Genomic DNA, 56,314 nt, shown 5'->3' on the forward strand with positions numbered 1-56,314 from the left:
CGCCGTTCAAGGCCGAGGTCTATTTCGTCAGCACGCGCCAGTTCACCGACTTCAAGTGGGGCACGCAGAACCCGGTCATGGTGCGCGATCCCGAGTTCGGCCCGGTGCGGCTGCGGGCGTTCGGCGCGTACTCGGTCCAGGTGATCGACGCCCGGCTGCTGATCCAGGAGCTGGCGGGGACCGACCCGCAGTTCAGGACCGAGGAGGTCGAGGGCTACCTGCGGCAGATGGTCGTCGGCCGGCTGGCCGGCGCGCTGGGCACGGCGAACGTGCCGGTGCTCGACATGGCGGCCAACCAGCACGCGATGGGGCAGCAGCTGGCCGAGGTGCTCAGCGCCGACCTGGCCAAGGTGGGGCTGACGGTCCCGAACTTCTCCTTCGAGAACATCTCGCTGCCGCCCGAGGTCGAGCAGGCGCTGGACAAGCGCACGTCGATGGGCATCGTGGGCGACCTCAACGCTTACACCAAGTTCCAGGCGGCCAACGCGCTGGAGAACGCCGGCGGCGCCGGCGAGGGCATGGGACTGGGCCTGGGCATCGCCGCCGGGCAGCAGATGGCGGCGGCCCTGTCGCAGCCGTCCGGTCAGGTGCCGCCTCCGCTCCCTCCCCAGGAACAGTGGTTCCTGGGCGTCGGTGGCGAGCGGCGCGGGCCCTTCGACCGGCAGGCGCTGGCGGCCGGCGGCCTCACGCCTGACGCGCTGGTGTGGAAGGCGGGCATGGCGCAGTGGACGGCCGCCCGTGACGTGCCGGAGCTCGCCGCGCTGCTGAACAGCACCCCTCCCCCGCTGCCTCCCGCCTAGGAAGGCCGACGTGACCTCCCCCACCCAGATCACGCACCCCTGCGCGGGTTGCGGGGCGAACGTGGAGTTCGCCCCCGGCACCACCGTGCTGCGCTGCCCGTACTGCGGCAGCGAGCAGCGCATCGCCGCTCCCGCCCGCCAGGTCATGGAGCACTCCTACGACGCCTTCCTGGCCAAGCCCCGGGTCGCCGCCGTGGCGCCGCACCAGTTCGCCTGCCCGGGCTGCGGGGCGCGCACCGAGAGCGACGCGCTGTCCAAGAGCTGCCAGTTCTGCGGCACCGGCCTGGTCGCCGACACGGGAAGCGACCCTCAGGTCGCCCCCGAGGCGGTCGTTCCCTTCGCCGTCGACCGCGGCAAATCCCGCGAAGAGCTGAAAAAGTGGGTGAAATCCCGCTGGTTCGCTCCGAACCGCCTGAAGAAGGTGTCGGAGGCGGAATCCATGAAGAGCACCTACCTCCCGCACTGGACCTTCGACGCGGACACGGTCTCCGACTACACCGGCATGCGCGGTGAGCACTACTACGTGACCGAGACCTACACCGAGAACGGCCAGACCAAGACCCGCCAGGTGCGCAAGACGCGCTGGTACTCGGCCAGCGGCCGGGTCGCGCGCGACTTCGACGACATCCTGATCACCGCCACCGGACACGTCCCCGGCAAGCGCCTGGAGGACCTGGAGCCCTGGCCGCTGCACCAGGCCGTCGCCTTCGAGCCGAGCTACGTCGCCGGGCACCACAGCCTGCGCTACGACACCGAGCCGGAGGCCGGACTGGAGACGGCCAAGGGCAAGATGGCCGAGGTCATCGAGCAGGACTGCCGGGACGACATCGGCGGCGACGAGCAGCGCGTGCACTCCGTCGACACCACATACGCCGACGTCACGTTCAAGCTCATGCTGCTGCCGGTCTGGATCGGCTGCTACCTGTTCGGCGGCAAGACCTACCAGGTGCTCATCAACGGCGTCACCGGCGAGGTCCAGGGCGACCGCCCGTACAGCCCGGTGAAGATCACGATCGCGGTGCTGGCGGCGCTCGCGGTCATCGCCGCCATCGTATGGATTTATCTCGCCAACAAGTGAGACGCTTGGCCAATGATCCGCCGCCTGGTGCGCATCCTCCTCGCCCTGGTCGCCCTCGCCTTCCTCGGGTACGGCCTGGCCAGGAACTGGAGTGCCACCACCGCGGCGCTGGCCGAGCTCTCACCGTGGGCGCTGGCGGGCGCGTTCGCCGCGGTGCTGGCAGGGCAGTACTGCATGCTGGTGGCCTGGCGGGTGGTGCTGGCCGGGCTCGGCTCGCCGCTGCCGCTGCGCACCGCCGGGCGGATCATGTTCGTGGGCCAGCTGGGCAAGTACATCCCCGGCTCGGTCTGGGCCTACGCCGCGATGATGGACCTCGGGCGTGACCAGGGCAGCCCGCCGCGCCGTACCTTCGCCTGCATCTCGCTCGCGCTGGTGATCAACCTCGGCGTGGCCATCTCGATCGCGGCCGCGACGCTGGCCACCCAGCAGGCGGTACGGCAGGCCTGGTACCTGCTGCTGCTCGTCCCGGTGATCATCGTGTGCCTGCATCCCCGGGTGCTGACCTGGGGGTTGAACCTGGCGCTGCGGATCGCCAGGCGTGAGCCGCTGGAGAGCGTGCTGCCCGGCAGGACCGTGCTGGTAGCGGTCGCCTGGACCGCGCTCGGCTGGTTCGTGTACGGCGTGCACGCCATGCTGCTGGCCGGCCGGTTCGACCTCTACCTGATCTGCACCGGGGCGTACGCGTTCGCGTGGGCCTCCGGGTTGCTGACGTTCGTCGTGCCCGCCGGGGTCGGCGTGCGCGAGGGCGCGATGTGGCTGGTGCTCAAGCCGCTGATCGGCGACGGGCCCGCGCTGGTGGTGGCCGTGGTGTCGCGGGTTCTGTTCACGCTGGGCGACGCGGCGCTGGCCGGGGTCGCGTTCGTGCTTCAGCCGCTGAGGAGGGTCGCCACGTACGCCGACCAGAACGGCTCCGCGTCGACCGACTTGACGCCCGACCGCAACCGCTCCGGCTCACCCGGCGCGTAGAAGCGCTCGATCGCGCGCTTCAGCGCCTCGACGCTGCCGGGCTCCACGAGGATCCCGTCCACCCCGTCGGTCACGTGGTCGCCCAGCGCGCCCACCCGGGTGGCGATGACCGGCCTGCCGTGTTCGAACGCCAGCCACACGTTCTGGCTGGCGGTCGCGCTGCGGTAGGGCAGCACCAGCGCATCCGCCTGCTCGAACAGCCCCGGCACGGCTTCGGCCGCCACATAGCCGGGCCGCAGGTCCACCTCGGCGCCCAACTCCTGCACGAGCGCCCTGGTCTCCTCGATGCCGCCCCAGAACTCGCCCGCCACGGTCAGCGCGACGTCCTCGGGCAGCGCCCTGATCAGCAGATCGAGGCCCTTGTACGGCCGGACGATCCCGAAGAACAGCAGCCTGCGGTGCACGTTCGCACCGTTCTGGGCGGCGTTCCCCGACGGCAGGTGCGGTGCCATCGCGGCCACCCTGACCGGCCGGTCCGTCAGCGTCCTGGCCAGCTCGGCCTGCTGCTCGGAGTGGGCCAGCACGGTGTCGACCCGCTTCAGCAGGGCCTTCATCAGGGGCCTGTCGTACGGCTTGCGCTCGTGCGGGAGCACGTTGTGGCACAGGGCGACGACCCGGGTCTTGCGGGCTATGCCGTACAGGATGCCGAGATAGGCGGGGACCTGGACCGGGCTGAGGACGGCCAGGATCACCAGGTCGGCGCCGCGGAGCCGGCGCCCGCACGCGACCCAGCCGTCCGGCCGGCGCCAGTCGAGCCTCCTGTGCGTCCGGGGATACGGCTCGCCCTCGGGAGCGTCGATCGTCTGCTGGCCGGGGTAGAGGAAGCCCGGGTACTGCTTGTGCCAGGACTCGATGACGACGTCGTGGCCCTCGGCCGCCAGGCGATGGGCCAGCTCCGTGGTGTGCTGCGCGCCGCCGCCTTTATACGGAAATGTCGGGCCGACGATCGCGATCCTCATGGTCGAGTCCACCTCGCCTTGCAGCGTCTCATCGGACGGACTGCTCTCTGTGTCCGGCGAGGCTCCCTCTCCGCCCTCATTCGCCGCGGGACCTCACGATCAGGTCCGCCAGCAGCGCCACCGAACCGATCAACAGGCCCGACAGGAAGATCACGACGGTGTTGCTCGTCAGATAGATGCTGCGGTGGACCACGATGTCGTAGACGCCCTTGCCCAAGCCGATGACGACCAGCCACAGCGCGGGCGGCATGAGCACCTTGAGCGGGTTGAAGTACATGATCATCCGCAGCACCTGCAGGATGTAGCGGTACGCGTCGGACACGAAGCTGAACTTCGACTTGCCCGCCCGCTTGGCGTAGTCGATCGGCAGGTAGTAGATGTCGTGCTGGTTCGACAGGAACGACAGCGTGATCGTCGTGACGCAGGAGAACCCGGGCGGCAGCAGCCGCAGGTACGGCCTGGCCACCGACTTGCGGAAGGCGCGCAGCCCCGAGTTGAGGTCGGGGATCTTCTGACCGGCGAGCTTCTCCGCCACCTTCCTGATGACCCACTTGGCCGGGACCCGGAGGATCTTGTGTGAGCCCTCCTCCGTCGTCCTGGCGCCCACGACCTGGTCGACCGCCTTGTCCTTCTCCAGGATCTGGACCAGCTCAGGGATGCGCTCGTTGGGGTAGGTCATGTCGGCGTCGGTCCAGACGACGATCTCGCCCCTGGCCTCCTGGGTGCCGATCCTGCGGACGGTGCCCGAGCCGCCGTTGCGGTGGAAGGCCCTGATACTCAGGTGCGGGTAGCGCGGTGCGGCCTCCTCCAGGCGGGCCAGCGTCGCGTCCGTCGAGCAGTCGTCCACGGCGACCAGCTCGTAGGTGTAGCCGCTGGAGTCCATCGCCTTGGTGATGCGCTCGACCTCGTCGATGACGTGATCCTGCTCGTTGTAGCAGGGCAGGACGATCGTGACGTAGGGCGCTTCTTCTTCCACGGCGGGTCCACTCTGGGGGGTCTCAAGCGTGCTCACGTGCGTCGAGAGTACTCTGCCGACCTGAGCGCCGGGTCCACATCACCTCAGCGCCAGCTGGACGACCAGCCCTTCGTCACGCGTTGTAATGATCCGTCACGTAGTCTACCCCGGGCATCCGCCCCACCACGCGCCTCACCCGCTCCGCGACGTCCTTGGATTCGAGTGTCACCTGGTAGATCTCCGGCACCTGAGCCGCGGCGTCCCCGAGGCCTTTTTTGTCCATGAGGATGTTCCGCAGGTTCGCCACAGCGTGCTCATGACCCTCGAGGTAGATGTCATCGACACCGTCGACGCCTCGAAGCGCCTTGTAGACCGAGGCTTTCTCCTGGTCCGACGCCTCCCCCCGCCCCTTGCACTGCGAGTCCTGTCCGACGGTCTCCTGAGGACACATGCGGATCTCCAGGTCGGACTTGCCGACCCAGAAGTCGGCGGCCTCCACGTGCACCCGCGCGACGCCCGGCAGCTTCTCCAGCCAGGCCTTGGAAAAGTGCCACACGTCGGCCACCTCACCCCTGAAGGACACCGGCATGTCGGACGGTCTCGTGTCCGCGATCAGCGTCTTGTCGTGCCCGTAATTGGCCACGAACCGTCCCCACGCCTCCAACTGGCCCTCCAGGCGCAGGGCCGACACGCCCCGCGTCCCACGCAGCACCCCCTCAAGCCGCTCCTGCTGCTCGATCGTGGTTACGTGGTGGCAGTTGTCCAAGGCGCTGTCCTTGCTGCACAGGTACACCGAGAGCGTGCCGGTCACCGGCCACGGCGCGTCCGGCGGCGGTAACGGGCCGGACGGCGGGCGGAAGCGCATCCATCCACCGACCGCGAGAGCGGCGAGCACCAGGACCACTCCCGCGACGACGACGATCCGCCTGATTCGCGGCCCACCCGCGGACTTCGCGGTCAAGGCACGGCCATCCAGACGTTGACGCGCAGGGACCAGGTGCCGTTGGGCGGGTCGAGGAGTGAGCGTTCGTCCTGGCGGGTGACCAGGGCCATCACCTGCTGTGGCGGGCCGTAGAGGCTGACCTGGTCGGCCTGGGCGGCCAGCACGACGGGGACGCGGCCGGCGGCGCGGATGCGGGAGATCAGGCGGTTGACCTCGGGCAACGGGGCCTCATCACCGGAGATGCGGCGGGCCTGGGCCGCCGGGCGGTCGCACATGCCGCGGACCAGCTGGGTGAAGCGCTCACCCGTGACCCGCTCGACGATGAGGACCGAGGCGTTGGCCGGGATCCTGGCGCACATGGCCTCGACCGCCGCCCGCTCCCCGCGCTCGATCGGGACGAACGCCGTGCCGATCGACGTGATCGTGGGCGGCACCAGCACGAGCAGCGTGCCGAGCACGGCGATCACGGTCTGGGGACGCCCGCCGTACCCGAGCCTGCGGGCCTTGTCGCGCGTCCAGCCCAGCCCCCACACGGCCAGCACGATCAGCCCGGGGATGACGACGGGCACCAGGCGGCGGGAGGCCCACGGCTGGTCGGGCGTGATCTCGGGGCGCAGCAGCGTGGTGATCGTGGTCCAGCCGATGACCGCCAGCGGCAGCAGCCACTCGAAGGACGCCCCGCCGCGCAGCAGCCTGCGCACCAGTACGGCGGCGGCGAGCGTGGCGAGCACGACCACGGGCACGCCGACGTACCAGATCACCCAGTGAAGCGAGTATTCCGAGTAGAGCCGGGTGCCGTCGATCGGCAGGCGCAGGGCACGCTGGGTGTCCTGGATGAAGCTGAAGGTGCGCTGGTCGTCGGCGTTGACCGGGACCCGCCGCACGGTCTGCAACCACGGACGTACGGCGAGGCCGGCCATCACCACGACCACCAGCGCCGCCCCGATCTCGGGCAGCCGCCTGGGCAGCCGGACCCGCGCGGCCAGCCAGGGCGCGGCAGCCGTACCCAGGGCGGTGAGGACCAGGACGGCGGCGCAGATGAGCAGCAGCGGGTTGACCGAGCGCGACAGGTAGGCCAGGTACGGCCGGGCCAGCAGGTAGGCGGCGAGCAGCCCGAGCCCCACGCCCAGGGCCACCCCGGCCAGCAGCGGCGGCCCGAGGCGCCCCTCGGGACGGCCGAACCGGCGCAGCGCGATCAGCAGCCCCGCGAAGGCCAGGACAGGCAGCACGTCGCGCAGCCCGTCGACGCGCACCAGCACGGCCAGCCCGAACACCAGCCCGGCCAGCCCGGCGGCGGGCCAGACGCGCCCGCGGGTGACCTGGAGCGTGTCGTGGAGCAGGGCCATGCCGCCGAAGAGCAGGATCAGCGAAGGGATCTCGCTGAAGGTCGTGCGCGAGGTGTACAGGATCGGCATGGCCACCGCGAACGCGAACGCCGCCAGAGGTGCCCACCGCCCGCCGGCCAGGCGCCCGGCCACGCCGCCGACCGTCAGCACGGCCAGCGCGCCCAGCACGGCCGGCGTCAGCAGCATCCCGCCGAGCCAGCCGCCGACGGCGAACAGCATCGGCGGCCCCGGCATGAACTGCGGCACCACCGACCCGTCGACGGGGTAGAAGCCCACGCTGTCGAACATCAGCGACGGGTCGGCGCCGCCGAAGGCCCAAGCCTGGGCGGGGATGGGCAGCGAGCCGTGCGCGCCGATCCACGTGGCGTACTGCGCGTACGTGGCGGGGTCGCGGCGGACGATCAGCTGCTCGCTGTGCATGATCGCGTTGAAGACGCCCGAGCCGAGCGCGATGGCCAGCACCCCACCGGTATGCCGCGCGGTGGCGCCCACCGTCTCGGGCAGCCGCAGCGCGACCCGGCACAGCGGTACGGCGATCACGGCTGCGAGCAGCAGCACAGGCAGCGGCCTGAACCACCCCGCGAGCAGCAGCGGAAGCCCGGCGAGCAGGAACGCGGCCACCAGCAGGGCAGGCAACAGTGAGGCCACGGCGAGCACCCGGCCCGCCGACGGCCTGCGCTCGGGGGGAGGCAAGGCGAGTCGCATCGGTGATCGGGAGCGTATCCAACTCCGCCGACAAGGGCGGGTAGCGTTACGCGACGTGCGGGCGAAATGGTTTCTCGCCGTCCTGACCGCGGGGGCGGTGCTGCGGGTGATCACGATGCTGGGCTACCGCCCCGCGCTGTGGTTCCCCGACTCCTACACCTACATCGTCACGGTCTTCCGCCCGCGCCCCGACCTGGTCCGCCCGGCGGGCTACTCGATGTTCATCAAGCTGCTCGAGCCCTTCCACGGCTTCGGGGTGGTCACGGGCGTGCAGCACGCGATGGGGCTGGCCGTCGGCGTGCTGGTCTACGTCGCGGTCAGGCGGGCGGGGGCTCCCGAGTGGGCGGCCGTGCTCGCGACCGTTCCCGTGCTGCTGGACGCCTACCAGATCGAGCTGGAGCACCTGCTGGTCTCCGACACGCTGTTCATGTTCCTCATCGCCGCCGCCGTGGTGCTCGCGCTGGGCAGGGCGCCCGGCTGGCGCACGGCCGTGGCCATCGGGCTGCTGCTCGCGGCCGCCTCGCTGACCAGGACGATCGGCCAGCCGCTCATCGCGGTCTTCGTGGTCTGGTTCCTGCTGCGCGGCCGGTTCAGGATCACCGGGGTGCTGCTCGTGGCCGCGGTGGCGCCGATCGTGGCCTACGGCGGCTGGTTCTACGCCACCTATCACCGGGTCGGCGTCGTCGGCGCGAACGGCGTCTTCCTCTACGCCCGCACGATGTCCTTCGCCGACTGCGCCAAGATGGATCCCCCGCCGGACGTGCGCGTCCTGTGCGATCCGCGGCCGCCGTCACAGCGCCCGGCCTCGCAGGAGTACATCTGGGGCGCCGACTCGCCGCTGGTGCGCATCCCCGGCGACACCTTCATCAAGCCGACCGACGACCTGGCGGGACGCTTCGCCACCCTGGCCATCAGGAAGCAGCCGCTGGACTACGCCGGGTCCGTGCTGACCGAGCTGGGCCGCGGCTTCACCTGGGGCCGCCCGGTCTACCCCGACCAGGAGATCTACGGCTACTACCAGTTCCCCGCCACGACCCCGCCCCCGCCCGGCCGCCACGCCGCCCAGCTCGGCGTCACCATGGCCACCCGCTACGAGCAGGGCCCCATCGGCACCCAGGTCGTCGAGCCGTACGCGGGCTGGATGCGCGCCTACCAGGACGTGGCCCGCCTGCCCGGCACCGCGCTGCTGGCCCTCCTGCTCGTCCCGCCGGCCATGTCACTCTGGCGCAGGTACGGCAGGCGGACGCGCGACGGGTGGGCGCCGGAGTGGCTCGTGCCGTGGACCGTGGGTGTTGCCCTGCTGGTCGTGCCGCCCGCCGTGGCCGAGTTCGACTACCGGTACGTCCTGCCGGCCGTGCCTCTGGCCTGCCTCGCGGCGGCGCTGGCGATTCGCCCGACCTGCGCCGATACTAAAGACTTTGGCACGGATATTCCACGAATTGTCCACCTCTGAGTATGCTCATTTGCTGTTACATCACGCCCGGGTCACGCTCGATTACCTCGATCATGGCCTCGGGTACGCCGTACGTGACCTAGTCTCGTGGCGCAGAACGACCTAGCCGGCGTGCGAGGGGGGCGTATGAGCGACTACCGGGGCGTATCGATCGATGATCGCCGTTCGGCGCCCACACAGCCCGGGTATCGCATGTCCCGCAGGGCGGGATCGGCCCCACCGCCCCCGCCGGAGGACGTTCCCCCGCGCGGTCGCCGCGGCGGCGGCTCGGGCGGCGGCAAGATGCGCATGCTGGCCTGGATCAGCATCGCGATGACCACGATCATGGTCGCCGGCTCGCTGACCGCCTACGTGGTCTACCGCGACGCGTTCGGCAACATCAACAAGAAGGGCTTCAAGGAGGACATCGTCGGCCCGCGCCCGGCCGAGACGGGCGCGCTCAACGTGCTGCTCGTCGGCTCCGACACCCGCGCGGGCAAGGGCAACGCCAAGTACGGCCAGAAGATGGCCCGCGAGGCCGACGCCGGCGGCAAGCGCACCGACACGATCATCCTGCTGCACATCTCGCCCAACCGCGACAAGGCCCGCCTGATCAGCTTCCCGCGCGACTCGATGGTGCAGATCCCCTCGTGCAAGAACGAGAGCACCAAGCAGGTCATGCCGCCCAGGCGCGACATGATCAACTCGGCGTACAGCTCGGGCGGCGTGGCGTGCACGATCGCCACGCTGGAGTCGCTGACCGGAATCCGCATCGACCACTTCGCCGAGGTCGATTTCAGCGGCTTCAAGAGCATCGTCGACTCGCTCGGCGGCATCGAGATCTGCCTGAAGTCCGGTGTCAACGACAGGAACTCGCACCTGGTGCTCCCGGCGGGCAAGAGCCTGCTCGACGGCGAGAAGGCCCTCGGCTTCGTACGCCTGCGCCACTACGGCGACGGCAGCGACATCCAGCGCATCAAGCGCCAGCAGCTCTTCCTCAGCAAGGTCGTGGCCAAGGCGATGAGCGGCGACCTGCTCACCAACCCGGCCAAGCTCACGGACTTCATCACGGCGGCGGCCAAGTCGGTGACCATGGACCCCGACCTGGCCAACGACACCGAGCAGCTGCTCGAGATCGCCCAGAGCGTCAAGAAGATGACCACCGGCGGCGTGGCCTTCACCACGGTCCCGTGGGGGCCCGACCCCGAGGACAAGAACCGGGTCGTGTGGACCCAGGACGCCAACGTCCTGTTCAACGCCATCAAGTCCGACGTGGACGTGACGCTGCCGACCGCCAAGCCCACCACCGGGACCACCACCACGCCCAAGGCCACCATCAAGCCCGAGCAGGTGCAGGTCCAGGTGCTCAACGGCACCACCACCCTGGGCAAGGCCAAGGAGGTGGCCGACCAGCTGAGCAAGGAAGGCTTCAAGGTCGTCGGCGTGGGCAACTACCAGACCCCCGACGGCAAGAGCCAGCCCACCACCCAGCTGCGCTACGCCAAGAAGGACGCCACCGGCGCCGACTACGCCGGCGTCCTGTCCGCCGCGATGGACCCCAAGCCCGCGCCCACCGCGGGGAAGGTCAAGGCGGTCAACCCGCAGAACTACGTCCCCACGACCCCGCAGACGACGACCCCGGACAAGGGCACGCCGACGATCCAGGTGATCGTGGGGTCGGACTTCAAGGGCGTGAAGGTGACCAAGCTTCCTGACAGCGTGAATAACAACACCATCGCCGCCAACCAGGCCAAGAGCGCCTGCGCCTGATCCTCCAAGTTCCCTGTGTAATCGGGGTTCCTGGAGTTCCTGGAGAGACAGGAGAGGCATCGCCGGGATAGGGTTATTGGGGTCTGTGACGCCTCGCGCCGGGCGTCGTCAAGGCGGCAGTCAGGACGGCTGTCGCGTTCCCGAGCAAAGCTGAGCGATCTTCCACGTGACCGACACCAAGTCTCCCCCACCGGTCCAGAGGAGCCCGTCCGACGCCGACCAGGGGCCGGCCAACACCGGTGCCAAGTGGCCGCTGCCGGAAGAGGCGTTCTGGAGCGAGGCCAACGACCCACACGGCGTGCTCGAAGCGGAGCAGGAGCCTGAGCCCCAACCGGAGCCGCAGCCGGCCAAGAAGCGCGATCCCTACCTGGACAACGTCAAGTTCATCCTGATCGCGTGCGTGATCGTCGGCCACTCGCTGGTGCCGACGCTGGACGCCGACTCCTCCCGGGCGCTCTACCTGTTCATCTACACCTTCCACATGCCGCTGTTCGTGCTCATCAGCGGCTACCTGTCCAGAAACTTCTGGAACTCCAACGCCAAGACGAACAAGCTGGTCGACACGTTCGTCGTGCCGTACGTCATCGTCGAGGTGGGCTACGCCGCGGTCCGCTCCGGGCTCGGCCAGAAGTGGTCGCTCACGATCATCGACCCGGCCTGGATCAACTGGTACCTGCTGGCGCTGCTGTTCTGGCGGCTGTCCACGCCGGTGTGGAAGCGGATGAAGTACCCGATCCCGGTGGCGATCGCGATCTACCTGTTCGCCGGGTTCTCGCAGATCACCGGCGACTTCAGCATGGACCGCTTCTTCGGCCTCATGCCGTTCTTCGTGATCGGGCTGGCCATGCAGCCGCACCACTTCGAGCTGCTCAACCGGCGTTGGCTCAAGATCCTTTCCGCTGTCACGCTGGTCTGCGCGGCGGCCGTGGCCATCTACATCGCGCCGCACGCGCCGCTCGACCCGTTCTACTTCAAGGCCAGCTACCAGGACCTCGGTCTGTCGTGGTGGATGGGCCTGGCGGTCCGCGGCGGGCTGCTGGTCTGCGCGCTGGCCATGTGCCTGGCGATCATGGCGCTGGTGCCGCGGCGCGAGACCTGGTTCTCCGACCTGGGCACCCGCACGCTCTACTGCTACCTGCTGCACGGCATCCCGGTGCTCATCGCCAAGCAGATGGGCTGGCTCGACCTGCCATGGCTGTACGGGCCGCTGGGCGTGGCGGCGATCGCCACGAGCGCCTTCGCGCTGGCGATCGTGCTGTGCCTGCCGGAAACCCGCACGATCTTCAAGTGGGTGTTGGAGCCCCGGCTGACCTGGCTATATCGGCGCCCTTCGGAAGTTAAGCGGTAGTTCCACCCGCATTCACGCCCTTGACCGGGTCGTTGCCGAGCATCGACACATGCGGGTATGCGTCGCCACAACTGTCCACCACCCCGAGGACGCCCGGATCATGCATCGGCAGATCCGGGCGCTGCTCGACGCGGGCCACAAGGTGACCTACGTCGCGCCATATACCTATTTCAACGTCACGCCCGCGGTGCCGGTCACCGCGATCGACGTGCCCCACCGCGCCGGCCTCGCCCGCGCCCGGTCGGCGCTGCGGCGTGGCGTCAAGGACGCGGACCTGCTCATGGTCCACGACCACGAGCTGCTGCACGCCCTGCCGTACCGCCGCCCGCCCGTCGTCTGGGACGTGCGTGAGCCGGTCTCGGAACGGCGGCTCGCCCGCGCGGGGCGACGGCACAACGTCATCGCCACCGACGCCGTCGCGGGCTCCGCAACGGTTGAGGTCGTGCCCGAGGCCACTCTGGTGTCGTCACAGCCACCCCCGCCCGGCGACACCAGGGTGGTCCATCTCGGGCGGCTGACCACCGAGCGTGGCGTGTCGGAGCTGATCGGGCTGGCCGAGCGGCTCATCCCGCACGGCATCAGGATGGACCTGATCGGCGCGGCCGACCGCGACGTGCGCCCGCTGCTGCGCGACGCCCAGCGCGTCGGCCTGCTCGACTGGTTCGGCTACGTACCCAACCGGCACGCCCTGCGCATGGCCGAGGGCGCGCTCGCCGGCCTGTCACTGGCGAGCCCGTCCGTGCAGGGCATGCCGACCAAGGTCCTGGACTACATGGGCCGCGGCCTTCCTGTGATCACCACGCCGCAGTCCGCCGCGCTGGTGGAGCGGGTGGGCTGCGGCATCGCGGTCCCGCTGGACGTGGAGGCCGTACGGCACGCCGTACTGGACCTGAAGGAGGATCCGGTACGGCGGGCCGAGCTGGGCGCCAGGGGGCACGCTGAGGCGCGGCTACGCCACCACTGGCCCGACCACGCGGCGGCGTTCGTATCCCTGATGCAGCGCTGCGCCGGGGTTCCCGAGCACGCGCTGGCCGTCTAGGAGTGGTCGAGGTCGAAGGCCGCATCGGCCAACCGGACCGTCTTGACCCGCGGGTCCTCGATGATCTTCCGGAGCTTCGCGATCGAGGTGAGGTTGTCCACGTAGGCGTAGGCCAGGCCGTCCGAGGCCGCCTTGCGCAGCCTGTCCAGGCTCAGGCCGAAGCTGCTGAGGTTGGCCTGGTCGGAGTCCTGGAGGACATTGACCCAGGCGCGGAAGTTGCGTAGCCGCCACTCGCAACCGTCGCCCACGGGACCGCGATCCCAGGTGGTGTCCCCCCAGGTGATCGGCATGTCGCTGGGACGGTGCTCGTAGACCACGCTCGTCGGGCAGTAGCCGTTGAAGGCCCGCATTTCCTGGTCGTTGAGCGGCTTGACGAACTCCACCACCGCCAGCGCGCGCAGATCCGACGGCAGCCTGGCGAGCACTTTTCGCACCTCGTCCTTGGGGCGCATGTCCGTGCCGAGGTCCGACAGCGCGGTGGACAGCGGGGTCTTGGCTTCGTTGCCCAAGGGCAGGTGGTCCACGCGCCCGAAGAAGTCCTGGCTGATCGGGTAATAGGCGCCCCCGTAGGAGCTGTAACCCGCGATGAGCGGCTTGGCGTCGACAGTGAACGACATCGACCACGGACTGGTCTCGCAGCAGGTCGCCCAATCGATGACGTAGCCGGGGTTGTAGAGCTTGAAGGCGGTGCCCAGCACATCGACCATCCGCTCTTCCCGGTCGCCGCGCATCTGGACCAGGCGTGATCCCTCGGTGGCGGCCAGCGCCAGCACCAGCAGGATCGCCAGCACGATCGTCACGGTCCTGTACAGGCCCCGCCGTACCGCCTTGCGGGTGCGGCCCGGGTCGAAGTCGGGCAGGTCCGGCAGTTCCTCGCTCATGCTTTCTCCCCGTAGAGGTCGGCGAACGCGGTCCTGGCGCGCCACACCGCGGTCTTGATCGTCGCGTGCTTGGCCCCCGTCATCGCGGCCACCTCCACCAGCGAGAAGCCCTCCAGGTAGACCAGCGTGAGGAGCTTGCGGTGCCGCTCGGGCAGGCGGTCGAGCAGGTCGCGGACCACCAGCGCGTCCTCGTGGAGCGCGGGCACGCCGAGCTCGTCCGGGTGCGGCAGCTCCAGCTCGCGGCGGGAGCGCCTGACGTGGTCGATGAGGACGTTGCGGGCGATGGTGAGCAGCCAGGCGGCCGGATTCTCGCCGCGCCAGCCCAGTAACGCCCTGGTGGCCTTGACGAAGGTCTCCTGGGCGAGGTCCTCGGCCAGATGGGGGTCGCGGGTCCTGCGCACGAGGAACCCGCACACGAGCGGCCAGTGCTCGCGGTAGAGCTCCTCGATGATGATGGCCTCCGCGTCGTCGTGGTTGTCACATCAGACCAGACGGGGCCGGGGCGGGAATGGTCACACGGCCTGCCGGTTGATGTACTTGACGCATGGCACCGCATACGATCCAGGGCCGCACGGTCAGCATGCCCGTACGCGTGAGGGACGCCACGGTCTGCAGCGCCATGTATGCCGTGCGCGCTGACGCCGCCCGGGCCGTCATCGCCTACTCAGGGCTCGACGTGGCCGAGGTCTTGCCCGGCAAGGCCATCTGCCAGCTCGTCTTCGTCGACTACCGCGACGGGGACCTCGACACCTACCACGAGTTCGGGGTGGTGTTCATGATCCGGCCACCGGGTGTGAGCGGCACGGTGGGGTTGAGCGACCTGCGGCAGGCGGGCGCGTTCGTCCACTGGCTGCCGGTCGACCAGGCCTTCACCCGGGAGGCGGGGCGGACGCTCTGGGGGTTTCCGAAGGAGCTGGCGGACATCGAGCTGCGGCTCGGCTCGCCGTACAAGCGCTGCATCCTGCGCAAGGACGGCAGGCTCGTGCTGGACATGCTGGTCAAACCGGGCGTCCCCGTGCCCGGCGGGCCCGCGTCGCTGAGCGCCTACACCCACCTGGACGGCGTGACGCGGCGCATCCCGGCCTGGATGCGGGCGCGCGGCGTGCGGGTCAGGCCGGGTGGGGCGCTGATCCGCCTGGGCAACCACCCGATCGCCAAGGAGCTCAGCGAGCTGGGGCTGCCCAAGACGGCGCTGCTCAGCGCGACCGTCTCGCATGTCGCCATGTCGTTCGAGGAAGCGGAGATCGCCTAGGCGCGGGCCGTCCAGCGGCCGTCGGTCCTGGCGATCTGGACCGGGTGGTCGAAGCACTTGCTGACCAGGTCCGTCGTCAGGACGTCCGCGACCTGTCCCGAGGCCATGCACTCGCCCTCGCGCAGCAACAGCGCATGCGTGGTGGTGACCGGCAGCTCCTCCAGGTGATGGGTCACCAGTACGGTGGCCATCTCCGGATGCTCGCGGCGCAGCGTGTCGAGGCTGCTGAGCAGCTGCTCCCTGGCAGCCAGGTCGAGCCCGGTGGCGGGCTCGTCGAGCAGCAGCAGCCGCGGGCTCGGCATCAGAGCCCGCGCGATCAGCGCCCGGCCGCGCTCGCCCTGTGACAGCGTGGGCCAGCGGGAGTCGCGCCTGCCGGACATGCCCATCAGCTCGATCAGCCGGTCGGCCTGCGCCTCCTGCTCCGGGGTCGGTGACCAGCGGGGCACCAGCTCGATCGTGTTCGTGACGCCGGTCAGCACCAGCTCGCGGACCCGCAGGCCGGACTCCAGCTCGTGGCGCGGGTTCACGTGGCCCAGGTACGAGCGCAGCTCCCTGACGTCCACGCGGCCCAGCCGGTGGCCGAGAACCTCGACGAGGCCGCGGGTGGGGTGCTTGACGGCGCCCAGCAGGGCCAGCAGCGTGCTCTTGCCCGCGCCGTTGGGGCCGAGCAGCGCCCAGTGCTCGCCCCTCCGCACGGTCAGCGAGATCGCCCGCAGCAGCAAGTTGCCGTCGCGCACGACATCGACGTCCTCCGCCCGCAGCACGGGCCCGGCCTCGGAGATGTTCACGCGCGCAGGTACTCCATCGTCGCTCCAGGGGGACGCCGTACAGGAAGCGTCACACGATCGGCGGGCGCCCCAGCTTCACCATGCGCCAGGCCGTCCGCCAGGCCATCGGACGGCGCTCGCCCGCGGACGTGCGCAGCCCCTCGAAGAAGCCCTGGAACCAGGCCTTCAACGCCACGCCAGACCCACGCTCGCGGATGAGGGTGAGCACCACCCAGTCGATCAGGTAGAGGCCCGCCAACGGCCACGGCAGGTTACGGCGGGCCAGCCAGACCCGGTTGCGGGCGTTGAGCCGGTAGAACTCGGCGTGGCGGGTGGGCGGCACCTGCGGGTGGTACATGACGGTGTCGGCGTCGTACTCGATGCGGTAGCCCTCACCGAGCAGCCGCCAGGCCAGGTCGGTCTCCTCATGCGCGTAGAAGAACCGCTCGGGCAGCCCGCCGACCTGCAGGAACGCCGAACGCCTGATGGCCGAGGCGCCACCCAGGAACGTCGTCACGGGAGAGGAGCGTTCGGGGTCGCCGGCCCGCAGCCGCGGCACGTGGCGCCGCTGGCCGATGCCGCCCTCGGGGTCCATCACCCGGAAGGAGATGACCGCCAGGTCGGGCTCGGTGGCGAAGCGGTCGCGGACGTGAGCCACGACCTTCTGGTTGGCGTACCAGCCGTCGTCGTCAAGGAACAGCACGACATCGCCGGAGCACTCCTCGACGCCGCGGTTGCGGCCAGCCGGGATGCCGGCGTTGCGTTCCAAGCGGACCGTCTTCACGGTCGCGGCCGAGCCCTCGGGTGGCGTCGCCATCACCTCGGGCACGTCGGCACCGTTGCCTACGATCACCACCTCGACGTCGCCGTCGACCTGGTTGAGCGCTGACTCGACCGCCCGGTTCAGCTCCGCGACCCGGTTGCCCATGGTGAGGATGACGCACGAGATCTTCAACGCGTCATCGCCTCGACGCGTTGAGAGCACGGGCGGAGCATTCTTTCATGATCACCGAGTCTATTTCCTGATATTGGTGGAGCTAAGCGTATCGGAACCGTTAGTGAACCCCTACCGAACGGCGGACGTCCGATCAATACGACGGACGGGGAGCCCAGCCGGTTCCGACATGAGATCACGCAAGCCGCCTCGACGCCAGGATGCTTACCAAATGCAGAACCACCTGGAGTGCGGCGGCGACGGCGCAGGCCACGACCAGCACCCGCGTCGCGGGAACCCCACCCATGACGGTATCGATCACGGCGGCCACAAGGGCGAGGATCGACAATTCCACCGGCTGGACGATCCGGTGGAACTTGGTCGCCGCCAGGATCCGCCTGGCCAGCCCCAGCAGCCCGGAGCGGAACTGGGCCACCGACGCGTCGGTGGCGGTCGTCAGCCCGCCCTTGGCCCGCGCGACGTCGACCAGGTCGGTCTCGGCCTTGATGAGGATCGCGCCGAGCGCCCCGGCCAGGCCGAGCACCGTGTACCAGTCGGGCAGCACCGCCGAGGCGCGGAACCCGAGCGCGACCAGCACGGCCGCCTCGGTGAAGTAGGCACCGACGCGGTCCAGGTAGACCCCGGCCAGCGAGGTCTTGCCCGTCCAGCGGGCCAGCTCGCCGTCGGAGCAGTCGAGCAGCAGGTACACCTGGATCAGCAGGGCGGACACGACGGCGGCCCACAGCCCGGGCAGGGCCAGCACGGCCCCGCCCACGATGCCGACGATCGTCATCAGCCAGGTGAGCTGGTTGGGCGTGACGGGCGTCTTGGCCAGCGCCCAGGTGACGTAAATGGACAGGTTGCGCATGTAGAGCACGCCGGCCCAGTGCTCGCCGTTCTTGCGCTCGAGGTGTCCGGCGGGCTGGGCGACCCGCCGGAACTCAGCTACCGAAGGCCCGGACATAGTCCTCCACCCGATCCCGAGTCTCGGACTCTGACAGACGCAGATGCTCGAGAATCGTGTAACGGCCCGGCCGGGTGGCGGGCGCAAGCATGACGGCCTGAGTGAACTGCTCGGTGTTCAGGCCGATGTCGAGGGGGCCGACCGGCAGCTTGTGCCGGCGCAGGCAGTCGGTCACCTGCGTCAGCCTCGCACTGTCCTCCCGCAGGAAGTAGCAGAACGCGGCACCGATGCCGGCCAGCTCGCCGTGGTTGGACGTGCCGGGGAAGAGCTGATCCACGGCATGAAGGATCTCATGATCTCCACCACTGGAGGGCCGGGACGAGCCGGCGATCACCATCGACATGCCGGAAAGGATCAAAGCCTCGGCCAGGACGGTCAGGAAGGCGTCAGATTCGATCGAGTCGGACCTGCCGATCAGCGCCTCAGCGGGCGTGCGGGCCATCGAACAGGCCAGCCCGTCGATCGGCTCGCCGCGCTCGACGTTGGCCAGCTGCCAGTCGTCGATGGCCGACAGGTTGCTCAGCACGTCGCCGATGCCCGAGCGGACCAGCGACTCCGGCGCGGCGTGCACGAAGTCCAGGTCGACCAGGATCGCCAGCGGCATCGGCACGCCGAAGGAGCCCTTGCCGCCCTCGTAGACCAGCGAGGCCGTCGGCGAGCAGATGCCGTCGTGCGAAAGGTTCGTGGCGACCGCGACCATCGGGATTCCGGCCAGCGAGGCCGCGTACTTCGTGGCGTCGATCGTCCGGCCGCCGCCGACGCCCACCACCACCTCGTAGGCGCCCTTGCGCAGGTCGGCGCCGAGCGACACGGCAGCGTCGACCGAGCCGTCGCTCACCCTGAACACCTCGGCCTCGCCCAGCGTGGGCGCGATCAGGCCCTCGATGTGGTCGCCCTGGCCGGGTCCCACGGCCACCGCGACCCTGCCGGAGGTGGCCACCCTGCTGTCTGCCAGCAGCGCGCCTAGCTCCGCCACAGCTCCGCGCCGGACCTCCATGGTCAACGGCGCGGGCAACATCCTCGCCAGAAGCGGCATCTGCGCCCCCTCAGTAGCGAACCGCGATGGTACGAGCCTTCGCCAGGTCTTCGTGGTTGTCCACCTCGACCCAGTCGACCTCGCCGATCGGGGCGACGTGGATCCTCTCGCCGCGGTCGACCATTTCCTGGTAGCCGTCCTCGTAGTAGAGCTGCGGGTCGCGCTCGAAGGTCGCCTTGAGCGCGTCGGCCAGCCGCTCGGCGGCGCCGGGCCTGATCAGGGTGGCGCCGATGTACTCGCCGTAGGCCTGGGCCGGGTCCATCAGCTTGGTGATCTTCGACAGCGAGCTGCCGTTGAGCGTGACCTTCATCTCCTCGTCGGCCAGCTTCTTCACGTCGTCGACGGCCAGCAGGATGTCGCTGGTCTCCGGGGCCGACAGCAGCGTCTTCTCCACCGAGACGGGGTGCACGGTGTCGCCGTTGACCAGCAGCGCGCCCTGCGCGAAGTAGTCGCGCGCGCACCACAGGGAGTAGGCGTTGTTCCACTCCTCGGCCTTGTCGTTGTGCACGAGGGTCAGCTTGACGCCGTAGCGGTCCTCGAAGGCCGACTTGCGCTCGTGTACGGCCTGCGCCGCGTAGCCGACGACGATCACGACCTCACGCAGCCCGACCTCGGCGAGGTTGCGCAGGGAGATGTCCATGATCGTGGTCTCGCCGTCGACCGGCACGAGCGCCTTCGGCAGCGTGTCGGTGTACGGCCGCAGGCGTCGTCCGGCTCCAGCGGCCAGCACCATTCCCAGCAACGTGCACTCCTAAGTCGGGGCGTGACTCTTCTCAGGCCCCAAAGGTTAGTTGCCTGGAGGCCCTGATCGGGTAATCAACCTGTGTTTGATGGTCGCGACCGCTCGGCACTCGTTGGCATCGTTCCTCGCTCTCTCCTGCCGAGCTCCTTCGCTCGTCACTCCTGCGTTTCCAAATCGGTCGTTCCCATCCCAGACCGTGGCGCGGCCAGCCAGCAGGTGATGCTCTCCCAGCCGAACAGCCCCCACAGGTACAGCGCGAGCAGCACGAAGCCGCCGGTCACGAAGCCGGCGACGGCCGCCAGGGCGACCGCGATCATCCGCCCGTCCCAGCCGAGCCCGAACGTGGCCAGCCACGGCGGCGGGTAGACCCGCTGGCGCAGCCGGTAGACCAGGTCGTAGTGGTGGAAGGCCATCGCGCCGAGCAGGGCGAAGATCAGCCACGGCGGCACGTCGTGGGCGAAGCCGCAGGCCGCGATGAAGCAGTACTCGATGAGCCGCAGGATCGGCGGCACCAGCCAGTCGACCCGCCCGTCGTGCGGGTGGGAGCTGCCCGGCCCGGCCAGCAGCAGCGTCACGGCGGGGGCGAAGACCGCCAGCCCGTCGGAGCCCGCCACGCCGACGATCAGCAGCACGCCGGTGACGAACGCGCCGGCGATGACAGGGGGCAGCGGCGGCAGCTGACCCGCCACGAGCATGCCCATGCCGCGCGAGAGCGGCCCGTCGTCGCGGTAGGCCACCACGGTGCTGCGTGGTACCGGCGTCATGTGCACGGAGATCATGGTCGCACCCCCTGCGCTCCGTGGATCATCGCGCGGACCTCGCGATCCGTCCGACGAGCTGGTAGAGCGCGGCAACGCCGCCCCAGGCGAGCAGGGCGAGGAACGTGACACGGGCGTTGAAGACCCCCGCGGTGATGGCGATGAGCGCCCACCGCTCCCCGATCGGGAGGACGATCATCTTCTTGAGATAGCGCGTGACCTTCTCCCGTTCCATCCGGTGGGCCAGGCGGAGCATGCCCTGGCGGGGCACGCCGTAGCGGCCGCCGTCGGCCGACTCGAGCAGCGAGCGCCTGGGCTTGGCCCACGCCGCGCCGATCCGGCCCGCGTCGGCGAGCGCGCCCCCGTAGGAGTAGTCGACGGTGTGCCGGACGACCTGGAGGATCATGGCGGCGACGGCCAGGTACCAGATGCCGTCGGGGTTGCCCAGCCCGGCGGTGTAGCCGAAGGCCAGGCCGACGTAGACGACGAACTCCTTGAGCCGGTCGGCCATGCCGTCCACCCAGGCACCCAGCGGGGAGAACGAGCGGGTGTAGCGGGCCAGCTGGCCGTCCACGCAGTCGAGCACGAACGACAGGTAGAGCAGCAGCCCGCCGGCGATCTGCGAGCCGCGCGTGCCCTCGGAGAACCAGATCGCCGAGAGCAGGGCCAGGCCGATCGAGATGCCGGTGACCGCGTTGGGCGTGAGTTTGAGCCTGGCCGCCGGCCGTACGAGGTAGCGCGACCAGGACGAGACGAAGTGGGTGGCGAAGAAGCCGTCGTCGGCCTTGACCGAGGTGTCCAGGCGTACCCGCGACTCGTCCACCTCCGCCAGGCGGATGACGGCGGCGTCGGCGGAGTGCTGGCCGGTGACCCGGTCGCAGTGCAGCGGCCCGAGCTTGGCCGCGCGCACCCGCACGCCGGAGCGGACCAGGCCGACCAGCAGCAGGTCGACGGCCTCCACCGGGCTGACGGGGCCGAGCTTGCCCGTCTCGGCCAGCTCGGCCAGCTCGTCGGCGATGTCGGCCAGCGTGCCGAGGTCGGCCTCGCCCACCTGCAGCACGCCGCGGAAGGTGGCGTTGGCCTCGGGGACCACGTGGAAGGAGCTGCCCGCGGCGACGACCAGGCTCCGCTCCACCTGCACGGGCGGGCGCAGCGGCGCGGCCATCACGTCGAAGCAGACCACGGCGCCCGAGTCGCGCGCGGGATGTTCGAGCAGCAGCGCCAGCGCCTCGGTGTGGGCCACGAGGTCGGCAGGGAGCACGACGACGGGGCCCGAGGAGATGCGGGCGATCTTCGCTACGCTCCGTAGATCGGCCCCCAGGCCGCCGCCCGGCGGCACCACCTGCACGTCGCGTACGGGCAGCACGGCGAGCTGATCGTTGATCCGATCGAGCAATGTGCCGTCAGCGCAGGTGAGCCTGGCGGCCGCGGTCGTGGCGAGCAACACCGCGGAAGTGGTCGTGCTCGCACGGGTCAGTGAGTCGGTCAAGCGCAGTTCTCCTCCCGGTCGCGAGGGAGTGCGTGGACACAGCGTAGCGACAGCGCAACGCGATATCACGGAACAGGGCCGTTACGCTCCTTGTCATGGAATCTCGGCTGCGCTCCGTCGGAGTGGTCCTGGCGGGTGGTGTGGGGCAACGCGTGGGGCTGAACACGCCCAAGCAGCTCATCAAGATCGCCGGCAGGACGATCCTTGAGCACACCCTCACCCTGTTCGACGGCGCGCCGGAGATCGACGAGATCGTCGTGCTGATGACGCCGGGCTTCACCGACCAGGTGGAGGAGATGGTGGCCAGGGGCGGCTTCGGCAAGGTCAGTCACATCGTGGAGGGCGGCGCGAGCCGTACCGAGTCGACCTGGCGGGCGCTGAAGGCGCTCGGGCCGCAGGAGTGCAACGTGCTGCTGCACGACGCGGTCCGGCCGCTGCTCGAGCCGCGGATCATCACCGAGTGCGTCGCGGCGCTGCAGACGTACTCGGCGGTGGACGTGGCGATCCCGAGCTCCGACACGGTCGTGGTGGCGGCGCCCGGTCCGCGCGGGGAGATCGTCCGCGACATTCCCGACAGGTCGCGGTTGCGCAGGGGGCAGACTCCGCAGTGCTTCCGGCTGTCGGTGATCCGTGAGGCCTACGAGCGGGCCTTCGCCGACCCCGACTTCGACAAGCAGCCCGCCACCGACGACTGCGGCGTGGTGCTGCGCTACCTGCCCGACGTGCCGATCTACATCGTTCCCGGCAGCGAGCACAACATCAAGGTCACCCATCCGGTGGACGTGCACATCGCCGACAAGCTGTTCCAGCTGGCCGCCGCGAGCGCGCCGCAGCCGAACCCGCGCGACTACCGGGAGGCGCTCGACGGCAGGTCCGTGGTGGTCTTCGGCGGAAGCTACGGCATCGGCGCCGACGTGGTGGACCTGGCCCAGGGCTACGGCGCGCGGGTGCACTCCTTCTCGCGCACCCAGAACGGCGTGCGGGTCGAGGACTACGACTCGGTGGCCAAGGCGCTGGCGCAGGTCGGGCAGGTGGACTACGTGGTCAACACGGCGGGCGTGCTGCACATGGGCAAGCTGGCCGAGGTCACCGACGAGACCATCGCCGACACCGTGGGCGTCAACTACCTGGGCCCGGTCAACGTGGCACGGGCCGCCTACCCGCACCTGCGCGAGACCGGGGGGCGGCTGCTGCTGTACACCTCCTCCAGCTACACGCGCGGGCGCGCCCACTACAGCCTCTACTCCTCGACCAAGGCGGCCGTGGTCAACCTGACCCAGGCGCTGGCCGACGAGTGGGCGGCCGACGGCATCCGGGTGAACTGCGTCAATCCCGAGCGCACCAGCACGCCGATGCGCGAGCGGGCATTCGGCGAGGAACCCGCCCATACGCTGCTGTCTCCGCGCGCCGTGGCGCAGACCTCGATCGATGTCCTCATCTCCGACCTAACCGGGCAAGTGGTAGACGTTCGCCTAGACGGCGCTTGACCTCACACTTGTTACCGTCCGTACTCATGAGGAGACTGTGTGCGTTCGGGCTGCTATTGGCGTGTTACCCAGCCCTGCTGATCACCGCCCTCTGGCCGTCGCCGCTGCTGTTCGCGCTGGTCGCGGCGGCCTCGTACGCGGCGGAGATCGTCGCGCCGCGCGTGGCGCGCTACCTGGTCGACCTGCTGGACAAGGTCCACCTCGGCGTCACCATGCGGTTCGTGGTCCGCGAGATGGCGGCCCTGCTGCTGGTCGCGCGGACCGCGGGGCCCGACTCGCTGTGGTTCGTCGGGCTCGCGATCGGGCTGTTCGCCCTGCACGGGGTGCGGGCCGTACAGACCGGCCTGGCCATGCGCTTCAGGCAGATGCTGACCACGTTGCCGGTCACCACCCACAACCTGGACGTCTCGGCGCTCAACCTGCCGCCGATGCCGCCGGAGTTCCTGGTCAACTACCAGGACGTGCGCCTGCTCTACCTCGACGGGCTCCCGGTGCTCGGCGCCGCCTTCGGCGCCGAGCAGGCCGCCGCAGGCGCGGGCACCGCGCTGCTGCTCGGTGCGGCGTCCGTGCTGGCGCTCATCCCCTACGTACGGCGGGCAGAACCACTCAAGGACTCCGCCCGCGTCCTGGCCGTGGTCGACCGCCAGGTGCGCGAGTACCAGCCGGAGGTGATCCTCTACTTCTCCGGCGCCAAGGAGGCCGCCTACCAGGCCAGGATGTGGCTGCCCACGCTGGAGCGGCTGCCTCGCAGGGCGCTGGTGCTGCTGCGCGAGCGCGGCATGGCCCAATGTCTGGAGCCCACCGCGCTGCCGATGGTGTGCATCCCGTCCTCGGCCGACCTGATGGGCTTCCACGCCCTGTCCAGCGCCCGGCTCTGCCTGTACGTGGCCAACGTGGGCAAGAACATCCACATGCTGCGCATCCCCGGGCTGCGCAGCGTGTTCATCGGCCACGGCGACAGCGACAAGGAGGCCTCGTTCAACCCGTTCACCCGGGTCTACGACGAGGTCTGGGTGGCGGGACCCGCCGGGCGCGACCGCTACCTGCGGGCCCGGGTGGGGGTCAGGGACGAGGACATCCACGAGGTGGGGCGGCCGCAGCTGCAGGGGATCTCGACGGAGGGCCCCTTCAAGCAGCGCCTGCCGTACAGGACGGTCCTCTACGCGCCGACCTGGGAGGGGTGGACCGACGACCTGTTCCACACCTCGCTGACCACGATGGGACCGCGGATCGTGCGGGCGCTGCTCGACCACACGCCGCGGCTACGCGTGATCTACAAGTCGCACCCGCTCACCGGCCACCGCGACCGATCGGCCGCCCGCGCGCACAGGAAGATCATCTCCATGCTGGAGGCCACCAATCTGGCCCTGGCCAAGGCCCGCCACCCCACCTCGGGTACGGCGGGCAGCCCGATCACGCACCTCGTGGTCACCGGCAACGAGCCGCACCTCTACGGCTGCTTCAACGAGGCGGACATGATGATCAGCGACATCTCCAGCGTGGTCGCCGAATTCCTGGCCAGCGGCAAGCCGTACGCGGTCACCAACGTCTCCGGGCTGTCCGAGAAGGCCTTCCACGAGCGCTACCCGAGCACGGAGGCGGGCATGCTGCTGGGCAGAGACCTGGCCGGGCTGGCCGCGTTCCTCGACGGTGAGGACACGATGGCCTGTGCCCGGCGCAAGCTCAAGGCGTATCTGATCGGGCCGGACCGCTTCAGCTCAACGGTCGAGCGAGCTTTCTCGGACTCGTGATGAAGCCCCAGCCCCAGCAGACGTGCATGGTGGCGTAGACGATCGGCAGCCGGAGCATGACCGTGATCGGCAGCCCGCCGCCGGTCAGCACGGAGCCGGCCACGATGGCGGCGACGTAGCCGCCGGGCAGGATCAGCGCGAGCGGGAAGAACGGCGCCGCCACCAGGCCGAGCACGATGGCCAGCACCGCGGCGGGCGGCGCCAGGTAGCGGGGGCTCATCGTGCCCTCGTGGGTGCGCCAGACCACCCGGCGCCAGCGGCCGTAGTGGAAGTACTGCTTGGCCAGCGCCTTGACGTTGGGCCTCGGCCGGTAGGAGACGCGCATCCTGGGCTGGAACCACACCAGGCCGCCGGTCTGGCGGATGCGGTGGTTCATCTCCCAGTCCTGCGCCCGCTGGAAGTGCTCGTCGTAGCCGCCGACCCGCTCCAGCGCCTTGCGGCGGAAGACGCCCAGGTAGACGGTCTCGGCGGGGCCGGCCGTACCGCCGACGTGGAAGGCGGCCGCACCGACGCCGATCTTGGACGTCATCGCCCTGGCGACGGCCTGCTCGAAGGCGGTGACGCCCTCGGCGGCCATGATGCCGCCCACGTTGTCGGCGCCCGTCTCGGCCAGCGTCTCGACCGCCACGCGCAGGTAGTCGGACGGCAGCATGGCGTGCCCGTCGACCCTGGCGATGATCCCGTTGCGGGAGGCGGCGATCGCGGCGTTCAGCGCGCTCGGCGTGCGGCCGCTCGGGTTGGGCACGACGGTCACCCGGGGATCGGCCGCGGCGATGGCCTCGGCGACCTCCTGGGTACGGTCGCGGGAGGGACCCACGGCGAGAACGATCTCGATCTCACCGGGGTAGCTCTGGGCCAGGACCATGTCCACGGCCTCGCGAAGGTGCCGCTCCTCGTTGAGGACCGGCATCACGACGGAAATCGGTGGCCAGTCACGCGTCTCCGCGGGCGCGTGCGGCGAGTCGGGGAACTGCTTCATGGCGGCCCTCACGCTACTGTACGACCAGGGGAGGAGGGCAATCGAAAGCCCGATCCTCCGGCGGGATTCAAAGGGGGCACGGCATGCGCGACCCGGGCGAGGAGGACGCTGGGGTGCTCGTGGGCGGCGACGCGTATGGCGGCGTCAAGCTCGCGACCCGCCCCAAGAAGCCCGGCAGGAGCCCACGGTCCAGGCGGCGCAGCCTGATCATCAACGGTGCCCTCTCCGGAGCGATCCTGGTCGGCACCGGCGTGGTCTGGGCGACGCCCCGGCAGATCGGCTCGGTCGACGCGGGCGTGTCCGACACGGCGCCGCGCGGCGCGATGAACATCCTGCTCGTCGGCGTGGACAAGCGCGACGACCTCACCCGCAGGCAGCAGACCCAGCTCAACCTCGGCCGCGAGGTGGGCCAGCGCACCGACACCATGATGGTGATCCACCTGTCGGAGGACCACCGCCGGGTCACGGTCGTGAGCCTGCCGCGCGACACCTGGACGACGATCCCCGGCAAGGGCGACCACAAGATCAACTCCGCCTACCAGTTCGGCGGGCCGAAGCTGGCCAAGCAGACCGTCGAGCAGACCACCGGGCTGCAGATCAACCGTTACATCGAGGTGAACGTCCTCGGCTTCATCGACGTGGTCGACTCGCTGGGCGGCGTGACCGTCTGCACGCCCGTGCCGATCAACGACCCCAAGGCCGGGCTCAACATCACCGCCGGCACCCACGAGCTGCAGGGCGCCGACGCGCTGCGCTACGCCAGGACCCGGGCGACGGCGCGCTCCGACCTCGACCGCATCGACCGGCAGCACCAGGTGATCTCGGCGCTGCTGAACAAGGCGCTCAGCGCCGGCACGCTGGCCAATCCCGTCAAGCTCGCCTCGTTCGTCAACTCGACGCTGCGCACGATCAAGGTCGACCCCAACGACGGGCTCATCGGCCTGGCCACCCAGCTGCGCGACGTCTCGCTGGACGACGTGCGCTTCGCCGACGTGCCGCTGTCCAACCTGAACTTCAGGTCGCCGACCGGCGAGTCGGCCGTGCTCTGGGACAAGCAGGGCGCCCGCGAGCTGTTCCGCCGCATCGGCGCCGACGAGGACCTGGGCAAGCCAGCCCCCAAGCCGACGACCTCGGCGACCCAGGCGCCCGCACAGCCCGCGCTGACGATCCCGGCGGAGCGGATCGCGGTCAAGGTCACCAACGGCACGCTGATCACCGGGCTCGGCGCCCGCACCAAGCAGGCGCTGCTGTCTGCCGGGTTCCAGGTGCCCGGCCAGCCGGGCAACAAGCCGGCGAAGGAGCACAAGCAGACCGTCGTGCGCTACGGCCCCGGCCGCGAGGACTCCGCCCGTACGGTGGCCGCCGCCATCCCGGGTGCCCAGCTGAAGCAGGCCGACGTCACCGGCATCGAAGTCGTCGTGGGCAGCGACCAGCCCAAGATCCACAAGGTGAAGGTGGCCGCCACTCCGAACACCACGCCGACGACCAGCGCCACTCCAGCCACAAAGACCGCATCCCAGAACATCTGTAAGAAACAGGCATAACCCCCTGCGGTTCGGGCAGGTGAGGGGCATGGTGGTCAGATCATGGCGAGAGGACCACTGCGCGGTCGTGGAAGTTCTCGGCGACCTCGACGTGGCCGGGGCTCCCCGCCTACGGGCGGAGATCGAGCAGACCCTTACAGAACCGCTCAACCTGGTGCTCGATCTCTCCGAGGTTCCGTTCTGCGACTCCGTAGGACTGGGCGTGCTGGTGGCCGTCCTCAACCGGATACGACAGTCCCGCGGCAGGCTGATCCTCGTGGTGGCGCCCGGGATGATCCCCCATCTGCTCACGATCACGAACCTGGACCGGCACTTCGAGACCACGGGTTCGCTGGCGGACGCCCGGCTCGCATTGGGAGCCGCCGCGTAAGAGATGATGTTGACGTCATCATCTGGCGCGGAGGCCTGCACATTGTTCGACGAGTTCCCCGAACCTGCCCGATCCCAGCTGCGTGCCGCGTATGAGGAAGGCAAGACGCGACCCGAGTGGTGTTCGGCCGAAGGGCAGGCCCGGGTGGCCTTCTGGGCGCCGTTCCGCGGCGCCGACCCGGTCGTCACCTGGCACTTCGATCCGGGGTTCGATCCAGGGGCAGGGGCGCGGCTGCTGACGCGGGGGCTGCGGAGCCTGGGCGTGGCCAAGATGATCCACGACATCTCACTCCCGCCCGGACTGTCGCCCGAGGTCGACCGCCGGGTCGAGCACGAGGCGCTGGTGGGGGCCGGGTTCAGGATGGAGGTCGAGCGGCTGCTGTTCGAGTGGCGCGCGGGCACCGACCTGCCCGACGACCCCGGCCGGCTGCGATACCGTCCCGCCCGCGAGCTGGGCGAGGCCGAGGTGCTCGACCTGATCGCCAGGATCGCCCAGGGGTCGCTGGACTACGACACCCAGCTCGAGCTGTCCACGGTGGGCGCTGAGCGGGACGCCAAGGCCATGTACGACGACCTGATCAACCGCAAGGCCAAGCCCGACTGGTTCGTGGTCGGCTACACCGGCGACCTCCCGATCGGCCTGGTCGTGCCCGACGACCACTCGATCGCCTACATCGGCGTGATCCCCTCGCACCGCGGCCACGGTTACGTCGACGACCTGCTCGCGCACGGCACCCGCACGCTGGCCGAGGCCGGCATCTCGCGCATCGTGGCGGCCACGGACATGGACAACAGGCCGACCGCGGCGGCGTTCACGCGGGCGGGCTACTCCGAGGTCAGCCGCCTGTACCGCTACTACTGGAGGGCATCGTGAGACTGGGCGTCATGTACGAGCGCGACCTGCCGCCCGAGGGGCTGCCCGCGTTCGCCAGAGAGCTGGACGGCACGGTCGACGACCTGTGGGTGGTCGAGGACCTGGGCTGGACGGGAGCGATCTCCTCGGCGGCCACCGCGCTGGCCGCCACCTCCCGGCTGCGCGTCGGCATCGGCATCACCCCCGCCCCGCTGCGCAATCCGGCATTGCTGGCGATGGAGCTGGCCAACCTGGCCCGCCTGCACCCCGGCCGCCTGGCCGCCGGTGTCGGCCACGGCGTGCAGGACTGGATGCGCCAGGTGGGCGCGGCCGTGTCCTCTCCCCTGGCGCTGCTCGAGGAGACGATCACGTCCGTCCGCGCCCTGCTGCGCGGCGAAACCGTCAGCCTGTACGGCAGGCACGTGCGGCTCGACGGGATCCGCCTGGTCCACCCGCCCGCCGAGCCGCCGCCGGTGCTCGCGGGCGTGATGAGCCCGCGTTCCCTGGCGCTGTCGGGCCGGGTGGCGCAGGGCACGATCATCCCCGAGGGCTTCGGCCCTGCCCGGCTGCCCGGCCTGGTCGAGCGGGTCGCGCCGCCGCCCGGCCACGAGGTCGTCGCCTTCACCCACCTCTACGTGGACGACGACGCCGCCAAGGTGCTGCGGCCGATCGCCGAGGAGCAGGCCGCCTTCATGGGCGTGGCCCCGGAGGAGGTGGCCATGGCGACCGGATCCCCCGCCGAGGCCGCCGCCCACGTCCGCGACCTGGCCGCGGCGGGCGCGGCCACCGTGGTCGTGCGTCCCGTCGGGCCCGAGCCCCTCACCCACGTCAGGCGGCTGCTGGCGGCCCTTTGACCGCCGGGCGGTCCAGCGGCCTGGTGATCTCACGGAACCCGCCCTCGGGGCTCATCGTGATCACCCCGGTCTCCACGCCGTGCCGTACCGTCTCCCGCTCCTGCTCGGCCAGGTAGAGGCACAGGCGGCGGGTGATGGCGTAGGCCAGCAGCGGGCCGGCGAAGACGGCGACGCGGAAGAACCAGGTCACCGCGTACAGCGAGACGTGGAAGTTGAAGGCGATCTGGTCGTTGGCGGCGGTGGCCCACAGCAGCCCGTAGAAGGCGATGCCGGCCGCGCCCACCGCGGTCCTGGTCGCCGCCTCGCGCGGCCTGTCGAGCATGTGGTGGAGGCCGCGGTCGCCGGTCAGCCTGCGCTCGATCAGCGGGTAGGCGGCCAGCACGGTGAAGAACGCGCCGGGCACGAGCAGCGCGGGCACGAGGACGGCCAGCGTGAGCGTGTACCCGAACACGGTGACCTCCCAGCCCGGCATGATCCGGATCGCGCCGTCGAGGAAGCCCAGGTACCAGCCGGGCACCGAGCCCGCGCTGATGGCTCCCGGCTGGTAGGGGCCGTACTGCCAGATCGGGTTGATCTGCGCGAACGTCCCGAGCAGCGCCAGCACCCCGCACGTGGCCAGGAACAGCGCCAGCGACGACGGAGCGGTCTTCTCCCGGACGGATCCGGCGAAGTAGGTGTGACCGTGCCGCCTGACCAGCCACCGGCGCACGAGCAGCAACCCGGCGACGGCCGCGGGCAGCACGAGGACGTGCAGCCAGAAGAACAGCGGGATGACCTGTGTTCCGGGGAACTCCCCGCCGAACAGCAGCCCGGTCAGCAACGTCCCGATCACCGGGATCGACTGGGTGACCCCCTGGATCAGCCCGAGGCTCCCGCCCGAGAGCATGTCGTCGGGCAGGATCCCGCCGGTCACCCCGGCCGCCATGCCCAGCAGCAGGACGCCGATCCAGACCAGCCAGTGCAGCCCCCGAGGCCGCCGGAAGGCGCCGGTGAAGAACAGCCGCAGCAGTTGCACGCAGACCGCGGCGATGAAGATCAGCGCCGCCCAGTGATGGATCTGCCGCAGCAGCAGCCCGCCCCGCACCTCGAAGCTGATGTCAAGCGTCGAGGCGAACGCCCTGCTCACCTCGACGCCGCGCAGCGGGGCGTAGGAGCCGCCGTAGGTCGTCGGGCTCATGTCCGGGTCGAAGAGGAAGGCCAGCAGGCCTCCCGTGATCGTCAGGACGGCGAAGCAGTACAAGGCGATCTCGCCGAACAGGAACGACCAGTGGTCCATCCGTCTGAAACGCATCATCGCAACCCCCTCTACGAATCAGACGGGACAGCTCCCCCAGATGTGACATTCCGGACGTCAGAACCCGTAGGTCCCGAGAACCTCCAGCGGCTGCGGGACGGGCGCCTCCCCCACGGCGTGCTTGGCCATGGTCGCCTGCAGCTCACGCAGTGCCGGGATGCCGGGCAGCGGGTTGTCCACTGCGAGGGTGCTTACCGTCCAATACCTGCATCCATAACCGAACGGCATGCTTCTTCGGCCTCCGCGGCGTCCTCGGTCAGGCCGAACCGGGTGAAGATCGCGTGGGCCGCGTTGAGCGCGCGGACGGCCGCCGGTGCCTCCTCTTCCGCCCGGTGCACGTTGGCCAGCGCGACCAGCGCCATGGCCTGGCGGGGCTCGTCCGACAGCGCCTGCGCCACGGCCAGCGCCTTGTACGCCTGGGTCAGTGCCGCGTCGTTCCTGCCGAGGGCCAGGTTGGGTTCGGTGAGCCGGTAGTGGATCGTGGCCCGCACTCCCGTGTCGGGCGGGCACAGCCTGGCGGCCTCCGTGAGGGATTCGATCGCGTCCTCGTGCTGCTCCGCGCGGCATTGGAGGGCGGCCAGATCGGCGTGGATCATGGCGATGACCATCGGGTCGGCTCCCTCGGCCCGGGCGTGGGTGAGTGCCCGCACGCACTGCTCGAGCGCCTGCCCGGGATCGTCGAGCAGGGCGCCAAGGTGCGTGCGCGCGTGCACCGCGTGGGTGACACTGCCCAGGCGCCCGGCCAGCTCCAGCTTGCGGCGGGCCAGGTCGCGGGCCTCGGCGCGGTTGCGCTGGTTGGTCTCGGCGACCATGAGCTCGCCCAGCGCGAAGCAGAGCAGGTAGCCGGGCACGCCCGGCAGCTCTACCGCCCGGCGCAGGTGGGCGGCGGCCTCGGCGTCCCTGCCCTCCTCGAGCAGCAGGCCGCCGAGCACCCGCTCCGCCCTGGCCCGGTCGTGCGCGGCCAGGCGGGTGGCGTGCGGGCGCAGCGCGTCGGCCGGGATGTGCCGGTCGCCGGCCGTGTAGACCAGCTCGAGCAGGTCGCCGAGGCGGTCGCCGACGCATCCCGCCAGCGCACCGACGATGGCCTCCCGTTCGGCCTGCAGCCAGTGCGTGGCGTCGATGGGCTCGGCGGCCTGCCGTACCCGGGTGCGGGCGCCGCAGGCGGCGTAAACGGGGTCGCCGGGGGCCAGCTGGGCGACCACCGAGCGGAGCGCGGCGATGTAGAAGTCGGCGAGCGCGGCGCGGGCGGCGGCGCTCTCCGCGGGACCGGCGCCGCGGCGGCGGGCGTAGAGCTTGACCAGGTCGTGCAGGCGGTAGCGGCCGGGGCCGGGCGACTGCAGCAGGGCCACGTCGACCAGGCTCTCCAGCAGCGGCTCGGCCTGCGCGGGCGGCAGGTCGAGCACGGCGGCGCAGGCCGGGAGCGGCAGCTCGACGGCGTCCGGCACGGCCAGCAGGCGGAAGGCGTCCGCCTCCGCGGAGGTCGCCTGCTCGTAGGACAGCGCGAACGACGCCTCGACGGCCAGCGAGCCGCTGCGCAGCTCGGCCAGGCGGCCGCGCTCGTCGGCCAGGCGCCCCGCCATGTCGGCCAGCCGCCACGCGGGCCTGGCCGTCAGCCGCGCGGCGGCGATGCGCAGCGCCAGCGGCAGCCTGCCGCAGAGCCCGATCAGCCGGGCGGCGTCGGCCTCCTCGGCCTCGACCCTGGCCGCGCCCAGGATCGCCACCAGCATCCGCCGGGCCTCGGCCTCGGTGAGCGCGTCCAGGGCGACGTGCCGGGCCGACGGCAGCGAGGCGAGCATGGTGCGGGAGGTGATGAGCGCGGCGCAGGACGGCGAGCCGGGCAGCAGCTCGCGCACCTGGGTGATGTCGCGGGCGTTGTCGAGCACGAGGAGCACCCGCTTGTCCGACAGCAGCGAGCGGAACAGCGCGGCGCGCTCGCTCTCCCCGTCGGGCACGGCGTCGGCCGGCACGCCGAGCGCGGTGAGGAAGCGGGCCAGCGCCTCCGCGGGACGCACCGGCACGGCCTCGGCGCCGCGCAGGTCGATGTAGAGCTGGCCGTCGGTGAACAGGTGCCGCACCCGGTGCGCCACGTCGACGGCGAAGGCGGTCTTGCCCACGCCGCCCATCCCGCAAACCGCGACGAGCACAGGCGCGGCGCCCGAGCCGGCCTCCTCCAGCGCCTTGACGATGTCGGCCAGCAGGTCGGCCCGCCCGGTGAAGCCGTCGATCGCGGCGGGCAACTGCGCCGGCTTCGGCGTCGCCAGGGCGGACACGGGCGCGTTCAGCGCCGGGTCGGCGGCCAGGATCGCGGCGTGCAGCTCGGTCAGCTCGGGGCCGGGGTCCACGGCCAGCTCGTCGGCCAGGATCCTGCGCACCTCCTGGTAGACGGCCAGCGCCTCACCCTGGCGGCCCGCGCGGTACAGGGCCAGCATGCGGATCGACTGCAGGCGCTCCCTGAACGGGTGGGCCTCGGCCACGCCCGCCAGCTCCGCCACCACCGCGTGGTGCTCGCCGAGCTCGAGCTCCACCGCCAGCCGCGCCTCCAGCGCGGCCAGCCGCCGCTCGGCCAGTGCCGACCGCTGCCTGTCCGCCCACGGTCCCGCGACGCCCGCCAGCGGCTCGCCGCGCCACAGCGCCTCGCCCTCGCGGTACAGCTCCAGCGCCTGCGCCAGCCGCGATTCGGCCACCGCGCGGGCGGCCGAGGCAGTCAGCGCGGACAGCCGGTGCGCGTCCACCTGGTGCGGCTGGACGCGCAGCACGTAGCCGCCGGAGGCCGAGGTCAGCAGCCCTGTCCTGTCGCGGTCGAGCGCGCCGCGCAGCCGGGTGACGTAGGTGGAGATCGTCGTGTGCGCGGTGCGCGGCGGCTCCTCGCCGAAGATGCCGTCGACCAGGTCCCCGATCGGCACGAACTCCCCCGCTCGCAGGGCGAGCATGGCCAGTACGGCACGCTGCTGCGGAGTGCCGACGGGCACCTCGCCCGAGCCGTCGCGGACGCGAACCTGGCCGAGCAGGTCGATGCGCCAGTCCGTCATGGTCTGTTCCCCCAAGTCCTGGTAGTCGCAGCCATGCTCGCCAAACCGGCTAAACAGATCTTCTACGTCCCGTATACGGCGCCGTCGAAGGGCGGCCTCCATCGTGGGCTCCTCCCTCCAGGAAGGAGTGCCCATGACCATCGGGCGCAGGCTCGCTCTCGCCGCCGCCATGGCCGCCGCGTCAATCCGCCGTCCACCGACCGTAAACGCCGGCCGACCAGCATCCCTTACATGTTCCGTTTCCGATTCACCGGACGGCACCGCGGCCTGCCGTACCCACGTTAGACGAATTTGACGGCCGCGTTTAATTCGCATCAACGGCGTCGTGCTCCCATGGCGCTTTACCGCGTCCTGCGAAGGGGGACTCCTATACGCGTGAATGCGTCAACAAAGGGATAGCGAAGGCACGTCTCGAGTTGTTCTCGAGGCGTGCCTTCGCGCACGTCAGAGGCAGTTTTACGGGACGCACGAGAAAGCGATTCGGTGCCGTGATGTGCGTCACATTCCTGGCCGCCTCGATGCTTTTCACCTGGGCGAACACATCGTCAATCTTTGTCACGGAAAGATAGCGTCCGATTTTTCGCTGGACAGCGGGAAATCGGGCTGTAGGTTCTTGGCCATTCCGCTTCTGACGATTGGTCCGTAAGAAATGCGGGCCACGACAGACCTCTAGGAGTAATCGAAAGTGAAGCGCATCCTCATCCCCACCTTCCTGGCCGGTGGGCTGCTGGCCGCCGGGCTGGCCGGCACCACCACCTCCGCGAGCGCCGCGGGCGACGTCGACTCCGACACGCTGGCCAAGGACTACGCCGCGGTCCAGAAGGTGCTGGACTTCTGGTCCAAGTCCAACTACGCCGCGCTGAAGCAGGCCACCGCCTACAACTACGACCACGTGGCCGAGGGCACCGGCGTGGTCATGACCGGCGGCTACTCGGCCGACGGCAAGCCCGGCACGGTCGCGCCGATCGGCCAGGAGAAGAAGAGCCCCGTCAAGTCGCAGAACGTGAACCTGCCCAAGACCATCGGCAAGGTGTTCTTCCTCGACGGCAAGGGCCAGCCGCGCTGGTGCTCGGCCACCTCGATCCAGTCGCAGTTCCGCAACCTGGTCGCCACCGCGGGCCACTGCGTCTACGACGAGGCCGCCAACTCCGGCACGCTCGGCTACTGGGTCTTCGTGCCGATGTACTACCAGGGCAAGGCGCCCGCCGGGATCTACGTCGGCAAGACCGCCTTCACCCACTACGACTACGCCAACTACGAGGACAGCGACCGCGACTACGCGTTCGTGACCGTCTACAACGGGCTCAAGTTCGTCGACGGCAAGGTCGTCCAGGTCAACGGCGACGACTATGACAAGTTCGTCGGCGACAAGTGGGTCGAGGCCAAGCAGATCTCCGAGAAGGAGTACCTCGACGGGGTCAGCAAGTACGGCCCCAACGGCCCGTACAAGAAGCTCATCGGCGACACCAACGTCGAGTCCGTCAACCCGCCCAAGGCCACCTTCACCGACGAGGAGATCGTCAGCAAGGGCGGCTACGCCCAGGGCAAGGACGGCGTGACGGTGCTCGGCGTCGAGGTCACCAAGGCCGAGTACGACCGCGCCGCCGAGGCCACCACCGCGTGGAAGAACGGCGAGAAGTGCAAGCCGTCCTTCTGCGACAACGACGGCGTCCGCGTCCCGATCAGCAAGGAGGAGTCCGACAGGCTGCTGAAGGACAAGGCCAGCGGCAAGTTCCTGGGCTTCCTCGAGGTCGAGAAGGACAAGAACGGCAACGAGATCGCCTGGTACAAGACGCAGTACTGGGTGGTCAAGTGGGTCAAGGCCACCGCGCCCGTCAAGTACGTCGTCGAGCAGTACTTCGTGCGCGACGGCGGCCTGGTCGACGTCGGCCGCCTCGGCGACAACGTCGGCGGGCAGGGCTTCGCCTACAACCAGCCGACGGGCAAGTACGTGCGCGTCTTCGGCTACCCGTACGAGGCGCACCCGGACGGCAACAAGCCCTACACGGGCGTGACGCCCAAGTGGTGCTACGGCAAGACCAGCCAGAAGAACGTCAAGGTCGCGGCGTACAAGGTCGAGGAGCAGGTCGCGCTCAAGTGCGCCATGACCGGCGGCGCCAACGGCGGACCCTGGCTGTCCAACTACAACAACGGCAAGCGCCTCGGCTACGTCAACGGCGTGACCAGCCTGTTCCTGGACACCGACAACAACAAGCGGATCGACGCGATCTCCTCGCCGTACTTCGACGGGGAAGCGGCCGGCGTCTACAAGGCGGCCGCCGCCTCCTGGTCCGGCAACATCCTGCCCACCACGAAGTAACCCCGCCCTGAGTGGAAGGCCCGGCTCATCCGCTGGGCCTTTCCATTGCCGCGAGCAGCTGGGCGACCAGCGGGTTCCGGTCGTCGCCTCGCCAGGCGGCGGCCACCCGCGTGCGGGCGTCCCCCGGCGTGATCCCGCGGAACGCGACGCCCCTGAGCCGGATGCGCCGGATGCTCCGGTCGTACAACCCCGGACCTGCCGCGCGCGGCAGGAGCACGAACGGCGAGACAGCCGGGCAGGACGGGGAAACCACCCGATGCACCGCGAGCATCCACGGCTTCGTCAAGCCCGGGCGGAAGCTTTGTGCAACGCGTGCCTGACAGGCCCTATATAGATCTTTTGCTGATGTATGTCATGTTTCGGCCAAGCGTGCATACACTCCGGGAATGCGATTTGTCCCCTTTGTCGCGATTCTCCCCGCGCTGGTTCTGGGTGTCCTGGGTATCTCCTTGCCCGCATCGGCCATCACCAACGGCTCCGCGGACGGGAACGCTCACCCGGAGGTGGGCGCCCTCATCGGTGAGAAGGCGCATCCCGACGGCACGTGGTCCTACTGCACCGGCACGCTCATCTCGCCGACCGTCTTCCTCACCGCCGCCCACTGCGGAGATAAAGGGCAGAAGACCGCCCGGGTCACGTTCGTCAGTCAGTACAAACCCGGGGCCCAACTCTTCACCGGTCGCTACATCCCCGATCCGCGGTTCAGGAAGAAGTCCGACCTCCACGACATGGCCGTTGTCGTCTTCAGCGCGGCCGTCCCGGACATCGAGCCCGCCCAGTTGCCCGCCGCGGGCATGCTCGACCAACTCAAAACCAAGAAGACCCTGAAGGCGACGCCATTCACCCCGGTCGGATACGGCTTGGCGGCTCCGACCGAGAAGGCGCATGGCTACAGCTACAACGACACCCGTAACCAGGCGTCCATCTCCTTCAAGGCGCTCTCCCGCAGATGGCTCGTGCTGACACCGGACCGCGCCAAGGGCGACGGCAGCACCTGCTTCGGCGACTCGGGCGGCCCGAACTTCCTGGGTGGGCGCGACTCACACCTGCTCATCGCCACGACGATCAGCGGAGAGGACGACGCCTGCAAGCGCGCCAACCTCGACTACCGGCTAGACACCCCCATAGTCCGGCACTTCCTCGGCAAGTTCGTCACGCTTCCCTAGTGCGCCAAAAGGATCTCGATGGCCTGGGCTACGTCGGTGACGACGTGGTCCGCCTCGTGTTCCTGGCCCGGCCACGTCCCCCGATCGATCCATATTGTCCGTAACCCAACCGTCTGACCGCCCGCGATGTCCGCCACCAGGTTGTCGCCGACCATCCAACCGCCCATGTCGAGGGACAACCCGCAACGCCGAGAAGCGATCTCGAACAAGCGCTGCTCGGGCTTCCGGATCCCCTCAATGCCCGACACGGCGTAGGCATCCACCGCGTTCTCCAACCGCGTCTGACGGATCTTCCCGAGCTGGTTGTCTGCGGTGCCGTTCGTGACAATCGCGACTTTCCACCTGGCAGCACGCAACGCCGCCAGGCCGTCAAGCACCTCGGGCCTGCACCGCACCAGGTACGGCATGCGCTTGCGGTACTCACCCCACAAGTCGGCCGCCGCGTCGTCGAGCTCGAAGCTCTCACGCACTCGCCCGAAGAACGCATCCCGATGTGGATGGCGGCTCCCCAGAGCGATCAGATCCGCCACCGCGGCCGGCCCCAACCCTCGTGTGTCGACGAACTCCTGAGCCCAGGCGCGGAACGCGGCATCGAGATCGATCAGCGTGTTGTCCAGGTCGAAGAGCGCGAGTCGCTGCACATCGGGATCGTACGGGCTTCCGGGCAAGAGAAGATCCGGCCTCCCGAAAAGCATGGAAACCGGATCTTTGCCGCTCAACCCCTACTTCAGGAGCTGGCGGGCCATGACCATGCGCTGGATCTGGTTGGTGCCCTCGTAGATCTGGGTGATCTTGGCGTCGCGCATCATGCGCTCCACGGGGAACTCGCGCGTGTAGCCGTACCCGCCGAGCAGCTGGACCGCGTCCGTGGTGATGTCCATGGCGGCGTCCGAGGCGGCGCACTTGGCGGCGCTCGACAGGAACGTGAGGTCCTTCTGCGGCCGGCCGTGCATGGCCAGCTCCGACTTGGCCGCCGCGTGGTAGGTGAGCTGCCTGGCCGCCTCCAGCTTCATCGCCATGTCCGCGAGCATGAACTGCACGCCCTGGAAGTCGCCGATCGCGCGGCCGAACTGCTTGCGCTCCTTGACGTAGCCGATGGCGAAGTCGATGGCGCCCTGAGCGATGCCGAGGGCCTGGGCGGCGATGGTGACGCGCGTGTGGTCGAGCGTGGCCAGAGCCGTCTTGAAGCCCGTGCCCGGCTCGCCGATCATGCGGGAGGCGGGGATCCGGACGTTCTCCAGGATGACCTGGCGGGTGGGCGACCCCTTGATGCCGAGCTTCTTCTCCTTCGCCCCGAACGACACGCCCTCGTCGGACTTCTCCACGACGAAGGCGGAGATGCCGCGGGCGCCCTCGCCGGGCGCGGTGACCGCCATGACCGTGTAGTACTCCGACACCCCGGCGTTGGTGATCCACATCTTGGTGCCGTTGAGCACGTAGTGGTCGCCGTCGAGCACCGCCCGCGTCTTCATCGCGGCGGCGTCGGAACCCGCCTCCGGCTCCGACAGGGCGTAGGAGAACATCGCGTCACCGCGGGCCACCGCCGGCAGGTACTGCGCCTTCAGCGCCTCGGACGCCGACAGCAGCAGCGGCACCGTGCCGAGCTTGTTGACCGCCGGGATCAGCGAGGACGACGCGCACGCCCGCGCCACCTCCTCGATGACGATCACCGTGGCCAGCGCGTCCGCCCCCGCTCCGCCGTACTCCTCGGGCACGTGCACGGCGTGCATGTCGGCCGCGACGAGCGCCTTGTAGACGTCCCAGGGAAACTCCTCGGTCTCGTCTGCCTCCGCGGCGCGCGGCGCGATCTTCTCATCGGCGAGGGCCCTGACCGTCTCGCGGAGCATGTCGTGCTCCTCGGTGGGCGCGTAGAGAGGAAAGCTCATGCGTCAAATACTAGGACGTCCGAGCATCTTGCTACTAGCTGGTACGGTTTGCCGGTTTGTGCAGGTGGCACAGAGGAGGTAGCGGAGGCCGGTAGCATGCCCTCGCGATCGAAAGGAGCTCACTCGTGCCATATCGCCTCACGGTGATCGGGACCGGATATTTGGGCATCACTCATGCCGCTTGCATGGCTGACCTCGGGTTCGAGGTCCTCGGGCTCGACATCGACGCCGACAAGGTCCGCCGCCTGAACAACGGTGAGCTCCCCATCCACGAGCCAGGACTGGAACCGGTTCTCCGCCGCGGCCTCGAATCGGGGCGGCTGCGCTTCACCACCTCCTACGACGAGGTCGCGGACTTCGGCGACGTGCACTTCATCTGCGTGGGCACGCCGCAGAAGCACGGCGAGTACGCCGCCGACGTCTCCTACACGGACAGCGCTGTCGAGTCGCTGGCCCCGCTGCTCACGCGCGAGTGCCTGGTCGTCGGCAAGTCGACCGTCCCCGTCGGTACGGCGGGCCGCCTCGCCGACAAGCTCGCCAGGCTCGCCCCGGCAGGCACCGACGTGGAGCTCGCCTGGAACCCCGAGTTCCTGCGCGAGGGCTTCGCCGTGAAGGACACCATGAACCCGGACCGGGTCGTGCTGGGCGTGCGGTCGGAGCGGGCGGAGAAGATCCTGCGCGAGGTCTACCAGCCGCTGGGCGAGATCCCCTTCGTGGTCACCGACTTCGCCACGGCCGAGCTCGTCAAGACCGCCGCGAACTCCTTCCTCGCCACCAAGATCTCCTTCATCAACGCGATGGCCGAGGTGTGCGAGGCCGCCCACGCCGACGTGCAGATGCTGGCCCAGGCGCTCTCCTTCGACGACCGGATCGGCGGCAAGTTCCTCAACGCCGGGCTCGGGTTCGGCGGCGGCTGCCTGCCCAAGGACATCCGCGCCTTCATGGCCCGCGCCGGCGAGCTCGGCGCCGACCAGGCGCTGACGTTCCTGCGCGAGGTGGACGCGATCAACATGCGCCGCCGCGCCCGCATGGTCGACCTGGCCCGCGAGCTGGCCGGCGGCTCCTTCTACGGCTGCACGGTCGGCGTGCTCGGCGCCGCGTTCAAGCCCAACTCGGACGACATCCGCGATTCCCCCGCGCTCGACGTGGCCGTGACGATCGGGCACCAGGGCGGCCTGGTCACCGTCTACGACCCGATCGCGCTCGACAACGCCCGTAAGGCCCACCCCGAGCTCAACTACGGCGACTCGGTCATCGAGGCGGTCCGCGGGGCGAACGTGGTCCTGCTGCTCACGGAGTGGCAGGAGTTCGTCGACCTCGACCCCGAGGAGCTCGGCGCCGCGGTCGCCACCCGCAAGATCGTCGACGGCCGCAACGCGCTCAACGCCGCGACCTGGCGGGCCGCCGGCTGGCACTACCGCGCCCTCGGCCGCCCGTAACGGCTACGACTTCGGAGACGGGCAGATCGTCTCGTAGGGCTGGTCCGGCAGGTACTGGTGCCATTCCGCCCGCGTCAGCGAGCGGCCCGCCAGGGTGCACAGCGTCGTGGCCGAGTCCCTGGGCGTCACGATGGGCCACAGGCGTACCTGCTTGCCCTCGTCGGCGCTGGCCAGCATCGTTCCGTCGGGGTCGTAGGCCAGTGCCTGGACGGCGCGCCCGCGGCCGGGTAGCGGGCGGCCGATCTGGCGCCGGGTGGCCACGTCCCACAGCCGCACCGTGGTGTCGGAGCCACCGCTGGCCAGCGTGCGCCCGTCGGGGCTGAAGGCCAGCGCCCGCACCTGGTCCGCGTGGCCCGTCAGTGGCTGGCCGAGCTGCCTGCCCGACCCCACGTCCCACAGGTGGATCGTGCCGTCGCTCGAGGTGGCCAGGGTCCGGCCGTCGGGGGTGAAGGCCAGCGCGTTCACGGTCCCCGTGTCCGTGAACTTCGAGATCTGGTGGCCGGTGCCGAGGTCCCAGAGCACGACCGTGTTGTCGCCGTACCCCAGCGCCACCCGCTCACCGGACAGCCCGAAGGCGGCCGCCCACAGCACCGCCGTCGCCCTGGCCACCCGCAGCGGCGCCCCCACGGGCGATCCCGTGGTCAGCGCCCACCGGCGGACGGTGTTGTCCCCCGCCACGCTGACCACGCTCTGCCCGTCGCGGGCGAAGGCCACGGCCGAGATCCCGTAGGTGTGCCCCGCGCCGGTCCACAGGAGCTTGCCGCTGGTGGTGTCCCAGAGGCGGATCTTCCTGTCGTATCCGCCGCTGGCCACCGTACGGCCGTCCGGGCTGATCGCGACGGCCGTCGCGCCCTTGGGATGGCCGGCCAGCATCCGGCCGAGCTCGCCGCGCTGCCACAGGTGGACGGGACCGGTATCGTCCGCGCCGACCAGGTACGAGCCGAACGCCAGCCCGTTCATCGAGCCGCCGGGCGAGACCGGCATGCCCACGGTCGCCTTCCACAGCCGGATCGTGTCGTCGCGGCTGGCCGTGGCCAGGCTCCTGCCGTCGGGCGACCAGGCCACGCCCTCGACGTCCTCGCTGTGGCCGGTGAGCGGGTCGCCCAGCGCGCGGCGGTTCTCCACGTCCCACAGCCGGACCGTCTGATCGACGCTGGTGGTGGCCAGGGTCCTGCCGTCGGGGCTGAACGCCACGTCCCGCACGAAGTTGGTGTGGCCGGCCAGCGTGGCCAGCGGGCTGTGTGAGGCCACGTCCCAGAGCCTGGCGGTCTTGTCGTCGGAGGCGCTGGCCAGGATCTTCCCGTCGGGGCTGAACGTGACCGCCTCGACGCCGTCGGCGTGCCCGGTGAGGACCCCCGCCGCGCGCCGGTCGGTCACATTCCACAGCCGGATCGTGTGGTCGTAGCTCGAGCTGGCCAGCAGCTTGCCGTCGGGGCTGAACCCGACCCCGGTCACCCCGTCATGGTGCCCCGCCAGCAGGGCGAGCTGCCGCCGGGCTTTCACGTCCCACAGCCGGACCGTGTGGTCGTGACCCGCGCTGGCCAGCAGCTTGCCGTCCGGGCTGAACACCACGTCCTCGATGTAGCCGGTGTGCCCCGTGAGCAGGCCCAGCGGACGTCCCGTGGCCACGTCCCACAGCCGCAGCGTGCGATCGTCTCCCGCGCTGGCCAGCACGGAACCGTCGGGGCTGAACGCCACGCTGTACACCACGCCCTGGTGACCCACGAGCGGCTTGCCGAGCTGCTGGCCGGCGGCGGTCCAGATCTTGATCTTCGAGCCCTGTGTGCCCGCGATCAGCCTTCCGTCGGGGCTGAAGGCGACGTCGAAGGCGTCGTCCTGGCCACCGCCGAGCACGCCGCGCGACGGCTCCGCCAGCGCGTTGAGCATCGCGTGGCGCGCGTCGGGGGTCTGCGCGAAACGCCAGGCCGTGACCGCGAGCAGCTGCGAGACCGTCGCGTCACTCTCGCCGATCTCCTTGCTCTGCGCCGCGAGCAGCCGCGACAGCGCCGACCTGCCCTGCTCCTGGGCGATGGAGCGCTGCGCGTCGGCGTTGCGGGCCGCGACGAACGCGTTCGCCGCGGCCACCACCGCGACCACGAGCAGCGACACCAGCGCCACCACCGCCAGGCTGCGCACGCGCGAGGCGCGAGCCAGCGCCCGGTTGCTCGCGTCGATGAAGTCCCGCTCCAGCCGGGTGAGCGTCAGGTGCAGCCGCCCCGCGACCACCCACCGCTGGATCTCCTCCAGCCTGCTGCCGCGCAGCAGGTCCCCCGCCTTGCGGCCGTGCTCGTCCCAGTGGTGCGCGGCCGTCGTCAGATTGCCCAGTACGGCCAGGCCACCGCGATCCGCCTCCACCCACCCGCGCAGCCGTGGCCAGGCCCGCAGCAGCGCGGGCCGGGTGAGCATCACCTCGTCCTCACGCCGCGAGATCAGGTACGAGAACACGTCCAGGACCCGCTCGACCGCGGCCCGCTGCGCCTTGGGCCGGTCGCCGAGCAGGTCGGCCAGCGCGGCCGGGCGGGCGGTCTCCACCTCGTCGGCGCCGATCGTGACCATGCGGAGGAAGATCTCCGGCGCCAGCTCCCGCTCGGCGTCGCGGAGCAGCCCGTAGGCGTCCTCGGCCAGCGCGCCGAGCGCCGGGTCCGCGGGCGCGGTGACCAGCACGCCCTGGGCCCTGCGGCTGCCGGCGAGCAGCAACCCGTCGGTGTCCTCATCGCCCGCGCCCACCAGCGCGAGCAGCAGCTCCCGCGCGGTCGGCCGGGCATCGGGGTCCTTGGACAGCGCGGCCGCGACCAGGGTCCGCAGCGCGGGCGGCAGCACCTCCAGGTCGGGCTCGAGCGACAGGACCCGGTGCATGACCGCGCCCAGGCTGTCGGCGTCGAACGGGTCGCTGCCCGTCGCGGCGAACAGCACGATCGCGCCCCACGCGAACACGTCGGCCGGAGCGCCCGCCCGCTGACCGGCGAACACCTCCGGCGCCATGTACGTCGGCGTGCCCGCCGCCTGCCCGGTCGAGGTCAGCGACATGTCCTCGGTCCGCGCCACGCCGAAGTCGATCACCCGGGGGCCGTCGGGGCCGAGGAGCACGTTGTCCGGTTTGAGGTCGCGGTGCACGACTCCGGCCTCGTGCACGGCGGTCAGCGCCGTGGCGATCGCGGTGACCAGCCGCCGCAGGTCGTCGCCCGTTATCCGGTGCCCGTGCTGCACCGCCGTACGCAGGCTCGGTCCGGGGACGTACTCGCTGACGACGTACGGCGGGCGGGCCTCCAGGTCGGCGTCCAGGACGCGCGCCGTACAGAAGGAGGCCACCCGCCTGGTGGCGGTGACCTCGCGCTCGAGGCGGCCGTCGGGGGCGTGCAGGACCTTGAGCGCGACCCGCCTGCCCGCCCCGTCGTAAGCCTCGTAGACGATCCCCTGACCGCCCACGCCCAGCCTGCCGGCCAGCCAGTATGCCCCGATACGCTGCGGATCGTCCGGAGTCAGCGCCCCCATGCACATCACCCCGTGGATAAGACGCGGCAGGCACCCCAAAGGTTCTATCCGCGGTTGATACGGACCTCCCCGGCACCGCTTCGCGCGATGATCGTACGGCCCGCGGAGGAGCCCGCGTCCTTGATCTGCGAGCGCGCACGGCCGTCGTCGCTCTTGACCGTCACCGCGTACTGGCCGTCGGGCACCGTGGCGGTCACGTTGCCGTCGTCGGCCATCAGGTCGAGCCGCGTCGGCGCGACCGCGAACGTCAGGTCGATCCCGCCCCCGGAGTTACGCACCTTGACGTCGGTGGACTTGATCCGCTCGCCCGAGATGCCGTCGTCCCTCCCATTGAGGCGCAGCGCCCCCGAGGTGTCGTACACCCGGATCCGCCCGCTCGACGACACGGTCGTGTCCTGCGTCAGCCCGTTGACGATCACCCCGTCGTCGTCACCGTCGATGACCAGCTTGACGCCGGGCGGCACCTTGACGTGATAGCGCCCGCCGCAGTCGCCGAACACGATCCGGCACGAGGCCCCCAGCCGCAGCGTGCCGTCCTTCAGCGACCAGGTCGCGTTGCCCTCCTGCGCGGCCTTCCGCCGCAGCCACCGGTCGACCTGCACGGACCCGGCTGCGCCCGGCTCGACCCGCAGCCCGCCGAGCGTCGTCTTGACCGTCAGCGTGCCGCCGGTGAAGGGGAAGGACTGGGCGGAGTGCACCTCCTTCGCGTCCAGCTCGACCCCGCACCCCGTGAGCATGATCGCGGCCACCACTAAGATGATGATTCGCTTCATACGGCCATGCTGGACGGCCCCGGAGCCGCGGCCATCGGCCATCTGACCGACTCCCGTCCCCCTTTCGGCCAGACCTCACCGATCCCGCACTACCTGGTGGTGGTCGGGGTTGGCATGGGCGACAGCGACGGCCCGGCGTAGATCTCATTGAGAACCGTCGGCAGCAGGGCGTTCGCCGTGGTCCTGCCGTCGGGCGACAGGGTCAGGTTCGTCCATATGACGAGCGTCACGTTGTTGGCTGCGTCGTAACCGATGAATGAGTTGTAGCCCGGCGCTTCGCCGCCGTGGTAGTACATCGCGGCGTTCGGCCCGAAACGCTGATAGGTGATGCCATAGCCGTATTGCTTCCCATCGGGTGTGGCCGGGTCCACGGCTTGCAGGCTGTGGAGCCATTGTCGCTGGTACGTGGCGTTGAAGACGTTGCCGGAAACCAGTGCTCGGATCCACGTGGCCAGGTTGTCCGCCGTGGAGATGACTCCGCCGGCAGCGGTGGCGTAGGAGGGGTTCTGGTTGGTGTAGTCGATGGGCTGGAGTGTTCCGTTCCGTGCGGCGGCCTGCATGTCGGCGGGGTACTGCTTGTCGGTCAGCGCGTAGGAGGTTCCGCCGTACATGTAGCCATGCGAGTAGGGAGCCGGGATGGAGTTGTCGTCGGCGGCGGGAAGCGAAGTCCGCCGCAGCCCGAACGGGCCGAGCAACCGGTCCTGCAACTGCTGGGCCAGGGGACGCCCACCGGCCTTCTCGGCGATCAGCCCCAGCAAGGCGTAGTTGGTGTTGCTGTAGTCGTAGGACGTGCCGGGCGGGAACAGCGGCGGGTGCCGGAACGCGATGGCCAGTACCTCCTGCGGTGTCCAGACCTTCGCCGGGTCGGCGTCCAGAGTCGCCGCCACCTCGGGCGCGTCCGTGTAGTCGTAGAGCCCGCTGCGCATCTTCAGCAGCTGCGCGATGGTGATGTTCTTGCCGTTGGGCACGTCTGGGACGTATGCCGACACCGGGTCGTTGAACCGGAGCTTGCCGTCCTGGGCGAGGAGCACGATCAGCGCCGCCGTCATGGTCTTGGTGTTCGAGGCGATCCGGAAATGAGTGTCCGCGTCCGGTGGCGTCCGCGTGCCCAGCTTGGTGGTGCCGACCATCGCTTCGAAGTTCCCCTGCGGTGTGCGTAGCAGGACCGCAGCCCCGGGGACCATGAGCTTCTTGGCGGCGGCGGCCACGACGGCCTTGAATGCGACCGGATCGATGGGCTTCAGAACCGCGGTCGTGGTGCCGGGCTGCGATGACGGGGTCGACCCGATCGACGTGTCCGAGCGCGCCGTGGTCGTCGATCCGGAAGTGAGCGAGCAGCTCGCGATCAAGAGGGCCACGCAGGGCGCGAGCCCGGTGATGGCGCGCGCCTTGCGGGAGCGACGTCCTGCGTGGCGCGTGCTCGGTCCGTTCTTCGCCTGGGAAACCCTCATCGTCACCCCGATACCAGCATCCTCGAAGCCTCGAAGATCAAGCTCATCGGGGTGGCCGGACCGCGGTCGTACCTAGAATGCGGCGATGAGGTTCGAGGTCTTCGGGGCGGTTCGTGGCTGGCGTGACGGTGTGGAGCTGGAGCTGGGCTCCCCGCAGCAGCGGCTGATCCTGGCCGCGCTGCTGCTGGCCAGGGGCCGGGTGCTGAGCCTGAGCCAGCTGGTCGACGTGCTGTGGGAGACGGATCCGCCCAAGACCGCGGTCAACGCCGTGCGCACCTACGTCTCGCGGCTGCGCGGCGCGCTCGGCCCCGATGCGATCGTCACCGTGGGGCCCGGCTACCAGGTGAACGCTGAGCTGGATCTGGAGGAGTTCGAGGCGCTGGCGGCCAAGGCCGAGGGCGCCGCGCCCGCGGAGGCGAGAGACTGGCTGCGCCGCGCGCTGGCGCTGGCGGTGGACGAGCCGCTGAGCGGGCTGCCGGGCCACTACGCGCAGGCGCAGCGCGCCCGGCTGGCCGAGGCGCGGCTCGACGTGCGGATCCGCGCCATCGAGGCCGACCTGGCCGTGGATCGCGCGTCCTCGGTGGTGGGCGAGCTGACCGAACTGTGCGCCGAGCACCCCATCTGGGAGCGGCCGCGGGCGCTGCTGATGCGCGCCCTGTACCGGTCGGGACGGCAGGCCGAGGCGATCGGCGCCTTCCACGACGCCAGGCGGCTGCTGGCCCGGGAGCTGGGCGTCGAACCCTCCGCGGAGCTGGGCGCCGTCTACCAGGAGATCATCACCGCCCGTCCCGACACGCCCGCCCCCGTGCGGACGGCCGTGGTTCCGCGGCAGTTGCCGGGCGACGTGCCGGACTTCACCGGCCGCAGGGGCGAGATGGCCGCCATGACCGAGGCGCTCACGCCGGGGACCGCCCTGGTGGTCTCCGCGGTGGCGGGACAGGGCGGAGTCGGCAAGACCACGCTGGCCGTCCACGTCGCGCACCGGCTCGCGGACCGCTTCCCCGACGGGCAGCTCTTCGCCGACCTGCTCGGCTCGGGTCCCGCGCCGGCCGAGCCTGCAGGGGTGCTGGGCGGGTTCCTGCGCGCGCTCGGCGTGCCCGAGCCGCCGGACGAGCTGAGCGAGCTGTCCGCCCTGTACCGCTCCACGCTCGCCGATCGGCGGATGCTGGTCGTGCTCGACAACGCCGCCTCCGCCGCCCAGGTCGAGCCGCTGCTGCCCGGCACCCCCGGCTGCGCCGTCGTCGTCACCAGCCGCGCCAGGCTCGCCGACCTGGGCGGCGCGCGGCACCTCGACCTCGAGGTGCTCGAACCCGGCGAGGCGCTCGAGCTGCTGGAAAGGATCCTCGGCCCGGCCCGGGTCGCCGCCGAGCGGGGCGTCGCGATGGATCTGGTGGCGGCCTGCGGGTTCCTGCCGCTGGCGATCAGAATCGCGGCCGCCCGGCTGGTCGCCCGGCCAGGCTGGACGCTCGCCTGGCTGCGCGACCGGCTCATGGACGAGCGGCGGCGGCTGGCGGAGCTGCGGGTCGGGGACCTGGCCGTGGAGTCGTGCTTCGCGCTGGGGTACGACCAGCTGGAGCCGCGCCTGGCCTCGGCGTTCAGGCTACTCGCCGTACCGGACATGCCCGATGTTTCGACGTCCGCGGCGGCCGCGCTGCTCGGGCTGGACTCCTTCGAGGCCGAGGAGCTGTGTGAGGCGCTGGTCGACCTGAGCATGCTCGAGTCGCGCTCGTCCGGCCGCTACCGCTTCCACGACCTGCTGCGCGTGTTCGCCAGGAGCCGGGTCGACCCCGCCGCCGATGAGGCGCTCGACCGGCTGCTCGGCTACTACGCCGCCGCCGTCGCCAACCGCTTCCGCTCGCTGTTCCCCGGCGACCTGCGCGCCGAGCTGCTGCCCACCGACCAGTGCGATGAGGACTTCGACCCCGCCGAGACCGACGCGCTGCTTGCTCTCGTACGGCAGGCCGCCCCGCGAGACCACGTCGACCGCCACCGGCTGGCCTGGACCGTGGACATGCTGACGGACGTCGCACCCGAATCCGTGGCGCTGCCGGGCACCCTCGATCGCCTGGTCGCGCACACCGTGGGCGAGCCGCGGGCCGAGGCCCTGGCCCGCTACGTCCGGTCGACCCTCTTCACGAACGACCCCGAGGTCCGGCGGGCCGATGCCCGAGCAGCCCTCGACCTAGCCCAGGGCGACCTGTACGTGGAGGCCGCCGCCAGCGCCGCCCTCGGCACCCTGGCCTATGACGACGGCGACTACCTGGCCTCGGCCGAGTTCCTCAGGCGGGGCGTCGAGGTCTTCGCCGCCCGCGGCGACAGGGGCGCCCAAGCCCTCTGGCTCGGCATCCTGGCCCGCTCGCTCGGCGCCGCCGACGAGCGGGGCCAGGCCGTGCAGGCGGCCAGGGAGGCCTACCGCATCCACGCCGAGCTCGGCGGCGGCACCCCGCGGCACCCGTGGGCGCCCTACCAGTTCGGAGTCACGCTGCAGGCCGTGGGCTCGCTCGAGGAGGCGTTGCGGATGTTCGAGGCGGCGGTCACCGGCTTCCGTGAGATCGGCGAGCTCGACTGGATCGGCACGGCCGCCACCCGCATGGCCGAGATCCACCTCGAGCTGGATGATCCCGTCCGCGCCCTGGACCGCGCCGAGCAGGGCCTCGCCGCGCTGCAGGAGGCCGGCGACGAGCACTGGCAGGGCAAGGCGCTGATGATCCTCGGTCAGGCCCTCGCCGCCACCGGCCATCCGGAACGCGGCCAGGCCTGCTACGTGGAGGCGCTGGAGATCTTCGACCGGCTCGGCCTGCCGGAGGCCGAGCAGGCCAGGGCCAGGATCGACGCTCAGCCGAGTTCTGCGGCCTCCGCGCGGAGCTTCTCGCCCTTGGCGTAGGCCTGCTGCTTGAGCTCGGCCTGGAAGGCCACCATCCGCTCGCGCAGCCCCTCGTCAGAGGCCCCCAGAATCCGTACGGCCAGCAGCCCCGCATTGCGGGCACCGCCCACCGCGACCGTGGCCACCGGAACTCCCGCGGGCATCTGGACGATCGACAGCAGCGAGTCCATCCCGTCGAGGTACTTCAGCGGCACCGGCACCCCGATCACCGGCAGCGGCGTGACCGAGGCGAGCATCCCCGGCAGGTGGGCCGCCCCGCCGGCACCGGCGATGATGACCCGGATACCGCGGGAGGCCGCCTGCTTGCCGTAGGCGATCATCTCCTCAGGCATGCGGTGAGCCGAGACCACGTCCGCCTCGAACGGCACGCCGAACTCGGCGACGGCCTCGGCGGCCAGGCGCATCACGGGCCAGTCGGAGTCGGACCCCATCACGATTCCCACGCTCATGCGTACTCCCCGGTGGTGAGGTAGACGGCGGCGTGGCGGGCGCGGGCGCGGACCGTCTCCAGGTCGTCGCCGATCGCCGTGACGTGGCCGATCTTGCGGCCCGGCCGTACCTGCTTGCCGTAGAAGTGGACCTTGATGCCGGGGTCGTGGGCCATCACGTGCTCGTAGCGGTGGAAGATCTCCTCGCCGCCGATGAGGTTGGCCATCACGGCGACCGGGGCGGTCATCGCGGGCGAGCCGAGCGGCAGGTCGAGCACGGCACGCAGGTGCTGCTCGAACTGGGAGGTGAGCGAGCCCTCGATGGTCCAGTGGCCGCTGTTGTGCGGCCGCATGGCCAGCTCGTTGACGACGAGTCCGCTCGCTGTCTGGAACATCTCCACCGCCAGCAGGCCCGTCACGCCGAGCGAGTCGGCGATCTCCAGGGCGATGCGCTGTGCCTGGGCGGCGTCCTCGGGGTCGAGCCCCGGCGCGGGCGCGAGGACCTCGACGCAGATGCCGTCCTGCTGGACCGTCTCGACGACCGGGTAGCTGACGCCCTGCCCGTGCGGCGAGCGCGCCACCAGCACGGCCAGCTCCCGCTCGAAGGGCACGAAGGCCTCGGCCATCAGCGGCACGCCCGACGCGACGACCTCCTCGGCGTCCGCGATCTCGCGACACATCCACACGCCGCGCCCGTCGTAACCCCCGCGGACGGCCTTGAGCACGACGGGCCAGCCGTGCTCCTGCGCGAATCCCGAGACATCCGACGTGGAGGTCACGCGTGCCCAGGCGGGACACGGCGCTCCGATGGCCGTCAGCCGCTCCCGCATCACGGCCTTGTCCTGCGCGTGCACCAGCGCGTCAGCGCCCGGATGCACGGCGATGCCGTCCGCGGCCAGCGCCCTGATGTGCTCGGTCGGCACGTGCTCGTGGTCGAAGGTGATCACGTCGCAGCCCTTGGCGAACTCGCGCAGGTCACCCAGGTCGCGGTAGTCGCCGAGCCGCGTGTCCACGATCACCCGCGCCGCGCTCTCGTCGGGGGCGTTGGCCAGCACCCGCAGCTCCACCCCGAGAGCGATCGCGGGCTGCTGCGTCATCCTGGCCAGCTGACCGGCGCCGACGATGCCGACGACCGGCCCGATGGGGCTGTAGGAACTCACGTTCGCTGAGCTTACCTGCGCAGGAGACCCACGGTCGCGCACCGGTTCCCCGCCGTGACCACGCTGGCCAGCTCGACGATCTCCGTACGGCCGGCCGTACGGCGGATCCGCAGCGCGTCGAAGACCAGCAGCCGCGTGCTCGACAGGGCCAGCGCCCGGGTGGTCCCGTCGAGGAACTCCACGTCGGCGATCCCCGCCCGCAGCCCCTGCAGCGGATCGCCGGGCGGGAAGCGGACCCCCTGCACCCCGGCGGGATCGGTCAGGAACGTCAGGTGCCGCTGCGGGACGAGCCCGGCCTCCATGGCGGTGTCCTGGTCCGCCGTGGCGCCGGGCGTGTAGGCGGGCGGGCGGCCGACGACAGGGATGGGGCCCGCGCCCAGCCGCCACCTGTTGTCCTCGAGCAGGAACACGAAGTAGGCGGGCGACGGCCCGCGCGCCAGCACGGCGAACCAGTCGCCGGCATCGGGCAGCAGGAACTCCGGGTCGTCGTATCGAGCTGGGCGGCCGTTCCGGGTCGCCTCACAGGCACGACCGCCCAGCGTCCTGGCCGCCCACGTGACCAGTTCGTCGACGGCCGCGCAGTCGTGCTGCGACAGGGCTCGGTCGAGGCGGTCGAGCAGCTGGAACGCCTGCTCGGCCGTCGCCTGGTCGACGCGGTGGGCGGAGATCGACGGAGCGGGCTCGTCGGGTGGCACGGCGACGCCGCCGCCGGGCGTTCCGCATCCCGCCAGGACGGTCAGAGCGCCGAGGAGGGCGAGCAGTCGTCGCGGCAAGGGTGAGTCCCGAGGTCGTAGGCCGTCCCGGGCGCCCCGCCCCGACCGGATGCGCCCTGCGATCTGGAACCGCAGCGTAATGCCCAGCTATCGGGAATGCCGCCCATAGGACGATATTTCTAGAAGTGTTCCTTCAGGTTCCAGCGCTCTTGCCCACGGCGCTGACCGTCACCGGTAGTCTGGGGTGGTCATGCCTGTTATGAGACCGGGGACGGGGACTTGATCAGACGCCTCTACCAGCGCTTCGCCGCCCTGGTCCACGAGCTCGCCAAGTTCGGGGTGATCGGCGCCATCGCCTTCGTCATCAGCTACGGCGTGCGCAACGTGCTCTGGGTTTTGTGGGGATCAGAGGGCACGATCACGGCCACGGTCATCGCGACCGTGATCGCCACCACCTTCGCCTACGTGGGCAACCGCTACTGGACCTACCGGCACCGCGACCAGAGCGGGCTGGGACGCGAATACCTGCTGTTCTTCATGCTCAACGGCATCGGCTTGCTGATCGAGGTGCTGTGCGTGGGGTTCAGCAAGTACACGCTCGGCTTCCAGAGTCTGCTGGCCAACAACATCGCGTCGCTGATCGGCACGGGGCTGGGCACGCTGTTCCGCTTCTGGTCCTATCGCCGCTGGGTGTTCCTGGAGGCCACCGAACCGATCCCGGCCGAGCTGCCCGAGGTCAAGCAGGACCGCTGACCACGCGGTTGCGCCCGTTCTGCTCGGCCGGCCGCAGGAAGATCGCGAAGGCGGCGGGCCGCCGCCGCACCAGTTCCAGCCGGCCGCCGTCGGAGGCGGCCATCGCGCGGGCCAGCGTCAGGCCGAGGCCCGTGCCTCCGCCGCCGCTCACGTTCCGCTCGAAGACCTTCGGCGCGATGTCGTCGGCGATTCCGGGACCCTTGTCGGACACCTCGACGACCACGTAGTTGTCGCTCACGGTGGTCGTGACCTTGACCGCGCCGCCGCCGTGCCGCAGCGAGTTCTCCAGCAGTGAGGCGATCACCTGGCCGAAGCCGCCGGTGGTGGCCATCGCCTTCAGCCCGCGCGTGCCCTCGAGCCGCAGCTCGCGGCCGACGCCGCGGAAGACCGGATCCCACTCCTTGACCTGCTGGTCCAGGATGTCGTCGATGGCGACGGGCTCCGCCTGCGACTGGCGCTGGCGGCGGGCCGCGGCCAGCAGCTCGTCGATCACCGCGGTGAGCCGTTCCGCCTGCACGATGGCGGCCTCGCCCTCCTCGCGCACGATCACCGGCTGGTCGGAGGCCGCGACGATCTCCTCCAGGCGCATGGTGAGCCCGGTCAGCGGGGTGCGCAGCTGGTGCGAGGCGTCGGTGGCGAACTCCCGCTCGCGCGTGAGCAGGTCGGAGATGCGGGTGGCGCTGCGGTCGAGCACCTCCGCCACCCGGTCGAGCTCGGGGATGCCGTAGCGGTGTTTGCTCGGTCTCGCGTCGCCCGAGCCGAGCCTGTCGGCGATCTTCGCCAGGTCCAGCAAGGGCAGCGTCAGCCGCCGGGACTGGACGATCGCGAGCCCCACCGCCACCGCGAGAGCCGCGACAGCCAGGGCCACGATCAGCAGCAGTCGTGCGCGCACGTCCTGCTCGACCTGGTCCTTGTCTCGGCTCACCCGGACGTAGATCCCGCTTTCCGACTGGGCGTCCTCGGTCATCTGGTGACCGGACGGCGGTGCGGTGCCGACGATGGTCGCCTTGGGTGGGGTCCCGCGTTCGTATATCTGTATGTAGCGGTCAGGGTATTTCTGCGTGAGCTGCTGGGGGTCGAGTGGCGTCTCCTGGATCCGGGCGTACTCGACCTCGCCCACCAGGCGGGTCGCCTCGGCCCTGAGCTCCTGAGCGGCCTCGTCGACGATGAGGCGGCTGACCACGATCCCCAGGGGAACCCCGAGCAGGAGCACCGCTATGACAGCGACGACCAGGGTGGACGTGAGCAGGCGTCTACGCATCGCCTACTCGCGTTCGAACCGGAAGCCGACTCCTCGAACGGTCGTGATGTAACGCGGCTTCGCGGCGTCGTCGCCCAGCTTGCGCCGAAGCCAGGAGATGTGCATGTCGAGGGTCTTGGTGGAGCCCCACCAGTTGGTGTCCCACACCTCGCGCATGATCTGCTCGCGGGTGACCACCTTGCCGGCGTCGCGCACGAGCACGCGCAGCAGGTCGAACTCCTTTGTGGTCAGGTGCAGCTCCTTCTCCCCCATCCAGGCGCGGCGCGAGTCGGCATCGATCCGCACCCCCTGGACCACCGGGGTCTCCGACGTGCCGCGCCGCAGCAGCGCGCGCACGCGCGCGAGCAGCTCGGCCAGCCGGAATGGTTTGGTCACGTAGTCGTCCGCGCCGGCGTCCAGGCCGACGACCGTGTCGACCTCGTCGACGCGTGCGGTCAGGATCAGCACCGGAGTGCCGTGCCCTTCGGCCCGGATCCGGCGTGCCACTTCCAGGCCGTCCATCTCGGGCAGGCCAAGGTCAAGAACGATGAGGTCGATCCCCCCCGACAGAGCCCTCTCCAGGGCCTGCGGGCCGTCGGGGCTCACCTCAACCTGATAGCCCTCGCGGCGTAGCGCACGCGCGAGCGGCTCGGAAATCGAGGTGTCATCCTCGGCGAGAAGTACGCAGGTCATGAAGCGATCGTAGGACCTTAGGCGATCGTTTCCCGGCTGCAGCGCGCGGTTTGACTCGTCGTTGACCTATCCATTGACCTGGGCAAACGCGGATAAATATCGGCCAGTCCCGATTAAAGCACCCGGGTATTCCAGGATCGCGCACAGCGCGCCCCACCGGCACCACACGCCTCACCTGTTCGCCGCGCTCCATGCCCATTCTTGCGCGCCCCCGGCAATTTCCGCCCGTATGCAAACAAAACCCCGAATCACCACCAATGGCATGGGACTCCAGATTTCGGGCAACGGGCGTCCAACAACGGCCCTCAACGCGAGAAGGCCCGCTGCGAGGCAGCGGGCCTGGAAGCCGGGAGATCAGTCGGCCGACGGGGGTTCGGCGTAGCGGGCGAGGTAGAGCTGCTCGCCGAGGCTCTGGATGAGGGCGAGCTCCGTCTCCAGGTAGTCGATGTGGTGCTCCTCGTCCTCGAGGATGTCCTCGAAGATGCGGGCGGAGGTGACGTCGCCCTTCTCGCGCATGAGCTGGATGCCCGGGCGCAGCCGCTCCACGACCGCGAGCTCCACCTCCAGGTCGGCGCGGAGCTGCTCCTCGACCGTCTGCCCGATGTGCAGCGTGCCCAGGCGCTGGTAGTTGGGCAGGCCTTCGAGGAAGAGGATGCGGTCCGTGAGCCGCTCGGCGTGCCGCATCTCATCGATCGACTCGGCCCGGGTGTGCTCGGCGAGCTTGGTATAGCCCCAGTGCTCCTGCATCTTGGCGTGCAGGAAGTACTGGTTGATCGCGGTGAGCTCGGCGGTGAGCTGCTCGTTCAGCAACTCGATGATCTGCTTGTCGCCCTGCATTGAACGGGCCCCTTGCGCTATGCGGTCGTGAGTTCTTCAGACCTTTTCAGGATTGCACAGATCTTCCGCACACAAGTTGCACAGTCGCCGCCCGCGCCGGTGGTGTCGCGAACCTGCCGCGCGCTCTTGGCGCCGGCCGCAATACAGTCGTGGACCTCGTTCTCGGTCACAGCACGACAAACGCAGACGTACATCCGGGGGCAAGCCTCTCAGGCAGATAGGTTAGGCACGCCTAAGATACCTCCCTTTGGTAAGGCTTGCCTATGTTAGGTCCGCCACAGATCAGTAACCCCTGGCTATCCATTCCTCCAGGTGTGGGGCCTCCGTGCCGATCGTGGTGGAATCACCGTGCCCGGTTTTCACCACGGTCTCGGGAGGCAACACCAGCAACCGGGTCCTGATCGACTCGATGATGGTCTCGAAGGACGAGAACGACCGGCCCGTCGCGCCCGGCCCTCCCTTGAACAGGGTGTCACCGCTGAAGAGCACGCCCTGCCCCAGCAGGCACACCGCTCCCGGCGAGTGCCCCGGGGTGTGGATCACCTCGAAGGACACCCCGCCGACCTCGAGCTTCTCGCCGTCGCTCAGCGGCGTGTACGGCACGGCGTCGCCGTACACCGCCTCCCAGAGCATGTGGTCGGCGGGATGCAGCAGGATCGGCGCGCCCAGCTCGGCGGCCGCGTTGATGTGGTCGTTGTGGCCGTGGGTGCAGAAGACGGCCTTGATCGTCCGATCGCCCACGCGATCGAGGATCA

General features: G+C 70.2%; 51 protein-coding genes (2 of these 51 only partly in view). 20 read left to right on the plus strand and 31 right to left on the minus strand.

Annotation, left to right across the window (positions count from 1 at the left end):
* The 3 genes in view from ACIBHX_RS08290 to ACIBHX_RS08300 are tightly spaced (at most 12 nt apart) and all read left to right on the plus strand, a layout consistent with a single transcriptional unit that may run on beyond the window.
* Window positions 1-800, plus strand: the 3' portion of a protein-coding gene (locus tag ACIBHX_RS08290) for an SPFH domain-containing protein (RefSeq protein ID WP_397065478.1). It extends 265 nt beyond the left edge of the window; only the last 800 of its 1,065 coding nucleotides appear in the window; its start codon lies off the left edge, out of view; the stop codon is at window positions 798-800.
* 10 nt (window positions 801-810) lie between these two features.
* The gene (locus ACIBHX_RS08295; protein WP_397065480.1) at window positions 811-1,878 is read left to right on the plus strand and encodes a hypothetical protein; all 1,068 of its coding nucleotides are present in this window, start codon (window positions 811-813) and stop codon (window positions 1,876-1,878) included.
* A 12-nt stretch (window positions 1,879-1,890) separates the two neighbouring features.
* A complete protein-coding gene (locus ACIBHX_RS08300) occupies window positions 1,891-2,844 on the plus strand; it encodes a YbhN family protein (RefSeq protein WP_397065482.1) in 954 nt (317 codons plus the stop codon).
* Here the strand turns inward: ACIBHX_RS08300 and ACIBHX_RS08305 are convergent.
* The 4 genes from ACIBHX_RS08305 to ACIBHX_RS08320 all read right to left on the minus strand — a co-directional run bounded on the left by ACIBHX_RS08305 (window position 2,745) and on the right by ACIBHX_RS08320 (window position 7,752).
* Window positions 2,745-3,803 carry a glycosyltransferase family 4 protein gene (locus tag ACIBHX_RS08305; RefSeq protein WP_397065483.1) on the minus strand — a complete coding sequence of 353 codons (1,059 nt, stop codon included), beginning with the start codon at window positions 3,801-3,803 and terminating at the stop codon, window positions 2,745-2,747. The two genes, ACIBHX_RS08300 and ACIBHX_RS08305, sit on opposite strands and share 100 nt — an antisense overlap.
* Before the next feature lie 76 nt (window positions 3,804-3,879).
* The gene (locus ACIBHX_RS08310) at window positions 3,880-4,815 is read right to left on the minus strand and encodes a glycosyltransferase family 2 protein (RefSeq protein ID WP_397065485.1); all 936 of its coding nucleotides are present in this window, start codon (window positions 4,813-4,815) and stop codon (window positions 3,880-3,882) included.
* Between the two features lie 76 nt (window positions 4,816-4,891).
* Window positions 4,892-5,719, minus strand: coding sequence for a permease-like cell division protein FtsX (locus tag ACIBHX_RS08315; protein ID WP_397065487.1), 828 nt, complete (start codon window positions 5,717-5,719; stop codon window positions 4,892-4,894).
* On the minus strand, window positions 5,716-7,752 hold the full coding sequence (locus ACIBHX_RS08320; protein ID WP_397065489.1) for a hypothetical protein: 2,037 nt from the start codon (window positions 7,750-7,752) through the stop codon (window positions 5,716-5,718). The genes ACIBHX_RS08315 and ACIBHX_RS08320 overlap by 4 nt, the downstream gene beginning before the upstream one ends.
* Window positions 7,753-7,807: 55 nt before the next feature.
* On the opposite strand from ACIBHX_RS08320, the gene ACIBHX_RS08325 reads away from it, so the two are divergent.
* The 4 genes from ACIBHX_RS08325 to ACIBHX_RS08340 all read left to right on the plus strand — a co-directional run bounded on the left by ACIBHX_RS08325 (window position 7,808) and on the right by ACIBHX_RS08340 (window position 13,341).
* Window positions 7,808-9,205, plus strand: coding sequence for a hypothetical protein (locus ACIBHX_RS08325; protein ID WP_397065491.1), 1,398 nt, complete (start codon window positions 7,808-7,810; stop codon window positions 9,203-9,205).
* A gap of 126 nt (window positions 9,206-9,331) precedes the next feature.
* Window positions 9,332-10,954 carry an LCP family protein gene (locus ACIBHX_RS08330; protein ID WP_397065493.1) on the plus strand — a complete coding sequence of 541 codons (1,623 nt, stop codon included), beginning with the start codon at window positions 9,332-9,334 and terminating at the stop codon, window positions 10,952-10,954.
* A 166-nt stretch (window positions 10,955-11,120) separates the two neighbouring features.
* Window positions 11,121-12,302 (plus strand): acyltransferase family protein, encoded by a 1,182-nt coding sequence (locus ACIBHX_RS08335; protein WP_397065494.1) that lies wholly within the window; start codon window positions 11,121-11,123, stop codon window positions 12,300-12,302.
* Between the two features lie 100 nt (window positions 12,303-12,402).
* Window positions 12,403-13,341, plus strand: a complete 939-nt coding sequence (locus ACIBHX_RS08340; RefSeq protein WP_397065496.1) for a glycosyltransferase — start codon at window positions 12,403-12,405, stop codon at window positions 13,339-13,341.
* Here the strand turns inward: ACIBHX_RS08340 and ACIBHX_RS08345 are convergent.
* Window positions 13,338-14,222: a hypothetical protein gene (locus tag ACIBHX_RS08345; RefSeq protein WP_397065498.1), complete on the minus strand. Its 885-nt coding sequence runs from the start codon at window positions 14,220-14,222 to the stop codon at window positions 13,338-13,340. The genes ACIBHX_RS08340 and ACIBHX_RS08345 overlap by 4 nt on opposite strands.
* The gene (locus ACIBHX_RS08350; RefSeq protein ID WP_397066056.1) at window positions 14,219-14,677 is read right to left on the minus strand and encodes an RNA polymerase sigma factor; all 459 of its coding nucleotides are present in this window, start codon (window positions 14,675-14,677) and stop codon (window positions 14,219-14,221) included. The genes ACIBHX_RS08345 and ACIBHX_RS08350 overlap by 4 nt, the downstream gene beginning before the upstream one ends.
* An 89-nt stretch (window positions 14,678-14,766) precedes the next feature.
* Between ACIBHX_RS08350 and ACIBHX_RS08355 the strand changes: the two genes are divergently transcribed.
* A complete protein-coding gene (locus tag ACIBHX_RS08355) occupies window positions 14,767-15,474 on the plus strand; it encodes an acetoacetate decarboxylase family protein (RefSeq protein WP_397065500.1) in 708 nt (235 codons plus the stop codon).
* Here the strand turns inward: ACIBHX_RS08355 and ACIBHX_RS08360 are convergent.
* From ACIBHX_RS08360 to ACIBHX_RS08390, 7 genes are all read right to left on the minus strand, one after another.
* Window positions 15,471-16,256 (minus strand): ABC transporter ATP-binding protein, encoded by a 786-nt coding sequence (locus ACIBHX_RS08360; RefSeq protein ID WP_397066058.1) that lies wholly within the window; start codon window positions 16,254-16,256, stop codon window positions 15,471-15,473. The two genes, ACIBHX_RS08355 and ACIBHX_RS08360, sit on opposite strands and share 4 nt — an antisense overlap.
* Window positions 16,257-16,311: 55 nt before the next feature.
* The gene (locus ACIBHX_RS08365; RefSeq protein WP_397066060.1) at window positions 16,312-17,196 is read right to left on the minus strand and encodes a glycosyltransferase family 2 protein; all 885 of its coding nucleotides are present in this window, start codon (window positions 17,194-17,196) and stop codon (window positions 16,312-16,314) included.
* A 175-nt stretch (window positions 17,197-17,371) separates the two neighbouring features.
* Window positions 17,372-18,139 carry a CDP-alcohol phosphatidyltransferase family protein gene (locus tag ACIBHX_RS08370; RefSeq protein WP_397065502.1) on the minus strand — a complete coding sequence of 256 codons (768 nt, stop codon included), beginning with the start codon at window positions 18,137-18,139 and terminating at the stop codon, window positions 17,372-17,374.
* A complete protein-coding gene (locus tag ACIBHX_RS08375; RefSeq protein WP_397066061.1) occupies window positions 18,117-19,157 on the minus strand; it encodes an iron-containing alcohol dehydrogenase family protein in 1,041 nt (346 codons plus the stop codon). Before ACIBHX_RS08375 ends, ACIBHX_RS08370 begins: the two co-directional genes overlap by 23 nt.
* 28 nt (window positions 19,158-19,185) lie before the next feature.
* Window positions 19,186-19,917, minus strand: a complete 732-nt coding sequence (locus tag ACIBHX_RS08380) for a sugar phosphate nucleotidyltransferase (RefSeq protein WP_397065504.1) — start codon at window positions 19,915-19,917, stop codon at window positions 19,186-19,188.
* A 155-nt stretch (window positions 19,918-20,072) separates the two neighbouring features.
* Complete coding sequence (locus ACIBHX_RS08385) at window positions 20,073-20,696, minus strand: DUF5941 domain-containing protein (RefSeq protein WP_397065505.1); 624 nt, start codon at window positions 20,694-20,696, stop codon at window positions 20,073-20,075.
* A 25-nt stretch (window positions 20,697-20,721) separates the two neighbouring features.
* A complete protein-coding gene (locus tag ACIBHX_RS08390; protein WP_397065507.1) occupies window positions 20,722-22,164 on the minus strand; it encodes a CDP-alcohol phosphatidyltransferase family protein in 1,443 nt (480 codons plus the stop codon).
* 95 nt (window positions 22,165-22,259) lie between these two features.
* On the opposite strand from ACIBHX_RS08390, the gene ACIBHX_RS08395 reads away from it, so the two are divergent.
* Window positions 22,260-23,651 (plus strand): SDR family NAD(P)-dependent oxidoreductase, encoded by a 1,392-nt coding sequence (locus ACIBHX_RS08395; RefSeq protein ID WP_397065509.1) that lies wholly within the window; start codon window positions 22,260-22,262, stop codon window positions 23,649-23,651.
* Window positions 23,652-23,677: 26 nt separating this feature from the next.
* Window positions 23,678-25,402 carry a hypothetical protein gene (locus tag ACIBHX_RS08400; protein ID WP_397065511.1) on the plus strand — a complete coding sequence of 575 codons (1,725 nt, stop codon included), beginning with the start codon at window positions 23,678-23,680 and terminating at the stop codon, window positions 25,400-25,402.
* On the opposite strand, the gene ACIBHX_RS08405 is transcribed toward ACIBHX_RS08400, so the two are convergent.
* Entirely contained in the window at window positions 25,365-26,381 is a 1,017-nt protein-coding gene (locus ACIBHX_RS08405) for a glycosyltransferase family 2 protein (protein WP_397065512.1), read from the minus strand. The two genes, ACIBHX_RS08400 and ACIBHX_RS08405, sit on opposite strands and share 38 nt — an antisense overlap.
* Window positions 26,382-26,464: 83 nt before the next feature.
* Here ACIBHX_RS08405 and ACIBHX_RS08410 point away from each other — a divergent pair, with 83 nt between their 5' ends.
* The 4 genes from ACIBHX_RS08410 to ACIBHX_RS08425 are packed head-to-tail and all read left to right on the plus strand — an operon-like array spanning window position 26,465 to window position 30,001.
* The gene (locus ACIBHX_RS08410) at window positions 26,465-27,925 is read left to right on the plus strand and encodes an LCP family protein (RefSeq protein ID WP_397065514.1); all 1,461 of its coding nucleotides are present in this window, start codon (window positions 26,465-26,467) and stop codon (window positions 27,923-27,925) included.
* Window positions 27,926-27,953: 28 nt separating this feature from the next.
* Window positions 27,954-28,295 (plus strand): STAS domain-containing protein, encoded by a 342-nt coding sequence (locus ACIBHX_RS08415; RefSeq protein WP_397065515.1) that lies wholly within the window; start codon window positions 27,954-27,956, stop codon window positions 28,293-28,295.
* Between the two features lie 9 nt (window positions 28,296-28,304).
* Window positions 28,305-29,168 carry a GNAT family N-acetyltransferase gene (locus ACIBHX_RS08420; protein WP_397065517.1) on the plus strand — a complete coding sequence of 288 codons (864 nt, stop codon included), beginning with the start codon at window positions 28,305-28,307 and terminating at the stop codon, window positions 29,166-29,168.
* A complete protein-coding gene (locus tag ACIBHX_RS08425) occupies window positions 29,165-30,001 on the plus strand; it encodes an LLM class flavin-dependent oxidoreductase (RefSeq protein ID WP_397065519.1) in 837 nt (278 codons plus the stop codon). The genes ACIBHX_RS08420 and ACIBHX_RS08425 overlap by 4 nt, the downstream gene beginning before the upstream one ends.
* Here the strand turns inward: ACIBHX_RS08425 and ACIBHX_RS08430 are convergent.
* The 3 genes from ACIBHX_RS08430 to ACIBHX_RS08440 are packed head-to-tail and all read right to left on the minus strand — an operon-like array spanning window position 29,976 to window position 34,324.
* Entirely contained in the window at window positions 29,976-31,295 is a 1,320-nt protein-coding gene (locus ACIBHX_RS08430; RefSeq protein ID WP_397065521.1) for a cytochrome bc complex cytochrome b subunit, read from the minus strand. The two genes, ACIBHX_RS08425 and ACIBHX_RS08430, sit on opposite strands and share 26 nt — an antisense overlap.
* A gap of 57 nt (window positions 31,296-31,352) precedes the next feature.
* Window positions 31,353-31,475: a hypothetical protein gene (locus ACIBHX_RS08435; RefSeq protein ID WP_397065523.1), complete on the minus strand. Its 123-nt coding sequence runs from the start codon at window positions 31,473-31,475 to the stop codon at window positions 31,353-31,355.
* An 11-nt stretch (window positions 31,476-31,486) separates the two neighbouring features.
* Window positions 31,487-34,324, minus strand: coding sequence for a BTAD domain-containing putative transcriptional regulator (locus ACIBHX_RS08440; protein WP_397065524.1), 2,838 nt, complete (start codon window positions 34,322-34,324; stop codon window positions 31,487-31,489).
* Window positions 34,325-35,009: 685 nt separating this feature from the next.
* Between ACIBHX_RS08440 and ACIBHX_RS08445 the strand changes: the two genes are divergently transcribed.
* Window positions 35,010-36,644 (plus strand): hypothetical protein, encoded by a 1,635-nt coding sequence (locus ACIBHX_RS08445; protein WP_397065526.1) that lies wholly within the window; start codon window positions 35,010-35,012, stop codon window positions 36,642-36,644.
* Window positions 36,645-36,669: 25 nt separating this feature from the next.
* Here ACIBHX_RS08445 and ACIBHX_RS08450 read toward each other — a convergent pair whose 3' ends face one another.
* The gene (locus ACIBHX_RS08450) at window positions 36,670-36,915 is read right to left on the minus strand and encodes a hypothetical protein (protein ID WP_397065527.1); all 246 of its coding nucleotides are present in this window, start codon (window positions 36,913-36,915) and stop codon (window positions 36,670-36,672) included.
* A 115-nt stretch (window positions 36,916-37,030) separates the two neighbouring features.
* On the opposite strand from ACIBHX_RS08450, the gene ACIBHX_RS08455 reads away from it, so the two are divergent.
* Window positions 37,031-37,810: a trypsin-like serine protease gene (locus ACIBHX_RS08455; protein WP_397065528.1), complete on the plus strand. Its 780-nt coding sequence runs from the start codon at window positions 37,031-37,033 to the stop codon at window positions 37,808-37,810.
* Here ACIBHX_RS08455 and ACIBHX_RS08460 read toward each other — a convergent pair.
* Together ACIBHX_RS08460 and ACIBHX_RS08465 are read right to left on the minus strand one after the other, a co-directional pair.
* Window positions 37,807-38,451: an HAD family hydrolase gene (locus ACIBHX_RS08460; RefSeq protein ID WP_397065529.1), complete on the minus strand. Its 645-nt coding sequence runs from the start codon at window positions 38,449-38,451 to the stop codon at window positions 37,807-37,809. The two genes, ACIBHX_RS08455 and ACIBHX_RS08460, sit on opposite strands and share 4 nt — an antisense overlap.
* A gap of 81 nt (window positions 38,452-38,532) precedes the next feature.
* Entirely contained in the window at window positions 38,533-39,696 is a 1,164-nt protein-coding gene (locus ACIBHX_RS08465; protein WP_397065530.1) for an acyl-CoA dehydrogenase family protein, read from the minus strand.
* 125 nt (window positions 39,697-39,821) lie between these two features.
* Between ACIBHX_RS08465 and ACIBHX_RS08470 the strand changes: the two genes are divergently transcribed.
* Window positions 39,822-41,135, plus strand: coding sequence for a UDP-glucose dehydrogenase family protein (locus ACIBHX_RS08470; RefSeq protein WP_397065532.1), 1,314 nt, complete (start codon window positions 39,822-39,824; stop codon window positions 41,133-41,135).
* A gap of 3 nt (window positions 41,136-41,138) precedes the next feature.
* Here the strand turns inward: ACIBHX_RS08470 and ACIBHX_RS08475 are convergent, their stop codons facing one another.
* The 3 genes from ACIBHX_RS08475 to ACIBHX_RS08485 form a co-directional block, all read right to left on the minus strand.
* Window positions 41,139-44,627 (minus strand): protein kinase, encoded by a 3,489-nt coding sequence (locus ACIBHX_RS08475; RefSeq protein WP_397065534.1) that lies wholly within the window; start codon window positions 44,625-44,627, stop codon window positions 41,139-41,141.
* Between the two features lie 44 nt (window positions 44,628-44,671).
* Window positions 44,672-45,400 carry a hypothetical protein gene (locus tag ACIBHX_RS08480; protein WP_397065536.1) on the minus strand — a complete coding sequence of 243 codons (729 nt, stop codon included), beginning with the start codon at window positions 45,398-45,400 and terminating at the stop codon, window positions 44,672-44,674.
* An 89-nt stretch (window positions 45,401-45,489) separates the two neighbouring features.
* A complete protein-coding gene (locus ACIBHX_RS08485) occupies window positions 45,490-46,584 on the minus strand; it encodes a serine hydrolase domain-containing protein (protein ID WP_397065538.1) in 1,095 nt (364 codons plus the stop codon).
* On the opposite strand from ACIBHX_RS08485, the gene ACIBHX_RS08490 reads away from it, so the two are divergent.
* Window positions 46,583-46,927: a hypothetical protein gene (locus ACIBHX_RS08490; RefSeq protein ID WP_397065540.1), complete on the plus strand. Its 345-nt coding sequence runs from the start codon at window positions 46,583-46,585 to the stop codon at window positions 46,925-46,927. The genes ACIBHX_RS08485 and ACIBHX_RS08490 overlap by 2 nt on opposite strands.
* A 9-nt stretch (window positions 46,928-46,936) precedes the next feature.
* Window positions 46,937-49,735: a BTAD domain-containing putative transcriptional regulator gene (locus tag ACIBHX_RS08495; protein WP_397065542.1), complete on the plus strand. Its 2,799-nt coding sequence runs from the start codon at window positions 46,937-46,939 to the stop codon at window positions 49,733-49,735.
* Here ACIBHX_RS08495 and purE read toward each other — a convergent pair.
* Genes purE through ACIBHX_RS08510 form a run of 3 tightly spaced genes read right to left on the minus strand, consistent with a single transcriptional unit; the run spans window position 49,687 to window position 52,096 of the window.
* Window positions 49,687-50,184 carry a 5-(carboxyamino)imidazole ribonucleotide mutase gene (gene purE / locus ACIBHX_RS08500; RefSeq protein WP_397065544.1) on the minus strand — a complete coding sequence of 166 codons (498 nt, stop codon included), beginning with the start codon at window positions 50,182-50,184 and terminating at the stop codon, window positions 49,687-49,689. The two genes, ACIBHX_RS08495 and purE, sit on opposite strands and share 49 nt — an antisense overlap.
* Window positions 50,181-51,323, minus strand: coding sequence for a 5-(carboxyamino)imidazole ribonucleotide synthase (locus ACIBHX_RS08505; RefSeq protein WP_397065545.1), 1,143 nt, complete (start codon window positions 51,321-51,323; stop codon window positions 50,181-50,183). Before ACIBHX_RS08505 ends, purE begins: the two co-directional genes overlap by 4 nt.
* An 11-nt stretch (window positions 51,324-51,334) precedes the next feature.
* Window positions 51,335-52,096, minus strand: coding sequence for a hypothetical protein (locus ACIBHX_RS08510; RefSeq protein WP_397065547.1), 762 nt, complete (start codon window positions 52,094-52,096; stop codon window positions 51,335-51,337).
* Between the two features lie 219 nt (window positions 52,097-52,315).
* Between ACIBHX_RS08510 and ACIBHX_RS08515 the strand changes: the two genes are divergently transcribed.
* Entirely contained in the window at window positions 52,316-52,789 is a 474-nt protein-coding gene (locus tag ACIBHX_RS08515; protein ID WP_397065549.1) for a GtrA family protein, read from the plus strand.
* Here ACIBHX_RS08515 and ACIBHX_RS08520 read toward each other — a convergent pair.
* From ACIBHX_RS08520 to ACIBHX_RS08540, 5 genes are all read right to left on the minus strand, one after another.
* The gene (locus ACIBHX_RS08520) at window positions 52,773-54,050 is read right to left on the minus strand and encodes an ATP-binding protein (RefSeq protein ID WP_397065551.1); all 1,278 of its coding nucleotides are present in this window, start codon (window positions 54,048-54,050) and stop codon (window positions 52,773-52,775) included. The two genes, ACIBHX_RS08515 and ACIBHX_RS08520, sit on opposite strands and share 17 nt — an antisense overlap.
* Window positions 54,051-54,053: 3 nt before the next feature.
* Window positions 54,054-54,722, minus strand: coding sequence for a response regulator transcription factor (locus ACIBHX_RS08525; protein WP_043620820.1), 669 nt, complete (start codon window positions 54,720-54,722; stop codon window positions 54,054-54,056).
* 354 nt (window positions 54,723-55,076) lie between these two features.
* Entirely contained in the window at window positions 55,077-55,559 is a 483-nt protein-coding gene (gene bfr, locus ACIBHX_RS08530) for a bacterioferritin (protein WP_397065553.1), read from the minus strand.
* A gap of 17 nt (window positions 55,560-55,576) precedes the next feature.
* Complete coding sequence (locus tag ACIBHX_RS08535) at window positions 55,577-55,753, minus strand: bacterioferritin-associated ferredoxin (RefSeq protein ID WP_397065555.1); 177 nt, start codon at window positions 55,751-55,753, stop codon at window positions 55,577-55,579.
* 88 nt (window positions 55,754-55,841) lie between these two features.
* A protein-coding gene (locus ACIBHX_RS08540) for an MBL fold metallo-hydrolase (RefSeq protein WP_397065557.1) crosses the window boundary here: on the minus strand, window positions 55,842-56,314 show its 3' portion. The gene runs 130 nt beyond the window's last position; the window shows 473 of its 603 coding nt (coding positions 131-603); its start codon lies beyond the right edge, outside the window — the gene reads right to left on this strand; the stop codon is at window positions 55,842-55,844.

Origin of the sequence: Nonomuraea sp. NPDC050536 (genome assembly GCF_044457685.1) — a bacterium.
Classification (GTDB): Bacteria; Actinomycetota; Actinomycetes; order Streptosporangiales; family Streptosporangiaceae; genus Nonomuraea.

What these genes read in the sequence shown, in the direction of transcription:
- ACIBHX_RS08300 (WP_397065482.1), top strand. Translation starts at nt 1,891, where the DNA reads ATGATCCGCCGCCTGGTGCGCATCCTCCTCGCCCTGGTCGCCCTCGCC.
- ACIBHX_RS08305 (WP_397065483.1), bottom strand. Translation starts at nt 3,803, where the DNA reads ATGAGGATCGCGATCGTCGGCCCGACATTTCCGTATAAAGGCGGCGGC.
- ACIBHX_RS08320 (WP_397065489.1), bottom strand. Translation starts at nt 7,752, where the DNA reads ATGCGACTCGCCTTGCCTCCCCCCGAGCGCAGGCCGTCGGCGGGCCGG.
- ACIBHX_RS08330 (WP_397065493.1), top strand. Translation starts at nt 9,332, where the DNA reads ATGAGCGACTACCGGGGCGTATCGATCGATGATCGCCGTTCGGCGCCC.
- ACIBHX_RS08340 (WP_397065496.1), top strand. Translation starts at nt 12,403, where the DNA reads ATGCATCGGCAGATCCGGGCGCTGCTCGACGCGGGCCACAAGGTGACC.
- ACIBHX_RS08345 (WP_397065498.1), bottom strand. Translation starts at nt 14,222, where the DNA reads ATGAGCGAGGAACTGCCGGACCTGCCCGACTTCGACCCGGGCCGCACC.
- ACIBHX_RS08355 (WP_397065500.1), top strand. Translation starts at nt 14,767, where the DNA reads ATGGCACCGCATACGATCCAGGGCCGCACGGTCAGCATGCCCGTACGC.
- ACIBHX_RS08370 (WP_397065502.1), bottom strand. Translation starts at nt 18,139, where the DNA reads ATGTCCGGGCCTTCGGTAGCTGAGTTCCGGCGGGTCGCCCAGCCCGCC.
- ACIBHX_RS08375 (WP_397066061.1), bottom strand. Translation starts at nt 19,157, where the DNA reads ATGTTGCCCGCGCCGTTGACCATGGAGGTCCGGCGCGGAGCTGTGGCG.
- ACIBHX_RS08385 (WP_397065505.1), bottom strand. Translation starts at nt 20,696, where the DNA reads ATGATCTCCGTGCACATGACGCCGGTACCACGCAGCACCGTGGTGGCC.
- ACIBHX_RS08395 (WP_397065509.1), top strand. Translation starts at nt 22,260, where the DNA reads ATGGAATCTCGGCTGCGCTCCGTCGGAGTGGTCCTGGCGGGTGGTGTG.
- ACIBHX_RS08400 (WP_397065511.1), top strand. Translation starts at nt 23,678, where the DNA reads ATGAGGAGACTGTGTGCGTTCGGGCTGCTATTGGCGTGTTACCCAGCC.
- ACIBHX_RS08405 (WP_397065512.1), bottom strand. Translation starts at nt 26,381, where the DNA reads ATGAAGCAGTTCCCCGACTCGCCGCACGCGCCCGCGGAGACGCGTGAC.
- ACIBHX_RS08410 (WP_397065514.1), top strand. Translation starts at nt 26,465, where the DNA reads ATGCGCGACCCGGGCGAGGAGGACGCTGGGGTGCTCGTGGGCGGCGAC.
- ACIBHX_RS08415 (WP_397065515.1), top strand. Translation starts at nt 27,954, where the DNA reads ATGGTGGTCAGATCATGGCGAGAGGACCACTGCGCGGTCGTGGAAGTT.
- ACIBHX_RS08430 (WP_397065521.1), bottom strand. Translation starts at nt 31,295, where the DNA reads ATGATGCGTTTCAGACGGATGGACCACTGGTCGTTCCTGTTCGGCGAG.
- ACIBHX_RS08440 (WP_397065524.1), bottom strand. Translation starts at nt 34,324, where the DNA reads ATGACGGACTGGCGCATCGACCTGCTCGGCCAGGTTCGCGTCCGCGAC.
- ACIBHX_RS08450 (WP_397065527.1), bottom strand. Translation starts at nt 36,915, where the DNA reads ATGCTCGCGGTGCATCGGGTGGTTTCCCCGTCCTGCCCGGCTGTCTCG.
- ACIBHX_RS08455 (WP_397065528.1), top strand. Translation starts at nt 37,031, where the DNA reads ATGCGATTTGTCCCCTTTGTCGCGATTCTCCCCGCGCTGGTTCTGGGT.
- ACIBHX_RS08465 (WP_397065530.1), bottom strand. Translation starts at nt 39,696, where the DNA reads ATGAGCTTTCCTCTCTACGCGCCCACCGAGGAGCACGACATGCTCCGC.
- ACIBHX_RS08475 (WP_397065534.1), bottom strand. Translation starts at nt 44,627, where the DNA reads ATGGGGGCGCTGACTCCGGACGATCCGCAGCGTATCGGGGCATACTGG.
- ACIBHX_RS08480 (WP_397065536.1), bottom strand. Translation starts at nt 45,400, where the DNA reads ATGAAGCGAATCATCATCTTAGTGGTGGCCGCGATCATGCTCACGGGG.
- ACIBHX_RS08490 (WP_397065540.1), top strand. Translation starts at nt 46,583, where the DNA reads ATGAGCTTCTTGGCGGCGGCGGCCACGACGGCCTTGAATGCGACCGGA.
- ACIBHX_RS08485 (WP_397065538.1), bottom strand. Translation starts at nt 46,584, where the DNA reads ATGGTCCCCGGGGCTGCGGTCCTGCTACGCACACCGCAGGGGAACTTC.
- ACIBHX_RS08495 (WP_397065542.1), top strand. Translation starts at nt 46,937, where the DNA reads ATGAGGTTCGAGGTCTTCGGGGCGGTTCGTGGCTGGCGTGACGGTGTG.
- purE (WP_397065544.1), bottom strand. Translation starts at nt 50,184, where the DNA reads ATGAGCGTGGGAATCGTGATGGGGTCCGACTCCGACTGGCCCGTGATG.
- ACIBHX_RS08520 (WP_397065551.1), bottom strand. Translation starts at nt 54,050, where the DNA reads ATGCGTAGACGCCTGCTCACGTCCACCCTGGTCGTCGCTGTCATAGCG.
- ACIBHX_RS08525 (WP_043620820.1), bottom strand. Translation starts at nt 54,722, where the DNA reads ATGACCTGCGTACTTCTCGCCGAGGATGACACCTCGATTTCCGAGCCG.
- bfr (WP_397065553.1), bottom strand. Translation starts at nt 55,559, where the DNA reads ATGCAGGGCGACAAGCAGATCATCGAGTTGCTGAACGAGCAGCTCACC.
- ACIBHX_RS08535 (WP_397065555.1), bottom strand. Translation starts at nt 55,753, where the DNA reads ATGTACGTCTGCGTTTGTCGTGCTGTGACCGAGAACGAGGTCCACGAC.